The organism is Hyphomicrobium sp., assembly GCF_035548195.1.
Classification (GTDB): Bacteria; Pseudomonadota; Alphaproteobacteria; order Rhizobiales; family Hyphomicrobiaceae; genus Hyphomicrobium_B.
Genome location: NZ_DASZTY010000018.1, coordinates 1 through 56,208, shown reverse-complemented (window position 1 = coordinate 56,208; position 56,208 = coordinate 1). Strand labels below are relative to the sequence as shown.

At 57.3% G+C, this 56,208-nt stretch carries 57 protein-coding genes and 2 pseudogenes (1 of these 59 only partly in view); 16 read left to right on the top strand and 43 right to left on the bottom strand.

The window, feature by feature from the left end; translation table 11 throughout:
- From VHB22_RS06805 to VHB22_RS06765, 9 genes are all read right to left on the bottom strand, one after another.
- Positions 1 to 149, bottom strand: partial view of a response regulator gene (locus VHB22_RS06805; protein WP_325456207.1) — the 5' end (the start) only. The gene continues 241 nt to the left of window position 1, outside the view; only the first 149 of its 390 coding nucleotides appear in the window; it begins with the start codon at positions 147 to 149; the stop codon falls past the left edge of the window.
- Positions 150 to 160: 11 nt separating this feature from the next.
- Positions 161 to 1,210 carry a chemotaxis response regulator protein-glutamate methylesterase gene (locus tag VHB22_RS06800; RefSeq protein WP_325456206.1) on the bottom strand — a complete coding sequence of 350 codons (1,050 nt, stop codon included), beginning with the start codon at positions 1,208 to 1,210 and terminating at the stop codon, positions 161 to 163.
- Positions 1,207 to 2,094, bottom strand: coding sequence for a protein-glutamate O-methyltransferase CheR (locus tag VHB22_RS06795; protein ID WP_325456205.1), 888 nt, complete (start codon positions 2,092 to 2,094; stop codon positions 1,207 to 1,209). Before VHB22_RS06795 ends, VHB22_RS06800 begins: the two co-directional genes overlap by 4 nt.
- On the bottom strand, positions 2,091 to 2,579 hold the full coding sequence (locus VHB22_RS06790; protein WP_414652714.1) for a chemotaxis protein CheW: 489 nt from the start codon (positions 2,577 to 2,579) through the stop codon (positions 2,091 to 2,093). Before VHB22_RS06790 ends, VHB22_RS06795 begins: the two co-directional genes overlap by 4 nt.
- Positions 2,563 to 4,749 (bottom strand): chemotaxis protein CheA, encoded by a 2,187-nt coding sequence (locus tag VHB22_RS06785; RefSeq protein WP_325456217.1) that lies wholly within the window; start codon positions 4,747 to 4,749, stop codon positions 2,563 to 2,565. Before VHB22_RS06785 ends, VHB22_RS06790 begins: the two co-directional genes overlap by 17 nt.
- 32 nt (positions 4,750 to 4,781) lie before the next feature.
- Positions 4,782 to 5,147 (bottom strand): response regulator, encoded by a 366-nt coding sequence (locus VHB22_RS06780; protein ID WP_325456203.1) that lies wholly within the window; start codon positions 5,145 to 5,147, stop codon positions 4,782 to 4,784.
- A complete protein-coding gene (locus tag VHB22_RS06775) occupies positions 5,144 to 5,515 on the bottom strand; it encodes an STAS domain-containing protein (RefSeq protein ID WP_325456202.1) in 372 nt (123 codons plus the stop codon). Before VHB22_RS06775 ends, VHB22_RS06780 begins: the two co-directional genes overlap by 4 nt.
- 105 nt (positions 5,516 to 5,620) lie before the next feature.
- Positions 5,621 to 7,951 carry a methyl-accepting chemotaxis protein gene (locus VHB22_RS06770; protein WP_325456201.1) on the bottom strand — a complete coding sequence of 777 codons (2,331 nt, stop codon included), beginning with the start codon at positions 7,949 to 7,951 and terminating at the stop codon, positions 5,621 to 5,623.
- A gap of 548 nt (positions 7,952 to 8,499) precedes the next feature.
- Positions 8,500 to 8,790, bottom strand: a complete 291-nt coding sequence (locus VHB22_RS06765; protein ID WP_325456200.1) for a PilZ domain-containing protein — start codon at positions 8,788 to 8,790, stop codon at positions 8,500 to 8,502.
- Positions 8,791 to 9,171: 381 nt separating this feature from the next.
- Here VHB22_RS06765 and VHB22_RS06760 point away from each other — a divergent pair, with 381 nt between their 5' ends.
- Together VHB22_RS06760 and VHB22_RS06755 are read left to right on the top strand one after the other, a co-directional pair.
- Complete coding sequence (locus VHB22_RS06760) at positions 9,172 to 11,283, top strand: putative bifunctional diguanylate cyclase/phosphodiesterase (protein WP_325456199.1); 2,112 nt, start codon at positions 9,172 to 9,174, stop codon at positions 11,281 to 11,283.
- A 53-nt stretch (positions 11,284 to 11,336) separates the two neighbouring features.
- A complete protein-coding gene (locus tag VHB22_RS06755) occupies positions 11,337 to 12,197 on the top strand; it encodes a PilZ domain-containing protein (protein WP_325456198.1) in 861 nt (286 codons plus the stop codon).
- A 65-nt stretch (positions 12,198 to 12,262) separates the two neighbouring features.
- Here the strand turns inward: VHB22_RS06755 and VHB22_RS06750 are convergent, their stop codons facing one another.
- The 9 genes and pseudogenes from VHB22_RS06750 to VHB22_RS06710 all read right to left on the bottom strand — a co-directional run.
- The gene (locus VHB22_RS06750) at positions 12,263 to 13,384 is read right to left on the bottom strand and encodes a GGDEF domain-containing protein (RefSeq protein ID WP_325456197.1); all 1,122 of its coding nucleotides are present in this window, start codon (positions 13,382 to 13,384) and stop codon (positions 12,263 to 12,265) included.
- A 283-nt stretch (positions 13,385 to 13,667) separates the two neighbouring features.
- Complete coding sequence (fliQ, locus tag VHB22_RS06745; RefSeq protein WP_325456196.1) at positions 13,668 to 13,937, bottom strand: flagellar biosynthesis protein FliQ; 270 nt, start codon at positions 13,935 to 13,937, stop codon at positions 13,668 to 13,670.
- Positions 13,937 to 14,350, bottom strand: coding sequence for a flagellar hook assembly protein FlgD (gene flgD / locus VHB22_RS06740; RefSeq protein ID WP_325456195.1), 414 nt, complete (start codon positions 14,348 to 14,350; stop codon positions 13,937 to 13,939). The genes fliQ and flgD overlap by 1 nt, the downstream gene beginning before the upstream one ends.
- The gene (gene flbT / locus VHB22_RS06735) at positions 14,347 to 14,763 is read right to left on the bottom strand and encodes a flagellar biosynthesis repressor FlbT (RefSeq protein WP_325456194.1); all 417 of its coding nucleotides are present in this window, start codon (positions 14,761 to 14,763) and stop codon (positions 14,347 to 14,349) included. The genes flgD and flbT overlap by 4 nt, the downstream gene beginning before the upstream one ends.
- The gene (flaF, locus tag VHB22_RS06730; protein WP_325456193.1) at positions 14,763 to 15,107 is read right to left on the bottom strand and encodes a flagellar biosynthesis regulator FlaF; all 345 of its coding nucleotides are present in this window, start codon (positions 15,105 to 15,107) and stop codon (positions 14,763 to 14,765) included. Before flaF ends, flbT begins: the two co-directional genes overlap by 1 nt.
- A gap of 36 nt (positions 15,108 to 15,143) precedes the next feature.
- A complete protein-coding gene (locus VHB22_RS06725; RefSeq protein WP_325456192.1) occupies positions 15,144 to 16,202 on the bottom strand; it encodes a flagellar hook-associated family protein in 1,059 nt (352 codons plus the stop codon).
- A gap of 4 nt (positions 16,203 to 16,206) precedes the next feature.
- Complete coding sequence (gene flgK / locus VHB22_RS06720) at positions 16,207 to 17,685, bottom strand: flagellar hook-associated protein FlgK (protein WP_325456191.1); 1,479 nt, start codon at positions 17,683 to 17,685, stop codon at positions 16,207 to 16,209.
- A 28-nt stretch (positions 17,686 to 17,713) separates the two neighbouring features.
- Positions 17,714 to 18,967: a flagellar hook protein FlgE gene (locus tag VHB22_RS06715; RefSeq protein WP_325456190.1), complete on the bottom strand. Its 1,254-nt coding sequence runs from the start codon at positions 18,965 to 18,967 to the stop codon at positions 17,714 to 17,716.
- Positions 18,968 to 19,088: 121 nt separating this feature from the next.
- A pseudogene (locus VHB22_RS06710) lies at positions 19,089 to 19,742 on the bottom strand (response regulator transcription factor); the annotation flags it as partial.
- Between the two features lie 369 nt (positions 19,743 to 20,111).
- On the opposite strand from VHB22_RS06710, the gene VHB22_RS06705 reads away from it, so the two are divergent.
- The 3 genes from VHB22_RS06705 to VHB22_RS06695 all read left to right on the top strand — a co-directional run bounded on the left by VHB22_RS06705 (position 20,112) and on the right by VHB22_RS06695 (position 21,401).
- Positions 20,112 to 20,525 (top strand): PilZ domain-containing protein, encoded by a 414-nt coding sequence (locus VHB22_RS06705; protein ID WP_325456189.1) that lies wholly within the window; start codon positions 20,112 to 20,114, stop codon positions 20,523 to 20,525.
- Positions 20,526 to 20,599: 74 nt separating this feature from the next.
- Positions 20,600 to 21,037 (top strand): J domain-containing protein, encoded by a 438-nt coding sequence (locus VHB22_RS06700; protein ID WP_325456188.1) that lies wholly within the window; start codon positions 20,600 to 20,602, stop codon positions 21,035 to 21,037.
- Between the two features lie 118 nt (positions 21,038 to 21,155).
- Complete coding sequence (locus VHB22_RS06695; protein ID WP_325456187.1) at positions 21,156 to 21,401, top strand: hypothetical protein; 246 nt, start codon at positions 21,156 to 21,158, stop codon at positions 21,399 to 21,401.
- A gap of 314 nt (positions 21,402 to 21,715) precedes the next feature.
- On the opposite strand, the gene VHB22_RS06690 is transcribed toward VHB22_RS06695, so the two are convergent.
- The 22 genes from VHB22_RS06690 to motA all read right to left on the bottom strand — a co-directional run bounded on the left by VHB22_RS06690 (position 21,716) and on the right by motA (position 40,740).
- Complete coding sequence (locus VHB22_RS06690) at positions 21,716 to 23,269, bottom strand: flagellar hook-length control protein FliK (protein ID WP_325456186.1); 1,554 nt, start codon at positions 23,267 to 23,269, stop codon at positions 21,716 to 21,718.
- Entirely contained in the window at positions 23,266 to 24,558 is a 1,293-nt protein-coding gene (locus VHB22_RS06685) for a hypothetical protein (protein WP_325456185.1), read from the bottom strand. Before VHB22_RS06685 ends, VHB22_RS06690 begins: the two co-directional genes overlap by 4 nt.
- Positions 24,555 to 25,868: a MotB family protein gene (locus VHB22_RS06680; protein WP_325456184.1), complete on the bottom strand. Its 1,314-nt coding sequence runs from the start codon at positions 25,866 to 25,868 to the stop codon at positions 24,555 to 24,557. Before VHB22_RS06680 ends, VHB22_RS06685 begins: the two co-directional genes overlap by 4 nt.
- Positions 25,865 to 26,455: a hypothetical protein gene (locus VHB22_RS06675; protein WP_325456183.1), complete on the bottom strand. Its 591-nt coding sequence runs from the start codon at positions 26,453 to 26,455 to the stop codon at positions 25,865 to 25,867. Before VHB22_RS06675 ends, VHB22_RS06680 begins: the two co-directional genes overlap by 4 nt.
- Positions 26,452 to 28,140: a flagellar basal-body MS-ring/collar protein FliF gene (gene fliF, locus VHB22_RS06670; RefSeq protein WP_325456182.1), complete on the bottom strand. Its 1,689-nt coding sequence runs from the start codon at positions 28,138 to 28,140 to the stop codon at positions 26,452 to 26,454. Before fliF ends, VHB22_RS06675 begins: the two co-directional genes overlap by 4 nt.
- 182 nt (positions 28,141 to 28,322) lie before the next feature.
- Positions 28,323 to 29,276, bottom strand: a complete 954-nt coding sequence (locus VHB22_RS06665; protein ID WP_325456181.1) for a flagellin — start codon at positions 29,274 to 29,276, stop codon at positions 28,323 to 28,325.
- Positions 29,277 to 29,513: 237 nt separating this feature from the next.
- On the bottom strand, positions 29,514 to 30,257 hold the full coding sequence (gene fliP, locus VHB22_RS06660; RefSeq protein WP_325456180.1) for a flagellar type III secretion system pore protein FliP: 744 nt from the start codon (positions 30,255 to 30,257) through the stop codon (positions 29,514 to 29,516).
- Entirely contained in the window at positions 30,254 to 30,763 is a 510-nt protein-coding gene (locus VHB22_RS06655) for a flagellar basal body-associated FliL family protein (RefSeq protein WP_325456179.1), read from the bottom strand. Before VHB22_RS06655 ends, fliP begins: the two co-directional genes overlap by 4 nt.
- Positions 30,764 to 30,778: 15 nt before the next feature.
- Positions 30,779 to 31,519, bottom strand: a complete 741-nt coding sequence (gene flgH / locus VHB22_RS06650; RefSeq protein WP_325456178.1) for a flagellar basal body L-ring protein FlgH — start codon at positions 31,517 to 31,519, stop codon at positions 30,779 to 30,781.
- Positions 31,503 to 32,111 (bottom strand): MotE family protein, encoded by a 609-nt coding sequence (locus tag VHB22_RS06645; protein WP_325456177.1) that lies wholly within the window; start codon positions 32,109 to 32,111, stop codon positions 31,503 to 31,505. Before VHB22_RS06645 ends, flgH begins: the two co-directional genes overlap by 17 nt.
- Positions 32,108 to 33,211, bottom strand: coding sequence for a flagellar basal body P-ring protein FlgI (locus VHB22_RS06640; RefSeq protein ID WP_325456176.1), 1,104 nt, complete (start codon positions 33,209 to 33,211; stop codon positions 32,108 to 32,110). Before VHB22_RS06640 ends, VHB22_RS06645 begins: the two co-directional genes overlap by 4 nt.
- A complete protein-coding gene (gene flgA, locus VHB22_RS06635; RefSeq protein ID WP_325456175.1) occupies positions 33,208 to 33,684 on the bottom strand; it encodes a flagellar basal body P-ring formation chaperone FlgA in 477 nt (158 codons plus the stop codon). The genes VHB22_RS06640 and flgA overlap by 4 nt, the downstream gene beginning before the upstream one ends.
- A complete protein-coding gene (gene flgG, locus VHB22_RS06630; RefSeq protein WP_325456174.1) occupies positions 33,681 to 34,469 on the bottom strand; it encodes a flagellar basal-body rod protein FlgG in 789 nt (262 codons plus the stop codon). Before flgG ends, flgA begins: the two co-directional genes overlap by 4 nt.
- Before the next feature lie 11 nt (positions 34,470 to 34,480).
- Positions 34,481 to 34,813 carry a flagellar hook-basal body complex protein FliE gene (locus tag VHB22_RS06625; RefSeq protein ID WP_325456173.1) on the bottom strand — a complete coding sequence of 111 codons (333 nt, stop codon included), beginning with the start codon at positions 34,811 to 34,813 and terminating at the stop codon, positions 34,481 to 34,483.
- A complete protein-coding gene (flgC, locus tag VHB22_RS06620; protein WP_325456172.1) occupies positions 34,810 to 35,229 on the bottom strand; it encodes a flagellar basal body rod protein FlgC in 420 nt (139 codons plus the stop codon). The genes VHB22_RS06625 and flgC overlap by 4 nt, the downstream gene beginning before the upstream one ends.
- Before the next feature lie 4 nt (positions 35,230 to 35,233).
- Entirely contained in the window at positions 35,234 to 35,611 is a 378-nt protein-coding gene (locus VHB22_RS06615) for a flagellar basal body protein (RefSeq protein WP_325456171.1), read from the bottom strand.
- A gap of 116 nt (positions 35,612 to 35,727) precedes the next feature.
- Positions 35,728 to 36,147, bottom strand: a complete 420-nt coding sequence (locus VHB22_RS06610; protein WP_325456170.1) for a hypothetical protein — start codon at positions 36,145 to 36,147, stop codon at positions 35,728 to 35,730.
- Positions 36,148 to 36,161: 14 nt separating this feature from the next.
- Positions 36,162 to 37,244 carry a flagellar type III secretion system protein FlhB gene (locus tag VHB22_RS06605; RefSeq protein ID WP_325456169.1) on the bottom strand — a complete coding sequence of 361 codons (1,083 nt, stop codon included), beginning with the start codon at positions 37,242 to 37,244 and terminating at the stop codon, positions 36,162 to 36,164.
- A gap of 25 nt (positions 37,245 to 37,269) precedes the next feature.
- Positions 37,270 to 38,274 (bottom strand): FliG C-terminal domain-containing protein, encoded by a 1,005-nt coding sequence (locus VHB22_RS06600; protein ID WP_325456168.1) that lies wholly within the window; start codon positions 38,272 to 38,274, stop codon positions 37,270 to 37,272.
- Positions 38,275 to 38,282: 8 nt separating this feature from the next.
- Positions 38,283 to 38,639 (bottom strand): FliM/FliN family flagellar motor switch protein, encoded by a 357-nt coding sequence (locus tag VHB22_RS06595; RefSeq protein ID WP_414652715.1) that lies wholly within the window; start codon positions 38,637 to 38,639, stop codon positions 38,283 to 38,285.
- Positions 38,640 to 38,798: 159 nt separating this feature from the next.
- A complete protein-coding gene (locus VHB22_RS06590; RefSeq protein ID WP_325456166.1) occupies positions 38,799 to 39,764 on the bottom strand; it encodes a FliM/FliN family flagellar motor switch protein in 966 nt (321 codons plus the stop codon).
- A gap of 85 nt (positions 39,765 to 39,849) precedes the next feature.
- A complete protein-coding gene (gene motA, locus VHB22_RS06585) occupies positions 39,850 to 40,740 on the bottom strand; it encodes a flagellar motor stator protein MotA (RefSeq protein WP_325456165.1) in 891 nt (296 codons plus the stop codon).
- A 202-nt stretch (positions 40,741 to 40,942) separates the two neighbouring features.
- Here motA and flgF point away from each other — a divergent pair, with 202 nt between their 5' ends.
- The 3 genes from flgF to VHB22_RS06570 all read left to right on the top strand — a co-directional run bounded on the left by flgF (position 40,943) and on the right by VHB22_RS06570 (position 43,773).
- The gene (gene flgF, locus VHB22_RS06580) at positions 40,943 to 41,665 is read left to right on the top strand and encodes a flagellar basal-body rod protein FlgF (RefSeq protein ID WP_325456164.1); all 723 of its coding nucleotides are present in this window, start codon (positions 40,943 to 40,945) and stop codon (positions 41,663 to 41,665) included.
- Between the two features lie 67 nt (positions 41,666 to 41,732).
- Positions 41,733 to 43,106, top strand: a complete 1,374-nt coding sequence (locus VHB22_RS06575) for a FliI/YscN family ATPase (protein ID WP_325456163.1) — start codon at positions 41,733 to 41,735, stop codon at positions 43,104 to 43,106.
- A 70-nt stretch (positions 43,107 to 43,176) separates the two neighbouring features.
- Entirely contained in the window at positions 43,177 to 43,773 is a 597-nt protein-coding gene (locus VHB22_RS06570; RefSeq protein WP_325456162.1) for a hypothetical protein, read from the top strand.
- Positions 43,774 to 43,779: 6 nt separating this feature from the next.
- Here VHB22_RS06570 and VHB22_RS06565 read toward each other — a convergent pair whose 3' ends face one another.
- The 3 genes from VHB22_RS06565 to VHB22_RS06555 all read right to left on the bottom strand — a co-directional run bounded on the left by VHB22_RS06565 (position 43,780) and on the right by VHB22_RS06555 (position 46,969).
- Positions 43,780 to 44,496, bottom strand: a complete 717-nt coding sequence (locus tag VHB22_RS06565; protein ID WP_325456161.1) for a lysozyme — start codon at positions 44,494 to 44,496, stop codon at positions 43,780 to 43,782.
- A 63-nt stretch (positions 44,497 to 44,559) separates the two neighbouring features.
- The gene (locus VHB22_RS06560) at positions 44,560 to 45,792 is read right to left on the bottom strand and encodes a CBS domain-containing protein (protein ID WP_325456160.1); all 1,233 of its coding nucleotides are present in this window, start codon (positions 45,790 to 45,792) and stop codon (positions 44,560 to 44,562) included.
- Positions 45,793 to 46,003: 211 nt separating this feature from the next.
- Positions 46,004 to 46,969: a LysR family transcriptional regulator gene (locus VHB22_RS06555; RefSeq protein WP_325456159.1), complete on the bottom strand. Its 966-nt coding sequence runs from the start codon at positions 46,967 to 46,969 to the stop codon at positions 46,004 to 46,006.
- Positions 46,970 to 47,079: 110 nt separating this feature from the next.
- On the opposite strand from VHB22_RS06555, the gene VHB22_RS06550 reads away from it, so the two are divergent.
- The 8 genes and pseudogenes from VHB22_RS06550 to VHB22_RS06515 all read left to right on the top strand — a co-directional run.
- Positions 47,080 to 48,339 carry a sarcosine oxidase subunit beta family protein gene (locus VHB22_RS06550; RefSeq protein WP_325456158.1) on the top strand — a complete coding sequence of 420 codons (1,260 nt, stop codon included), beginning with the start codon at positions 47,080 to 47,082 and terminating at the stop codon, positions 48,337 to 48,339.
- An 11-nt stretch (positions 48,340 to 48,350) separates the two neighbouring features.
- Positions 48,351 to 48,647: a sarcosine oxidase subunit delta gene (locus VHB22_RS06545; RefSeq protein WP_325456157.1), complete on the top strand. Its 297-nt coding sequence runs from the start codon at positions 48,351 to 48,353 to the stop codon at positions 48,645 to 48,647.
- Positions 48,644 to 51,631: a sarcosine oxidase subunit alpha family protein gene (locus VHB22_RS06540; protein ID WP_325456156.1), complete on the top strand. Its 2,988-nt coding sequence runs from the start codon at positions 48,644 to 48,646 to the stop codon at positions 51,629 to 51,631. The genes VHB22_RS06545 and VHB22_RS06540 overlap by 4 nt, the downstream gene beginning before the upstream one ends.
- Complete coding sequence (locus VHB22_RS06535; protein WP_325456155.1) at positions 51,624 to 52,178, top strand: sarcosine oxidase subunit gamma; 555 nt, start codon at positions 51,624 to 51,626, stop codon at positions 52,176 to 52,178. The genes VHB22_RS06540 and VHB22_RS06535 overlap by 8 nt, the downstream gene beginning before the upstream one ends.
- Positions 52,179 to 52,303: 125 nt before the next feature.
- Positions 52,304 to 52,957: a helix-turn-helix domain-containing protein gene (locus tag VHB22_RS06530; RefSeq protein ID WP_325456154.1), complete on the top strand. Its 654-nt coding sequence runs from the start codon at positions 52,304 to 52,306 to the stop codon at positions 52,955 to 52,957.
- A 229-nt stretch (positions 52,958 to 53,186) separates the two neighbouring features.
- Complete coding sequence (locus VHB22_RS06525) at positions 53,187 to 53,873, top strand: GXGXG domain-containing protein (RefSeq protein ID WP_325456153.1); 687 nt, start codon at positions 53,187 to 53,189, stop codon at positions 53,871 to 53,873.
- A 166-nt stretch (positions 53,874 to 54,039) separates the two neighbouring features.
- Positions 54,040 to 55,347, top strand: coding sequence for a type III glutamate--ammonia ligase (glnT, locus tag VHB22_RS06520; RefSeq protein ID WP_325456152.1), 1,308 nt, complete (start codon positions 54,040 to 54,042; stop codon positions 55,345 to 55,347).
- A 163-nt stretch (positions 55,348 to 55,510) separates the two neighbouring features.
- Positions 55,511 to 56,208, top strand: a pseudogene (locus tag VHB22_RS06515) (sulfatase); the annotation flags it as partial.

Genomic DNA, 56,208 nt, shown 5'->3' with positions numbered 1-56,208 from the left:
GCGGTCATCATCATTTTTAACGCCTCTTCGCCGTCCTTGGCGACTTTGAAGGACTTGAGACCGATCTGATCTAGCCCATCGGTCAGTAGAGCACGGCTGACGGAGGTGTCATCCACCACCATTATCGAAAGTTGCTGCATTGAGGGCATTGTTTGCCTCCTTAGTGCTTTTTGATCGTTGACGTTTCTGACATGATTGCAGCCGCCAAGCTGTCGAGCGGCAATTGCTTCTCCACCGCGCCAAGATCGAATGCGGCTTTTGGCATGCCGTAGACGATGCAGCTCGATTCGTTTTGACCGAATGTCCGGGCCCCCGCTTTGCGCATCGAAAGCAAGCCGGCCGCACCGTCGCGGCCCATACCGGTAAGAATAAGTCCGACGGCATTGCGGCCGCATGCATGGGCCACCGACTCAAATAGAATATCGACGGACGGACAGTGGCCGTTGACTCGTTCGCCGGGCTTCAGCCGGCAGTGCAAATCGGCCGTGCGTGAAACCTGCAGATGTTGTGATCCACCTGGAGCCAGATAGACATGTCCGGGCTCGAGCTTTGCGCCAGTATATGCTTCCTGCACTTTCGCGGCGCAAACTCTATCGAGTCGATTTGCGAAGCTGCGGGTAAATGAAGGCGGCATATGCTGCGCGATGACAGTCGGAGGACAGTTCACCGGAAAACGCGAGAGCAGTTCGATCAAGGCCTCTACGCCCCCTGTCGATGCACCGATGGCGAGCAGGCGACCATCCGGGAGGTATTGAGCATGACCGGGCCGCGCCTCGGCCGATGGGCTCGGCCGCTCACCCTCTCGCGTGAGCGCGCGAACCTTCGCCATGGCGGCGATTTTGACCTTGAACGGGAGTTCCTCGAAATTATGTTCATTTCCCGGCCGGGGTTTTTCAATGCAATCGACGGCGCCGATCTCTAGCGCGCGCACCGTTTCTTCCGCCCCACGGCTTGTCAGTGTCGATACCATTATGACCGGCATCGGCCGCAGTCTCATGATCTTTTCAAGGAACTCAAGTCCGCTCATATTCGGCATTTCGACGTCTAGCGTTACAACGTCCGGATTGAGTGCCTTGATGGCCTGACGAGCTTGAAGGGGATCTTCGGCCTGACCCACGACCTCAATTTCATGGTCGTTCGACAAAGCTGTCGCAATCAGACCGCGCATCGTTGATGAGTCGTCGACGACGAGAACTTTTATTTTTTTCATGGTCGCAGACCGGCTTTCTTCCGGTAACTTGTAATGCCATCGGCTTTCAATACGCTTACTGCAGGGCCAGAGACACGCTCCGAGTGACCGATATAGAGCGCTCCATCGTCCTCTATGAGACCCGAAAGACGTCGCCAGATTACGCTCTGCGTATCGCGATCGAAATAAATGACGACGTTCCGGCAGAACACAGCGTCGAACGGGCCTTTGAAGGGCCATGAGCCCATCAAGTTTAACTCGCGAAACGAGACGAGAGCGCGAGCCGTATCGCTGACACGCATCGAGTCCGAATCGCCCGCAACAGGCTCGAACCATTTAGCCCGCATGTTTTGCGGAACATCCGCCAGCTCATCTTTCCGATAGATGCCGCTCTTACCGTGCGCGACGACATGGGGATTAAGGTCAGTAGCGAGAATTCTGATGTCCCGCTCTGCGGCATCAGGAAATACGGAAAGCACTGTCAGCGCCATCGAATAGGGTTCTTGCCCAGTCGAGCAGGCAGCGGACCAGAGTCTCAGCCTTCGGCCTTTCCGGACTTGATCGGTCAATGGCTCCAAGATGTTCTTGCGAAGATGCTCGAAATGGTGCGGCTCTCTAAAAAACCGCGTTACATTCGTCGTTAGCGCGGCGATCATGCCGCCGCGTTCTTCTTCGTTTTGACAAACGGTATCGCAATATTCGGCGAAGCTCTTCAGCCCCAGCGCGCGCAATCGTTTTGCAAGCCGCGAGTAGACGAGCGTTGCCTTCGATTCGGCAAGGTCGATGCCCGCTTGTGCCTTCGCGATTTCGGCGATTGCGTTGAAATCGGCAGCAGAAAACTCGAACTCTCCGGTAACGAGAACCTTGGATGGTCTCGCCAGCGAGCGCTGATGCGCCAGTGTCATGCGGCCGCCTTCGCGCTGATCGGGAGAACACTATCCAAAGTCACAATACTGATCATGCGGCCATCTACGGCGTATACGCCTTTCACAAACGTCTTCGCCATGTCGGAGGCAATATCGGGAGTCGGCTGCATCGACGCTTTAGAGGACGTCAATATATCGGATACGGCGTCAACGAGCAGTCCAACGACCTGATGATGCACATGGACGACGATAATGACACTACGCGGCGTCGGTTCGGTCGAACCCAGTCCGAAGCGCATCGCGAGATCAACGATCGGGAGGACAGCGCCGCGTAGGTTGATGACGCCACGGACATAAGCCGGCGCATGCGGTAGCGGCGTCGCGGGAGTCCAACCGCGAATTTCTCGAACGCCCATGATATCGACGCAGAATTCCTGCGCACCGACACGAAAGGCTACGAATTCACTGTTCTCAGAGTTGGCTGCAAATCCGTTCTCTTCCACGACGCTATCCTCCTGTTCCATAGCGCAGTTCGCTCGATAACGAGTCTTCGAACGACCTCGTAACCAGCGCGTCGACATCAAGAATCAGGGCAACGCGCCCGTCTCCGAGAATTGTCGCGGCGGCTATACCTGCGACTGTGCCGTAGTTTGTTTCCAAGCTCTTGATGACGACCTGACGCTGATCCTGGATCGAATCGACCAACAGCGCATTGCGGGCACCGCCGTCGGTTTCGACAAGAATTGCGACGCTGTTTTCAGGCTGAGTCGCCGTTTCACGAAAACCAAGCTGCGTGCCGACATCGATCAATGGGACAAAGGTTTCCCGGATGGACATCACCCGCCCTTCCGCTCCCAGTCCGTGTACGTCGGCCTTCTTAGGCTTCAATGTCTCGACGATTGCAGTGAGGGGGACGACGAGCGTTTGCCCGGCGACGGAAACGGCCATACCATCCAAGACCGCGAGTGTCAGCGGCAAGCTCATGGAGAATGTCGAGCCTTGGCCGGGCCGCGACGAAATCGATATGCGCCCGCCAAGGGCTTGGATCGATCTCTTGACGACGTCCATGCCGACACCGCGGCCCGAAATGTTGGACACTGTCGCGGCCGTCGAGAATCCGGGTAAGAAAAGAAGATTATCGATGTCGTTGTCGGAGAGTTGAGTATCCGGCGGGATCAACCCCTTCTTGATCGCCGACGCCAGAACCTTCTGGCGGTTGATGCCCGCACCATCGTCAGAAATTTCTATGATGATGCGGCCAGAGCGATGCGCGGCAGTCAGGCGAACCACGCCTTCGGCCGGCTTTCCGGCGGCGAGACGTTCCTCAGGCGTTTCGATTCCATGATCTACCGCATTGCGGATCATATGCGTCAGCGGCTCTGCGAGGCGTTCGACGACTGTCTTGTCGACTTCGGTAGCTTCACCTTCGGTCTTGAGCCGCACTTCCTTTCCGGTGGCGTCCGCCACTTCGCGAACGATGCGCGACATCCGTTGAAACAACGGCTTCACGGGTTGTGCGCGAATAGCCATGACGCTTTCTTGGATCTCGCGCGTCAGTTGTTCGAGTTCCTCTAGACCGATGACGACCGAAGACGATCCGGCGAAGTTGGCCTCGATCACCCGTTGCGATAACATCGCCTGGTTGATGACCAATTCGCCGACGAGGTTGATTAGACGGTCTACGCGATCGAATTCGACCCTGATTGTCGTCTGCGCCGGGGCGGCGGCTGCGACCTTCGTTTCCTGCTTTATTACGTCGTTGGCCGGTTGTGGGACGGCGGCTGGTTCCGTACTGCCAGCCCTAACCGGCGCAGCATGCTCAATCGGTGCCGGTTCGGGCGGGCGTAATTCGGTCGTTTCCTGTGTTTCCGTCGTCTCTGTCGAAGCCGTGTTGCCAAGGGCCTGGGCCAACAGAGCAGCGATGTCTGCGTCAGATACTTCTGGCTGCCCATCAGTCTCAATCGAGAGCTCGGCTTCGCCTTCGACGAATTCGAACACTTCCCTGATAGCGGGTAGTTCTTCCGCAGACGCAAGGCGGAGCGACCATGAAAAATAAGCGCCGTTCGGATCTATCTCTTCGAGACGCGGCACTCCCGATGTGTCGCAAGACGCCTCCATGACGCCCAGACGATTCAATTCCCGGAGGATAAGCGTCGTCTCGTTTGCGTTCGCGTAGAGTTCTGGCCGGGGCGTGAAACTAATCCGGTATTCATGCGATTTATCCGGCTCAGACACCGCTTCCACCGATACGTCAGGAAGCCCGAAATCAATGACGGTTGGCTGGAAATCTATGGCTTCTTCGACCTCTTCGACGCCATCAACCATCGTCAGCGCCTTGACGTCGGTCGCAACACCTTCGTAACTCGCCTCGTTGATCTCCCGGCCATCGCGAGAAGCCTCGACAAGATCCGAGAGCACGTCGGCTGCACGGAGCATGATCTTCATCATTTCCGGTGTCGGCGTGAGCTTGCCGCTGCGGACATGATCAAGTGCTGTCTCGAACGTGTGCGCAAACTGCACCAGCTCCGTGAGCTTGAAGGCGCCCGCTCCCCCCTTGATCGAGTGAACCGCGCGAAAGACGGCGTTCACCGTTTCGGAATCGGCGTTGCCTTCGTCCATTGCGAGCAGACCAAGTTCCATTTCCGAGAGTTGCTCTTCGCACTCCTGGAAGAAGGTCTGCCGTATTGCTGCCATTGAATCCACGGCCGTTGCCCCCGCTTGCTGTGTTAAGCCGCAACGCGCCGGATGGCGGCAATGAGTTTGGTCGGTTCGAAGGGTTTAACGATCCATCCGGTCGCGCCGGCTTCCTTGGCGCGCATTTTCTTGGCCGCGTCGCTTTCCGTCGTCAGAACGAGAATCGGAACTTTGCGGTAGCGGTTATCCTTGCGCACCGCTTCGATGAGCCCAAAGCCGTCCATCTTCGGCATGTTGATATCTGTTACGATCACGTCCGGCATTGCGGTTTGAAGAACCTCCAAGCCATCGACTCCGTCGACGGCTTGCAGGACGTTAAAGCCAGCTTCTGCAAGCGCCATTTTCAGCATGTCGCGCATCGTGCGCGAGTCGTCGACGGTGAGAATCGTCTGAGTCATTGATCTGATCCTTCGAGCAGCAGGTCTTCGTGCGGCAATCCGATAAGCGCGACCGCTTCGAGAAGTTCGGTACTTGCGTTCGTCAAGCGGTAGCTGTGCCCTTCCGACGTCCATGTACGAGCGGCGGCGACGAGCACCTGCAACGACTGCACTCCGACTCTCCGAACCTCGCTCGCATCAACAACGATCGCATTCCCGCGCTCTGCAAGCAGCATATCCTTGACGGATGCGGCGGCGCTTGAGTCGAGGCTGTCGGGCAAGACGACATGGCTTCGTTCTCGCTCACACGACGCTGACGCCGCCTCCGTTGTCATTTCGTGACCCGCTCCGGCTTCGATCTCTGCATCATGTGTCGGATGGTTCTGCATAATTGCTTCGGCCTTCGCATTTGACCTCGACCGTGTTTTCGCACGTGCAGAACCCTGTTTCCGCCGACTACGCGAGCCGGCGGATTTCTGCTTGGCGCGCGCCATTTAGAATTCCTCCCAGCCTGCATCTGCTCCGACGCTCGACGGGCGACTGCTGCCGTTGGCTGCCATCTTCAATTTGGCGGCTGGACGGACAGCGCGCGCGGCAGGCTTGGCCGTCTCGCGGCGCGAGGCGATTTCGACGACCGTGTCATCTCCCGTTTTGAAGCGGCTAACGAGTTGTGCGAGCTCTTCGGTCTGCTGGGCGAGGGCTTGCGTGGCAGCTGTCGCTTCCTCAACCATTGCCGCGTTCTGCTGCGTGACCTGGTCCATCTCGTTGACGGCGGTATTGACCTGTTCAAGACCGTGCGCCTGTTCGTTGGCGCTTGCGGCGATTTCTGTCACGATCGAGTTGATCTCACCTACCTGCGTGACGATGCGCGTCAACGCGAGTCCGGTTTCGCCGACGAGCTGGACGCCCTGCGCAACCTGTCCGGTCGATGCCGAGATCAGGCCCTTAATCTCCTTGGCAGCTTCGGCCGAGCGCTGCGCCAGTGCACGCACTTCGGATGCAACCACGGCGAATCCGCGGCCCGCGTCACCTGCACGCGCGGCTTCGACGCCGGCGTTCAAGGCGAGAAGATTAGTTTGGAATGCAATCTCGTCGATGACGCCGATGATTTGGCTGATCTGCTTCGACGAATTCTCAATGCCTGTCATCGCTTCGATCGCTTTACGAACGATCTCCCCGCTCTTTTCCGCGTCACCCTTGGCGACCGAGACGGTTTCGCGGGCGTGAGTTGCGCCACGCGCGGTCTTATTGACAGTGTCAGTGATTTCCTTAACCGCGGCAGCCGTCTCTTCGAGGCTAGCGGCCTGATTTTCCGTTCGGCGAGAAAGATCGTCGGAAGCCTGCGAGATCTCGTCCGTGCCAAGCTTTATGCTGCCCGCATTCTTTTTGACGAGCGCGATCGTGCTCTTCAGCGTCGACGCTGCAGAGTTGAAGTCCGCTTTGAGCTTGGCGAATTGCGGCGCGACTTCGATGTAAAGGCCCGTCTCAAGATCGCCTTCCGCCAGTTCGGAGAGTGCTGCTCCCAGAGACTCGACGACGACGTTGATCTGCTTTTCGGCTTCCATCTTGGCGATCTGAGCTTGCTCAAGCTGCTCCATCATCAAGTTCATCTGGCTTACGATCGGGTCGTACTCCTGAATCACCTTCTCGACGATGCGATGCGAGAAATCTCCCCGCGAGATGCGGTCCGCCGCGGACGTGAAGGCGTCCATGAAGCGCTCGTGTTCCTTGGCATAGTGATCGCCCTGTTCCTGCTGCTGCTTGGCAGCCTCGACAGCGGCATCGGTCATTGCTTTATTCTCGATGACGGCTTCTTTAAAGCGAGCCAATGCCTGAGCAATCGCGCCATTTTCATTCGAGTCCGAAAGATACGGTACATCCGCGTTTAAATCTTTGCGGCTGATCAAGTCCATGGCGCGCACGAGATTCGAGAGGCGAGTCGTGATACCTTTCGACAGCAACGCGACCATAACGACGGCAGCAATGGTTGCGGCAATCAAGAGAGCGAGCGTGCGATACAGCGCGCTGCTTTCATCGCTGGAACGTTTTTCTGCAAGGCTAATGAACAACCCGGCGGTTTCGTTCGCCATCGCGACAGTTGCCTTGCTCGCATTTGCGATACTGTCCGGCATTTCGGCGGCGAGGCTGACGCGCTGATAGTTGGCTGCCTTGATCTTCGAAGCGATACTATGGAGCTGAGCCTGAAGCTGATCGCCCGCTGACCCGAGCATACGCCTGGCTTCGCCTGACGGATCGCTGGCAAGAAGGTCAGAGAGCGGTTTTCGTAAGTTTTCGGACGCCGTGTTCAGACCAGCGTATGCCATCACCAGCGGCGCATCCTCGCTCGTAGGTGTACTGAGGGTTTCCTGCAGTCGCGACAGAGCGAGTTTGACTTGCGGCAGGAGCTTCGTGAAGATTTCCTGCGCATGATACGTGTCCATCGAGGAATCCGTCGTCAGCTGCGACGCATCGGCGAGATCACCCAGCAACTGCTGACCAGCAGAGGCTTTTTCTGCTACCTGTTTCTCGGTGGCGAAGGCGTTAATTTCTGATTCGATTCCGAGATCTCTACCCGTGGACGATGCAAGCTTCGCGAGCTCATTGCCGCTAGCCGCCGGTGCAGCGCTTTGATCGGAGGACATATCGTTCCAGATTGCGCGTCCGAGCTTTGCACCCAAAACTTCCTTGTCGACCACTCTGATTTGCCCGAGCTTATGATCGGCGTAGATGTACAATTGGGCGAGCGACGGGAGCAAAAAGATCGCCGATATAAGAGCAAGCCGGCGCGGCATTGACCATTTGCTGTTGATATACCCGATGACCATGTCTTTGACCTGTTTCAATTGGCTGTTGATACTGTTGTTCGATCGGCGATTGCGCTTTGTGCGTACGGCCCGTCCGCTCGCTTACCGGCGGAAGGGGCAGCGTCGCTGAATTTCAAAGGGGGCTATTGAAGAATCCGTCGCCTTCTGGCCTGCCGAAAGAGTGACCGGCAAAGGCCCTTATTGATAGGCGACTTTTTCGGGTCCGGCGTAACCGCCGAACGTTCATGAGCATGCGCCATAGGCGTGTTCCTGCTTCCAAAAGCCCGGAACATGTCGGTTGTAACCGACCCGGTTGCGCGGCGTCATGCCTATGATTTTCTATTATCAAGCAACCGATCACTACAAATAGATATTAAAACTATCGAATTCGTTTACGAGCTAAAATGGCAATGCAATTTGGCGATTATTTTTCTATTTTACAAAACCGAGGCTATGCATACGAAAAAGGTACACGTAGCCAGCTTCCGACCCAAGACCCCAATAATCGGATTGTTATCCTATATATATGGATCGCATTCTTGGGCGGTGTTTTCCTTAAATAACCCGTACTACCGCTTTCCCCAGGAGATCCTCCGGGGCGGTTTTATGAATTGAAGGCCGATCGTGGCTTCGTCTATATGGACGCGCCTGCAACGGACGACGAAATCGTCTTCGGGAATTTCGAGATCGAATTCGGCCTCAACTAAATCGGGCTTTTGAATTTTGATTCGGGCTCCGGCGCTCGAAAGATCGATGATCCGGCCGGGCAACCTTTGTCCATCGCCAAGAACGATCGCGGCAGACTTGAAGACTAACCGTCTGCCGAATTGACGCCGCTCCGATTGTTTTGTTATCGCCATCGGACCTCCGTCCAATTTTGTCGAGATGCCATGTGCTTTTAATAACTTGAGTCGTCTTAATAATAAGAGCCTTACAATATTAGGTGGAAATAGCGGGAAGTTGCATATGATTCCTGCCAAACAAAGCCGTTGCCGTTGCCAAGCTTTCGCCGGGCGGGCACGAGCCGGCAAACGCCGGCGGAATGCGGCCAATCAACTAATTCAACTTTAATATATTTCGAGCAATTTTTCCCTGTTCAGTATGCGCGCATCCAGCGGCGGGCTTGGTGACAGACGAGCGGGCTCAGTCTCTTAGCGGCATGTTGATCAAAGTTCAGCGGCTGGGCTTTCGCCGATTTCAAAGGGGCGGCCTAGTCAGTGCAATCGATCGGCGACGGCGTCATGGCACTCAATTTTGATGGACTAGCCTCGGGCGCGACGGTCGTCCGTCCCCCCAAGCGGGAGGCGCGGACGCAGCCCTTTTTGACCACGTCATGGGGAACAAGGGGACTGGCCTCTGCACTCGATCAGCTCGGCATCGTTTCTATTACCGATGCCGATGGCCGGATTCTTCACGTCAACGATGAATTTGTTCGCACAAGCAAATACGAGCGAGACGAGCTGCTCGGCCAAACACACGCGCTTCTGCAGTCAGGGCGCCATTCCTCCGAATATTGGGCCGATGTCTATCGCACCCTCGCCCGCGGCTCTCCCTGGCGCGCGCCAATTATGAATCGCGCCAAGGACGGAACTTTGTTCTGGGTCGATGTTCTTATCGCGCCCCTTAAGAGCCGGAATCAAATCAAAGGCTATCTGTCTATTCAGAGAGACATCACTGAAACGATCTCACTCCGCTCTGAATTCAAAGAACGCAATGACGTTCTGCAGGCTATTGTCGATAGTTTTCCGGGCGCCGTTGCGGCGTTCGATAAAAATCATCGCCTCATTCTCTGCAACGATGCCCTGAGAAAGCTGTTCGATTATCCTGACGAATTGCTCAAAAATCATCATCCCAGTCTTGAACAACTCATCCGCATCAATGCCGATCGGGGAGAATACGGGTCTGGCGATATCGAAGATCATATCCAATCGTGGGTCCGGCGCGTTACGTCGCTTCCGCAATCGATCGAGCGGCGCCGACCGGACGGAACATACCTGGAGCTTCGCCGTACGCCTTTGCCGAGCGGCGGCTTCGTCACAGCGCATTTCGACATCACGGAACGGAAGCGCGACCAGGAGATGATCGGTCGTCTCGCCTGTCACGATGCTTTGACCGGACTTCCCAACCGCTCATTCTTTCAAGATCGCGTCCATGCCGGTCTCTTAAGTCTCGGCCGTCAGACCTTAGCATTGCATTGCCTCGATATCGACGGTTTCAAAGCGATCAACGAAGCTCTCGGTCATGCGGGCGGAGACGAATTATTGAAGCTGACCGCGCAACGCCTCACGCGAGTTCTTGGCGCATCGGATACCGCAGCACGATTGAGTGCGGATGAATTCGCCGTCATCCAAGCCACCCCCAATTCTGCCGATGACGTTGAGGCGATGGCGAAGCGGATCATGGCGTCACTCTCGGAACCGTTCGTCATCGGTGGTCACGAACTGGCGATTGGTGCCAGCATCGGCATTGCGATGGCGCCTAATGACGGTACCGACGCCGAAGAGCTGATGCGCAACGCGGGCACGGCACTTTCACGCACAAAATCCAGTGCTCGAGGTACGTACGGGTTTTTTGAACCGATCATGCACGAACAATTGGGACGTCGCCTCAAGATTGCCGCGGAACTGCGTGACGCACTCGCAACCGACCAATTCGAGCTTCATTATCAACCCATCGTCAATGTCAAAAGTCGGCGCGTTGTCGGTTGCGAAGCCTTGATCCGGTGGTCACATCCGAAACACGGCCTAATTCCAGCATCGGAATTCATACCGATCGCCGAAGAAAGCGGATTGATCGGACAGATTGGCGACTGGGTTTTGAAGACGGCCTGCGCGGAGGCGCGCCATTGGCCCGACGATTTATGGATTGCGGTCAATATTTCGGCGGCTCAATTCAACGGACATAGTCTCGTCGATAAAGTTGTCGCGCTTTCGAAAGGCTTGCCGCTATCTCGACTCGTTCTTGAAATTACTGAAACGCTTTTGATGCAGGATCGCAATAATGCGGCACTAACGCTCGAACGCTTGAAAAAGCTCGGAGTGCGGTTTGCAATCGACGATTTTGGGACTGGCTTTTCCTCGCTCAGCTATCTGCAGAGCTTCCCGTTCGACAAGATCAAGATCGATCGCTCCTTCGTTTCAAACATTGAGAATCAGAAGCGCTCCACCACACTGCGCCGCTCGATTATTCAGCTTGGCTACAATCTCGGAATGACCAGCGTCGCCGAGGGCGTGGAGACGACACAGCAACTCGACCGACTGCGCGCCGAAGGCTGCCTGGAGGCGCAGGGATTCCTTTTCTCCCCTGCCGTTTCTGGGGCGAAAGTGCGCGAGTTATTTTCTCATTCTCTATAAGCGGCGCGCGGCGTTTAGGAAGATCGTTAAGATACGAAGGGTCGATGTTCATGATGCGCGCTTTGTTAAAATTCTCTGAGCCGGCGAAATTGCCCGCATCGCGCATATCTCCGGGTGAGAAGCTTCTTGGAAACGCGCTTTTCGAAGCCGTCGTCTGCGAGTTTCATTGGACTGCCCTGCAAATCGGCGCGATTGCCTGCTGCATGAATGCGAGTCTCGCCACCAGACGGAGCTGGATGCTGAGAACCTGCAGCAACTTGGTGCCTGTCCAATCGCCCGTGGTGAAAGCCGGACTGAGGTCGTGGCACGACATCGGATTGTCGCGTGATTTGGCGGCTTCCATAGGGAGGATTCATTTCGATTTGCGGGATGCCAGACAGCTTGCACTCCCGCTCATCACCAGTGCAGGCGGCTTCGCTGCGCCGACAATTCCTCTTGCCAAACTTGAACAAATTACCGCCGTCTGGCGAAAACTTGCCGAAGATTGCCGGAACGCTATCGTCGAGCTTGAGCCAGAAACGAGGTGGAAGCTAGCCGGCGGATATACCGCCAACGCGCTCGTGCTCGGCAGATTTCTAAAAGAAGCAATGGCCGGGTCTCGAGCTTGCGTCGATCATTACGGCGAGGTTGCTCTGCCGATCCTGCCGCAACGGCGAAGAACGCCTCAATATCGTCTCGACCAACCGTGTAAGATTTCGTGGCAAGCCGGAACGATAATTTCGCTCGCTCGCAGTATTTCGAAGGACGGCATCAGCTTCGAGTGCGACCGTAGCTTGGCGCTCAGAGAGCCCGTCTCAATAAGCTTGAGAAACGGTCGTAAAATGCAAGGTCACATTGTCTGTAGCAGCGGTGGCAGGACCGATGCTCGCTTCATTAGCTCACTTCCCGACGACGACAAGCTGCTGGCCGGGTAATTTATCTTTGCTTTTTTATGGTTGCGTCACGAAATGCAGAAAGTGAAGCCAACACCCTTCTCGCACTAAATGCTTCCGCCGTCAGATTTAACGCAATTCCGTCCTGCCGCTTTTGCCTCGTAAAGCTTGGCATCAGCTCTTTCGAGCAGGCAATCTGGATTTTCTTCCGGTCTGAGCTGGGCTACTCCGAAAGATGCCGTTACCGTTCCTATCGGCAAGCCGGTCTTGTGGTGCATCCATTTCTTACCCTCAAGCTCTGCCCTAATTTGCTCGCCCAGATTATGCGCTCCTTCGAGCTCCGTGTGCGGGAGGACCAAAATGAATTCTTCGCCTCCATAACGAACGGCCGTATCGCGACCCTTTATGTTCTTCGATAGCAGCTCCGCAAATCGCCTTAGAATTTCATCGCCGACCGCATGACCAAAGCTGTCGTTGATGTTCTTAAAGTGATCGACGTCAGCCATCACCAGAGATAAAGGCTCTTTATATTCAAGAGCGGACGCGACTTCGCGCGGCAGATTCGCTTCGAGCCAATGTCTGTTCTTCAGGTGGGTGACGGCATCGAGCATTCCCAGCCTTTGGCTTTCGCTCAAGCTGGCTCTGAGTTTCTCTATTTGCTGCTGAGAATGTTGGACGCGTGCGTTCAGCGTATCGACCTCGTTTTGAATTCGAGTATTTTCGTTGATGAGCCGCTGAACGATGGCGCGAATCTGTTCGGGTGATGTCACTGAAGGAAGCGTTTTATTGACCTTCGCCAAAGCTTCCGAATGCGAGCTGCTGAAATCGAGGTGCTGTTTCAGGACGTTCATAAGGGCATAGACTTCCTCGTCCAGCTCCTGACCGACCTTTTCAATTCGGCTCGAAATCGCATCATTATCCTGCCTCCGCCGCACCTCCTTGCCGGTGAGAAATTGCCAGGCACCGAACGCGAACGCCAGGCAGCAGACCGTGACCGATCCGACAAGCGCCGCAATAGCAAGAGGATGCGAACCGAGCCGAATGATGCGGCCGCGAGAATCGACTTCGGCGATTTGCCAAGTCGTATCCGACCAACTCGTCCACGACGCCAGATCGGAGCCGGAACGCATCCACACAGCCCAAAAAAAATAGGTCGAACAGACAGCGACAAGACTCGCCAACATGATGATGGCAGAAGACGGGAGTTGCTTCCAGGTCGTGGCGCTCATCGGTTCCTTCTCAATCAATTCCAGGGGGCTGTATATTTTAACGCGTTCAGTATGCGCCCTATTTTTAGGCACATAAATCCGGCTTCTGCGGGTTCATTCATACCGACGTGTTCCGATTGAACTTATTCCGTGTCCGAATAGGAAGACCTATTCGACCGTTATCTTCCTAGACCATCCCGAACATGAGTCGCGTTCGTCCGCAATTGATCTTTTAGGATGGCGACGTTCAGTTACTTTGCTCGATAGAATATCTTCTCCAAGGAATTGCGAAGAACGTATTTTGCTACTTAAAACCCGTGGCGATCCGAATATACAGCTGCTCAGTGAAGGCCTTGAGTAAGCCACCGCTGTAACTACCTGTCATTAGAATGATCAAAAATCCTGCAATGATTTTGGGTACGAAGGTCAGGGTCATTTCCTGGACCTGCGTCAATGCCTGAAAGAAGGCTACACCGACGCCGATGATCATCGCGGATGCGATAACCGGCCCCGCAAGGATTATCGTCAGCCAGATTGCCTGCTGAACGATTCCGAGTGCATCGCCTTCTGTCATCAGTACCCCAATGTAACGCCGGCGGTGATCGGAATCTGTGTGCCGTCATCGAGAATCGCGGTCGTTCCCGAAGAGTCGATTTTGACCGAAGCAATGATCCCGGATGCGGAGCCATCTGCCGAAACCAGCGTATGTCCGACCATCGTGCTCGCTTGGGAAATATTGGAGTTTACTAAGAGTTGATCGAGTTTCGCGTTCGTGTTGATGCCCTGCTCGACACTCGAGAACTGTGCGATCTGAGACATATATTCCGTCGAATCTGTCGGGTTCAACGGATCCTGATTTTGGAGCTGAGCCACCATCAATTGCAGAAAGTCGTCATAATCAAGCGTCGATCCATCGGTCGAAGTCGTGCTGTTCGATGTCGTGTCTTGGTTGCTCGTTGTGCTGCCGGTTGGCGGAATCGTGGTCATGCGACCTCCTTGCTAAATTCCTGCGGCTCGGTATTCGCAACTTCCAAAGGAAGGAGTGCCCTGACTTTCTTAAGTGCTTCGAATGGACGATCGCCATCCAGGAGATCGCTCGCCTCCATCAACCCTTGAAGGATCTTGCCGTCGCGTATGCTTGCGAGAAGATTTGCCACGGACTCCTTCGCCATCGTCCGTGCCTTCATGTGCAGCGACGGATCCATCAGCATCATTTGTATCATAAAATACAATTGCCGGAGGGGTGTCGTCGTGTCTTCCGGTTTCATGACGTGTTGCTCGAGGAGAAAGATCACATCGTTCATGAGTTCGATGCTAACTTTGCGATCGACTTTGAGCACGCCGCCGTTGACGAAAATTCGTTCACCTGCGCGCAATGTTATTTTTAAACCGCCGCTCATCACAGTCCTTCCGCGATGACGTTCGAGACGTCGATAAGGCCTGAGAAATTTCGCGATTTTCCATTGCTGATGGATTCCGCTTCTTTCAGCATCCAAATTCCAATGGAAATCAGCTTTGCTCTAATATCGTCAGGCAGTGCGTTCTCCGGCTTCACGAGGTCCTCAAGCAAAAAGCTCCAAAGCCGGTTGAGGAAGCAGATTGCATCAACTGCCTCGCGAGAATTCGGACCGGCTTTCTCCGCCAATTTCAGCATCGTGACGGATTGTTCGATCGCCAGCCGCTCGTTTTCGCGCTTGCGCTCGCTCGATTCGCTCAACGTCTCTTCATAAGAAAACTTATACATGGTCCGATTCCGGTCGTTCTATTGCGTCCAGGCTGCTTATGACGTCAGGTAATCCATGATGCTTAGATTGCTGAGGCGATTAGTGACGGCGTATGCGGCTTCTAGCGCGGTCGAAAGGTCCGATATCTGCGTGGTTATTGCCGCAGTATCGACGCTCTCCAAACCGTCGATCGACTTATTTAGAAAGTCCGTTTGTGTATCGATCTGATCGTTGGCGTCGGATACGCGCTGCTGGGTTACGCCCAAGAACGATTGTACCTTTGTCAGCGCGCTCATGCCGTTGCTCACGAGCTGGGTCGCTTGCTGCATGACCACCTGCTGCGTATTGCTATTGAGGTTGGAGAATCCGAGACTACTGATCATCGTGAATGCCTGCGCCAACTGACGGAATGAGCCATCAGTTGCCGTGACGGACGTATTTGCTGTCTCGGTCCTGGAAATTCTGCTGTTGATGGGCTTGTCAGATGCCGCCGACCAGTTTGCGGACCAATTTGCATCGGAAAAGAGATCTGAAAATTCGTTATTCAGAAAATCCTGCATATCCGTTGCAGAAATGGAGGAAACGTTTGGATCGTCCGGGCTCATTCCGAACTTCGCAACAAACGCATTTTTTACCGCTTGTGCGGCTGCGGACGGCGGATCGCTGAAATAATCGTCGAGCGGTTTGACGTCAGAGTTGATACCGGCAAAAAGATACTGTCCATCCAACGACGTATTAAGTTGGTCCTGGAGCGATTGCATCGCGGCTTGGGCCTGCCCGACGATAGTATTGGAGATCGAACCGGCGGACTGCGCAGGCGTCAGGGCATCCAAGAACGTCTGGCTCGTCGTTGCGAGCGTATTAAGCGCAGCTTGAGAGCCTTCCATGCGAGTCAGTACGAGACTGTTCGTATCCTTGATCGACTGAATTTGATCGATGTCCTGACGCAGCGAAACGGATACGCCCGTCTGTGCACCAAGCGTAACGCCGACATCGGCATGGCGACCCGTTGAAAGCTCGGTCTGCGCATCGACCAACTGCTTCTGTATTCGAGCAATCGACGCCTTGGTCTCACTCGATAGGGCCGCCGTCGAGATGAATGTCGGAGTTATCATCGGTCTAGCTAAATGACTGGAGGAGTGTTGTGAGCATGTCGTCGACAGTATTGATTAGCCGCGACGACGCTTGGAATGTGCGTTCCAGATCGAGAAGATTTGTCATCTCCTCATCGAGATTGACGCCCGTCGCCTGGGATAGCGACGACGTTGCGCGTTGAGCCACGGTGCTACGATAATCGGCTTCCGCGCTTGCGGATTGCCGGAGGGCCTCCAGCCAGGAAACCGAATTTTTTGCGTAATCCGATAGCGAGCCTGAAGATGGCAGCTGGGTTGACGGATCGTAGGATTGCGAGTCTCCAAGACTTGTGATCAGACTCTGGATGCGATCGGTGTACGATGCGGAGTTCGAAGAATTGTAGGTGTACGCTGGATTTCCGGGGTCAGATATCCCGCCATCCCTGATGAGATCGGCATCGCCGCCCTGACTCGGGTCGACGTTTGGATTGACTTTGAGTGTGTTGGCCAGGCCTGCGGTGACCGTTCCGGTTGGGGGCAACGCGGGGCCACCGGAATATGTGAAAAGTCCTGCAGCGGCGGGGAGAGTCGGGGTCGCAGACTGATCCGTTTCCGCAAATGCGTTGATCAAACCGCCGGCCATAGAGTCGAGCTGGCTTTGATACGTCACCGCTATATCGTCCCGCACGGAAACCAATCCGGCGAGCTTGCCGGACTGAATCTCCATGACGTGCGGCGTCCCGGCAATAGGAACGCCGTCGGCGTAGACGGCGGCGCCCGTCGCTCCTGCGGCGAGATTCGATGTTTGTTGGAACGTGACCTGGCGCGGGACCTTGTCGAACAGCGTCACGCCGCTGTCGGTATAGATCGCCATATCCCCATTATCTCGCGGGACAGTCCGAATGCCTATTTCGGTCGAGAGCTGTTTCAGGACAGCATCCCGCGCGTCGAGCACGTCAGTTATATCGCTCCCGCTGCTCGTACCCTTAATCACCTGATTGTTCAGGGTCTGGAACTGGGAAAGTAAACTATTGATGTTGGAAACCGAGGTCGCAATGTCGGAGTCCGCTTGTTGGCGGACCTGCGTAACTGTTGCTGCCGCCGAATTGATCGAATTGGACAGATCTTTGGCGGCGGAAACAACGCTTGCCGCCACAGCGGAGTTCTGTGGATCGCCGGAATAGGTTTGAAGCGCCGCGCTCAGCTTGGCCATCAAAGCGGCAGGCGAACGTTCCTGGTCTGTATCGTCGACGGTGTTTTGAAGTTGATCGAGCGCCGACGTTATCGACGTCTGCGCCTGATTGCTGGAGTTCGCCGTCAGATAAGCATTAAACAGAAGTTGGTCGGACGTCCGATCGATCGACGGAATGCTTACGCCGACACCGGGGCCGCTGACGATGGTCGCCTTTTTGCGCGTTGCATCAGGGTCGTTGACGCGCGCGATGTTCCGCGACACGACCGAGATTTGCTCGGACGTTGCCTGGAGACTTGAGCGCGCGGTGTCGACACTCAGCGTAAGCGACATCAGCGGGACCTTCCCCTCGTGCCCCTAGTTACCTGACAAGATTGACGAGCACGTCCAAAAGCTCGGTGCCGGTCTGGAAGACCTTCGAGTTGGCCGTATAACTCCGTTGTGCTTCAACCATCGTCGTTAGCTCGGATGCGAGATCGACGCTCGATTTTTCAAGTGCGCCGGATTGGATTTTGCCCAGCGCGCCTGAGTTTGCGCTGCCGAGCTGGAGATCGCCGGAATCCTTATTTGTCGCAAATACGTTGCCGGAAATCGCGGTCAGGTTGTCGGGGCTCGCGACATTCGCGAGCGGAATTTTAAATGCGTCGACACGCGATCCGTCCGCATAAACCGCTGTTACGATGCCGTCGGCGCTGATCTCGAGCCTGTCGACCGCGGACGGACCGTTTCCGTTTGCGGTTGCGCTGGTCGGTGAATAGCTGCCCGCGAGCTGCGTCGTATTCGCCATGTCGAGATTGAGCGTCGCACCATTCGGAATGTTGACAGCAAGCGTTGGCGGCGACGGTGACGTCAGCTTTCCGGTCGTGCCGTCGAACACGAGGTTTTGCGTTGTAAGCTGCGAACCAGCGGCGTACGGGAAACCACCGCCCGACGCGGCACCCGCATGGTCATAGACAGTGACCTCCCACTGATTGTTGGCGGTCTTTGCGGAGTAGATATCCAGAGTGACCTGATGGCCGAGATTGTCATACGTGACGATCGAGGTCATACCGGCGTAGTCGGCGGTGGCGGCGTTAGCAGATGGCAGGCTGGTCGATATCGCGGCATCAGACGGCTCATTGACTTGGAAGGTGCCGGACGTCGATGGCGTCGCTTTCAATCCCAAATTCGCTGTCCCGACGGGAACCAGTCCAGCGGCGCTGTTGATGACCGACGTGCTGCCGCCGTTCAATAGGTCGTAGCCGAGGAGGGTAAAGCCGGCCGCATTGACGAGCTGACCGTTTACAGGAATGAAGCTGCCAGCGCGCGTCAAGTAGGGCGTTCCAGACGGGCTCTGGACCATGAAGAATCCATTGCCGCTGATGGCGAGATCGGTCGGCGATGTGGTGTAGGACAGGTCGCCCTGATGCGTGATTGCCCGACGAGATATCGTCGATACGGAACCTGGCACGTATGAAGCGACATGCCCCTCGGCCACGAGAGTAGCAAATTCCGCCGATGCTTCTTTGTAACCTGTCGTGTTTACGTTTGCGATGTTGTCCGCAACGGTGCCCATACGGTCAGATTGAACAGACATGCCTGAGATGCTGGTAGTCATTAGTCCGTAAAGGCCCATCGACGCTCTCCTGGTCGCGAATGCTGCGTCCGGGAAGTGAATCATCCGGGCCTTGCGTGAGACTGTTCGCCGGCTCTTTATTGGCCTGCGATTGGTCTTCTCCAGCGAACTCCTTCAGCCGATAGCCCAGAAATCTTTGGGAATCGATCGGGTCATGCCCGAGCCGCTGCTTCAGGCGTTTACGCAGGCGGCTGATATGGCTTTCGATGACGTTCTCATGGATTTCATCGTTGAAGATGCCATAGACGCGATTGAAAATTTGCGACTTTGTCACGCGCGTATTGCGGCTGAGAACAAGGCACTCAAGGATCCGGCGCTCGCGACGGGGCAGAGGCAACACCTCGCCGTTCACTACGGGGTCGCGGCCGTCAAAAAATATGCGAATTCCGGCAACATCGACACACTGCTCAGACATTTTCATGCGGCGCCGAATGGCACCGCTACGTGCCAGAATTTCGCGGATGTGGAAGGGCTTCGGTACGACGTCGTCGAATCCGAGAGAAAAGAGGTCGAGCGTTTCATTCAAGGTCCGCGCTTCGACCAATCCGATCAATGGCGCCCGGCAGCGCGCGCGGATGCGGGCCGATACTTGACGCCGGTTGTCGATCGCGCCGATCAGAAAACCTTCGATGACGGCGACATCGGCATCATTGATTAGCTCGAACCATTCGGAAAATTCAGCTGGATCAACTGAAACGGCGGCGATGCCTTCGCGCTCGAAACACGCAACACAGCCCCCTGCGACCGCCGAACGGTCGTCCAAAACCACGAACATCTTTGCCCCCACCCGCAAATGTCTTTCCCTGAATCAAAGGAAATACAGTGATTCATATGCTTTATTAACAACTATTTCATAATTGCCTGGGGCCGAAATGACACTGCAAATCAATACCGCCACATCGGTGCAGCTACACTCGAAAATGCATCGTCGCGGGCGAGGTGCTAGGAGACGAAATCTTCCCGGTGGGCGATCATTGCCGGCGGCCGGCTATTCGTTTTCAAAGGCTGAATTAAATCGGCGAATTTGAATTGGTCTATATAGCGATATTGTAGGTTTATTGGAGTTCAATCCATCATCGCATTTCATTGTGCCGGTGGTTTGCTATCGTCGCTGCTGACGGCTTGCCCGCATGAGTCTTAAATCATGAGACAGACGAAGACGCGAAAATTGCGCCGTGACGGGCTGGGACGCGAAATCATCGCCGCAGTCGGTCGCCGCAATGAACGCCGTCAAGATTTTCGCCATTTGGCGCATCAACACGTGGCGGTACAATTCCGCAACACGACGCGCATCTGCGATCTCGTCGACCTCTCGGAAACCGGAGCAAAGATCAGCATCCTCGATGGGGCTGTTCCGAACGTCGATGAAAAGCTTTCGTTGACCCTTTTTGACGGGACTTACATCGAAGGCTACGTGACGTGGATCGGTGAAAAGCACATCGGCATTGAGTTCCGAGTTCCTTTGGCGAACGTCGACGAGCGGCTCGATTTTGAGGATCTCGGGAGCGCGTATTTCGGAAAGGCCGTTACGCTGCAGAAGTCGACCCGGCGCTCATAGGAAGCGCCTGTCAGCGCTCGGCAAGGCCGACGTGCTAAAGCGAGCATCCCGCCGGTTGTTGCTCGATAAAATCCATGCGCCTTCGGATGCCTCCGTCGTCCAGTTTCGAAACGCTGATATCCGATCTCGCCGACGATGCCGTTGCGAGCGATGTACCGCCGCGTCCCCCTCATCCCTTTTCTATCAACAGTCTGGAGGCAGCGTGGGGTGTTGCAGCTACTGCTCGCGCGCTGCCGCACCAAGATCCGGGCGGCGTAGGGCGGCGAATGCTCTATTCCGATGATGACGGCGGCACCTCCACGGAAATGCTCCTTGATCCGAACAAAATCTTAAGCGAGCTCGGCCTCCACTCAGGTGCCACGGAAGAAGAGATTGCCTTGCTTCGACGTGAGTTTGCGCTCCGCAATCACCCTGACAGAGTCCCTGCCGAACTGAGAGACATTGCCACCAGACGTATGATGATCGCAAACGATCTGATGGATCGCTACGTCGAGCGCTTACGGCGTGGCTGAAGTAAACAGAATCGACGAATTCGATAAAATGCAAAGTTCTGCGTTCGCGAACTTGCGACGAATATCGGGTACTGTTGCGTATGGCCTAACTGGCCAACCGAGAGTAACGGGGTTGATAATGAGTGAAAGTGGCTTCGACTTACAGATCCTTCGCGCGCGCATGGCCGGCATAGGCGAGCGCCTCGACAGCGTTTGGTCGGAGAAGCTGCGTGACCATCGCCATCTCGATCGCGGCACCAAAGAGTGCGCCTATTGGCATTCGGGCTACCATCAGGCACTTGCCGATCTACTTTGTCTTATCGAAGGTCCCCAGCCTATCTACGGCAGCGGGGACACATCCAATCCGTGCCGGGCGGCCGGCTAGGATGTAAGAAATTTCCGACCGGCATGAAGTGGTGAAACATCTCGCATTCTTTTTCGAATGCCTGTTTCTCAAGCGCGAAGTGACGGAATTTGAATTGCGGTGCGGTTCCAATACGAGCTTTCAGCTCCGATTTTAGATCTTCGCCCGCGCTGCCGACGAACGTAATCGAAAACCGCCCAAGATTATCGATGAAGCCCAGGGCATATGCCCCTGGGCAATTCTCAACTAGCTCCTCGTCGATCGAATCGGCTGCCAGAGCAAAGGGACCTCGAAGTCCCGTTCCGACCAATTCCTGCTGCATCATTCAACGGGCCCTAGATGTATATCGCGTTTGATTGGCGCCCGCTTCCTAAGTCGGACGCCGTTGAAGCTCTCCTGCCGTCGTCGCGAGGCTGGCGCTGTTGTGGCTGCTGATCGGGCATCGCTCCATCGCGCCGTTGCATGTTCCCATCTTGGCGACCGGAGAAGTTTGCGCGCGTTTGGCTGCCATCTTGGAACGAGGAGCCGCCACTCAGCGAATTGTTCAAACTCGAATTGCCGCTTGCCGAGAGTTCGGCAATCTTCACGCTTTTTACGTCGTAGCCGGCGTCCCTAAGACTCTGCTCAAGCCCTTTGCGATCATCATCGAGCAACTTTGCCGTTGAAGCTTTTGAAGCTTCGGCGTTGATATCAAGCGCGTTTGACGTCAGGCTGAGTTTCAGCCTGACCGTGCCGAGGTCCGGAGGCGAAAGCGTCAAATCGATCGTCCTGAGGACTTGCGTCGCCATCGCCGGACGGTCTTGCGGCAACTGCGTTGCGGTCGCCGCAGGCGCTCCAGGGCTGTCTCCTTTCAGCACGTTGACGATACCGGTGCGCACCTGCAGCGTTGCGCCGGACAAGCTCCCGGGCAAATGCGAACCATCCGGCGACACGTGCTCTGAGGGGACTGCGGTTTTGACGTCAACGACATGCTTTTCACCGGGTGTGCCGGCCGGTGCTTGATCGCGGCCGTTTCCGGCGCTCTGTTGCTGACCGTCGAATGCCTGGCGCAGTTTTGCATCGTCCGGAGCGACGACGGCGGATGCTTGGATTTGCGTGCCCGGCTGGGCTTGCGTCTTCTCATCGCCCTTTGCGACGAGCTCCGTCGTAGCGCCTGTAGGATTTGCCGGTTTCAATTGGCTGACGGCTTCTACCAGCGATCCGGAAATACGAGGATTCGACGTGCTACCGGTGCGGTCAAAAATCCAATGCGCTTCTTGAGACTGCACCGTTATGGACGTGGTCTGCGCATCGGCGGACGCAGCATTTTCGGTGCTTTGAATTTTTTCGTCTTGATGCGCATTTTTCGCGACCTGAGCCGACATGAGCTTCTGCTTCGCGTCGAGCAGCGCTACGATACTTTCTTGCTTCAGCAGCTTGCCCGGCAACACAACAGCACCGGCGTCAGCCGTACTTTGAGCTACAGGTCCGTTGGTGTGATTTGAGCCGCCGTTCGCATGTCGAAGCGTGAGCTGGCCGACCCAGCCCACGGGCAGGGCTGCAACGGCGATGTTCTGCGTTGCACCGGCAGCCGCATGATTATCGTCAAGTTTATCGATCGTCGCTTCGAATGACTTGTCGAAGTCATTTTTTTTATCGTCATCTTTATGGTGCGATTTTCTGGAGGCTTTTTCGGTTTTATCTACCGGCGCCTCGTCTCCTGCGCGCTCGTTGCTTTGCGCCCGCTTTACGTTGCTCTCGCCTTTTTGATTGTCTCCATCCTCGTTCTCATCTGTTCCGCGAGTGCGCTCAAAATCCGTTTTCTTCACGTGGCTGCCCGCTTTCGCCGATTGCGTAATCGCATCGACCATACTCTGGCTTTTTGCAGCGTGACCGACAGCATCTGTCATTGTTCGTTCCTCGATATGAGCATATCGGCGTGTTTGAGCGCTGCGTCTGCGCTTTCTATAGCTCCCGCGACGCGGGGTAGCGCAAGCGAACTGGCAGAACGTTTCGCATCCGCGGCTGGGCCGATTGGGCGTACTCCGGGCTTTGCATCAGCCTTGATATCGTCTCCGGAGACAGTGCGTGCGATGTAATCGGCCACTTCATGGATTTCGGAATCATCGTCGGACAGATGATCGCCGGCCAATCCATTCAAGGTTTTCAGGGCACGTTCCGCGTTCGCGGTGGGAGCTGACGCAGCGGCTTCATAAAGCGTTGCCTTATCGACGTCGATTTGGGATTCCGGCTTGAGATGCAAGGTTGCTTTTGCCGCCGCTTTCGCAAGCACGATCTTGCCATACAAGAGGGCCTCGCCGGCAAGGTTCAAAAAAAGTTTGGTTCTGGCATTCTTATCAGCCGTTGTTGTCGTCGAGGCGAGGTCCTCAACGACACCGCTTCCGTCTTGATCGTCCTGTTTGGCTAAGGCCGTGGCAAAATCCTGAAATAATTTCCAGGCATAGATTGATTTTCCGAAGCGGCGGACATAATCGGCCATCAGCATCACAGCACGTGGCCTATCGCCTGCTTCGACCAGCAAGGCTATTTCCCGGCGCACGGCGGCTTCTTCAATCGCCGTGTGGGGTGCCGCTAATCTCGCTTCGTCTAAAAACTCTATCGCTTTCTTATTATCGTGGCCGATATAGAACGACGCTCGGGCTAGCGCGAACGGACCGACCAAACTAACGTCGAGCGATCGCGGATCGATATCCAGTAAAATCTTGCGCGCGGCGCTGCTCTGTCCTCGAGCGTATAGCCCTATACCTTCGGCGAGTGTTTTGTCGGCTTCAGACAGAACACCAGATTCGATCAAAGGCTGCAGGACGCCATAATCGCCGCCACTCAGAACATAGACGAACGCCGATCTGATGTTCTCATAGTCTTCCCAATTTTTTTTTGGAAAGTTACGCAGAACGCTCGATATTTTGGCCAATAGACGCCCTTGGTCAGCGAGCGCGCTGCGATCGCCATAGACGATCTTGTCCTGCACTTGGCCGAGGTCCGCCACGAGGTGGGGCACATCTTCGGTTCTGGGGGGAATCGAGTTCGATGCAGCAGCTCCTGGCTTGGGAGCCAAATGGCGAGCCGTCGCCGTCGTCTTCGTCGCGCCGGATTGCCGCTGATAAAGATAAACGCCGAGCCCGATACTGGAAAGCAACGCGAAGCCTGCGGCCGCTATCAGGACGATACGCTTCATGACTTATCCTCTTTGATGAGGATGTCGATCCGGCGATTCTGAGCTGCTTCGGGATCATTGGGTAGCTTCGGATCGCGATCGGCGCGTCCCTCTATGGCGATGAACCTGTTTTCAAGAATTCCGCCGCGAAGGAGCATATAATACGCCATTTGCGCACGTGCGCTGGATAGCCGCCAATTGTCGTAGCCACCATGCTTATATGCGCGGCTGTCGGTATGCCCGCGGATTACGATTTTTCCCGGCCTGTTTTTGAGAACGTCACCGACCTTGCTCATTACAAGAACCAATGCGGGACGCGGTTTGGCAGAGCCGATCTCGAACATCCCAAACTTCGCGTCGTCTAGCAGGCTGACTAGCAAGCCCTCGGATGTCGCCTTTACTTCGACGTCGGGCAATGCATCTGAGACTTTCGCGATGGCGTTGCTGATGTCGGCGGACAACTTTTTGGCTTTGGCTTCCTCGTCCGGCTTTTCAGTCTTGGCTAGCAGCTCCGGTACAGGCGGAACTTGCTTACTGTCCATCGCTTGCACTGTCGGGGCCGCGGGCGTTTGCTCTTTTCTTTGGGGCGCGGGAGCGGCCGGCTTTTCGCCGTTGTCTGCAATGGCGTGTGCGCCTTGAGTTTTATCCTTGCCCGCCAGGCCGGCAGGTGGCGTCACTTTTTTCAATATCTTTATTGGAGACGCCGGGGCGATGGGCTCTGGCTGGGTGGCGGGCTTCTCAATGCTTTGGGATTTTCCGGCCCTGCGATTTAGCCGATCGAATGGATCGCTGATGTTGCCGTCCGACGGGCTGGCGGCGGTCATAGCCTGGCTGGCTTTCGCCTCATCGGCCAGCTCGTCCAAAAGTTGCCCAGGATTGTCGAACAGCGCTTCCTCTTTCTGAGCCTCTGAACTCTTGCCACCCGCTGCGGCGCTCGTCTTCTGTGCCTCCTCGTCCATGGCTTCGCCGATGTTGTCTTTGCTCTTTTTCGGCGCGTCGAGCTTTTGTTTCTTGTCAACCTGCTTGTTGAAGCCCCGTTTACTCTTTTCCTCGTTCTGCTTCGTGTCCATCTCCGTCAGATCGTCGAGGCCTTTCGGCGCATCGAACCGATCCGTGAGACGCATTGGATTAAAGTAAGCAGCGACCTGCACGATCGTTTTCTTGTCGGCCGCATTGATCAGCCACATGACCAGAAAGAAAGCCATCATCGCGGTCATGAAATCCGCGTAAGCGATCTTCCAGACGCCTCCATGATGGGCTTCGTCCGTATTTCTCCGCCGGCGTACGATGACGAGCGGCTGCGATGATACGTCTTCCTGGCCGTCGCTCATGTCGCGAGCGCCTCAAGTTCCGAGATCCAGGCGGCAATGTTCGCCTCGATCTGTGTATCTTCGATGTGGGCGCGGATATCGGCTGACGGGCTTTCGGACAAACCGATGTGAAAGGCGTCGACCGGAAGCCGATCGCGAAGAAAATTCAACACATCCGCCGGTGCTTCTATATGGACCTTTGCGCCGTCGACGAGTGCCCTACTAATCGCCTGCTCCAATTCCTGCACGGCCCGAATGCGCAGTTGCTCCTTAAGCCAAGGGCGAAGAAGCTCCGCGACTCGCTCCTCGATGGCGCGGGAGATGCTTCTCATGGCGCCATCGAAGCGCATGAGCAAAACATCGGCACAATCGCGTTGAAAGGCTTGCCGCTCCTCGTTCAATCGTTCCGAAAACATTGTCTCGGCGTCTGCCAAACGCAATTCTGCGTCGGCTTGAGCTTCAGCGCGGCCATCCGCAAGTCCCTGCTGATAGCCATCGTCAAATGCCGTCTTTAGCTGGACCTCCGGATCGGGCTTATCAAACGCGCTTTCTTCGCGGTCAAAATCCGAGAGTAAATTGAAGGCCAGATTGTGTACTTTGGCCGTCATCCGTTCTTGACCCAGTGCTTCATGATCGCCGTTGCCTGCTCTTCGTCCCGGTCAATGATGGCACCGAGTTTTTCGACCGGTCCGAATGCCAGCGAGCGGCCAAGCGACAGTCCCCCGCCAGCAAATCCTGACGCGCTGAAATCGGTCTCAAATGGATTTGCTCCGGGCTCGAGAAGCGGCGAGGCCATTTCAGGCATATCGAGCGGAGCGGCGCTGCTGCCCTCTGGGATGCTCGGCCCTGCTAAAGCCGCCATCGATGCATTGCCTTCGATTGCAGCCGGTGCAGCACCATTCAAAAGCGTGCGCATGACTGGCCGGAAGCCGGCCATAACCACGATCGCAGCGACGAGAAGAATGGTGAGAGACTTGATGCTTGTCCCTGCGAGCGCCAGGAGCATTGCCGTCCAATCGACGCTCGAATTTTGCGTATCTCCGAGCGGCGACGGCGCGAAATCGACCGCGGCGACGCTAATGTGGTCGCCTCGTTTGGTATCCAGGCCCGCGGCTGAAAGAGCCACCTTCTGAATTTCGGCAACCTGCTTATCGATGTCTTCCGGCTTGGCATCTTTGCCGATGATCTCGGCAAGGCGCTTTTTATTTACGACGACAGCAAGCGAGACGTTATCAATCTTATAGCCCTGGCTTGTCGTCGAAGCGGAAGACGAACTAATTTCATAGTTCGTCGTTTCTTCCTTACGATCCTGTGCGCGCTTCTTTTCCGGCTTTGAAGCAGCCTGATCCTGGTTTGGAATATTCTGGTCGACACTCACGTCTGATTTGCCGGATCCATCCGACGAACTTTGGGCTTCTTTGATAACGCGCGTCGAGCGTTCGACCTTCGAGTCAGGATCGTATTTCGTCTGGCTCGTCTGATGCTTGTCGATATTGAGACGCGCGATGGCGCTGACTTCGAAGTTTTCTATTCCGAGATAGGGCGCCAGCGCCCGCCGAACGCTATCACGGACTTGCTTGGAAACTGTGCGCTCAAGGTCGAGCATTTGAACCGGCACATCGCCAGCCGAGGTATCGTTTCCACCGCCGAGAATCGAGCCATCGGTGCCGATCACCTGCACTTCGTTCGGTTTCATGTCGGGGATCGCGGCGGCAACGAGATGTTTGATGGCGGGCGCAGCGGTGGCATCGCCCGCCACATCCGTTCTGATAACGACGGATGCGGTGGGCGCCTCTTTGCTCGTGCGGAGCGCGTTTTGCTCCGGCAGAAAGAGATGAACGCGGGCCGCGCGAATGCCTTTCAGATATTGAATCGTGCGGGCGAGCTCGCCCTCAAGGGCGCGAACGCGGGTAACCTCCTGCATGAACGACGTGAGGCCGAGCGCACCAAGCTTGTCGAAAAGCTCATATCCGGCGTTCGGGCTGCCCGGCAGCCCCTTCTCAGCGAGCAGCGCCCGTGCCTGCTCGGCCTGGCCGATCGGAACGCCGAGTTTTGTGCCGTCCGTGCTTGCTTCGAAGGGAATGCCGGCCTCGGAAAGCACCCGGCCCATGCTGCTGATGTCCGGAGGCGTCAGCCCAACATAAAGCGTCTCGAAGCCGGAGCGGGACGCGAAATAGCTGCCGATGGAAATCAGCGCGAAAACGAGAAAACCGGCAGCGCCAAGCGCAATCAGCCGTTGGCGTCCCAGCCCTTTGAGACTGTTGTACAGATTCTGGAATTGACGCCAGTCCATCGCTCGGATCCTGCAGGCACGGTTCCGCGCCGACGGTAGAGAGCGAACCTTGTGTAAAGGTGACGGGCCGGGGACCTATATTCGGCTGCAAAAGCAACCGAAGCATAGATCACCGGCCCGTCTCGATAGAAGGCCTGGGACTGGAACTAAGGCTCGGCGGAGATGGCGCCGAGCCTTCCTCATCAGCCGCGGAAGAGCGACAGGATGTTCTGGCTCGACTGGTTGGCAATGCTGAGCGCCTGAACGCCGAGCTGCTGCTTAACCTGCAGTGCCTGAAGTTTCGTGGATTCCTGGTTCATGTCGGCGTCGACAAGCTGAGAGACGCCCGTCGTGATCGAATCCATCAAGGTCGACACGAAGTCGCTCTGCAGGTTGATGCGGGTCTGGTTGGCGCCGAGCCCGGTTGCCGCGTCCGTCATCGCATCGAGCGCCTTGGAAACGCCCTGGATGTAGCCCTGCAACGTCGCTTGGTCAGCGTCGCTGTCGGTCAACGAACTGATGTCGATATCCATGACCGAGGTGCCGCCGGTGGTGACAACCGCACCGGTCGAATCGCGCTGCGAATCAAGAATACCGCCAGCCGAAGCTGACGTGTTGGCGTCGAACAGCACGGCGCTGGACGTGTCGACCTGGATGTAGCCGATCGAGACTTTGCCACTCGAATCGCGCGTGAAGGACGAAACGATCGACTTCGTTGCGTTGTAGCCCGTCTGCGAGGAGTCGACCGAGAGCCAGTTTTCGCCGGAGAAGCTTGCCGAATCGGCAACGCCCTTGAGCTGGTTCTGGAGTTCCGTGATGTCCTTCTGAATCTTGGAGCGGTCGACGCCCGGTCCGAGGGCGGCAGCCAGCTTGTCCTTCATCTGCGAAACGAGGTCGATGCTGCTGTCCATCGCGGTGTAGGCGACGTTCACGGTGCCTTTGCCAAGGCCGAGTGCGTCCTGCACCGTCGAGAGCGCGTCATTATCCGAGCGCATCGACGTCGCGATCGACCAATAGGCAGCGTTATCCGAGGCAGAGGCGACCCTCAGGCCCGTCGAAATGCGGCTCTGCGTCGTCAGCATGTCCTTGGACGTCTGCTGCAGCGACTGCAGCGCCGTCATAGCTGCAATGTTCGTGTTAATGCTATTCATGCCCATGTCCCTTGTCCTTCTACTCGGCACTAAATAAGCGCGTTACTGGGGGACATACCGGCTCTTCCGGCTTGGCAGATCGGCGTCATGCCTGTGGCGCGACTCCGCCACTCTGTCATGGCCAAATCAATTAGCTGGAAGTTATTTCTTAATTGTTACTTTTGGGCGGGAGGGCACAAAGTCTTCTTTGCCGGGACACGTGTTGGCGCATCCGAAGGGTGGCGCATATCCGCGTACGAGACTTCAGGAAAACGATTTAACGAGCGCTCCGACGAGCAAGCTCCAACCGTCAACGAGAACGAAAAACAGGATCTTGAGTGGTAGCGACACCACTGTTGGCGGCATCATCATCATGCCCATGGCCGTCATGATCGTTGCGACCACGAGATCTATGACGAGAAAGGGCAGCGTTACGAGAAACCCGATTTCGAATCCGCGCCGCAGCTCGGAGATCATGAAGGCTGGGATGAGCACGCGGAGATCATCGGGTGCGGCGACCGTCTTCTCTCCAAGACGCGTTGCCGCCATGTCCTGAAAAATGGCAATGTCTTTCTCACGCACGTTGGCCTTCATGAACGCGCGAAATGGTTCTGTCGTGCGTGTATAGCCATCCTGCTGGCTAATCTTATTCTCGACCATCGGCTTGACGCCGTTTTCCCATGCCGCCTGGAACGTCGGCGCCATAACGAACATGGTCATGAACAGAGCCAAACTGACGAGAATCAGGTTGCTCGGCGTCGTTTGCAAACCAAGACCGGAACGCAGGAACGACAGGGCGATGACGAACCGCGCAAACGAGGTCACCATCATCAACAATCCCGGCGCCACCGACAAGACCGTCATGACGACGAGCAGCTGAACGATTCGTCCGGAAACCGACGCGTCGCCAGCAGGGAAGATCGTATCCAAATTGATGGTCTGGGCGGCGGCGGCAACCGGCGTCAGTACCAACAAAGCAAGGGCAAGAGGGACGCGTTTGGCGATCATTCAATCACAAAGCCGCCTATTAATACGCCGAGGATCGAGCCCCGGCCGCGAATTTTTGCGCGATCATTGAGCTGCTCGCGGAGATTCTGGAATCCACGCACCCCTTGAATGTCGGCGACCGTCAGGCCCTTGAGAAAGGCGATAATATCCTCTCGGACTTCATCTTTCAGCACTCCCGTTCGGGTGGTGCCGTGAACGGCAACAATGGAGAGATCGAGCCGAACCCTGGACCTGGGTTCGCCTTTCAAGTCGACAATGATGGAGGGAATAGCGATTTCCAACGCGTCGCTTGGAAAGCGGCCGTCGGTAACGCCGGCTGTGGACGTAGCCGTTGGCGGTGCTTCCTTTGCAGGAAGCGCCGGCGTGCTCGGAATGGCGAAATATCCAAACGTGGCTCCGCCTCCGATCCCCAGGAGCACCGCAACCACCATCGATTTTATCAAATCGCCGGTGCTCATGCCTCCGGCAGCGGGAACATTGTCTGCCTTCGTAAGTGCCTGCGCCATGGTTCGCCGCCGATCCTAAAACGGTGAAACCATATCGAGAATCTGTTGACCGTAAGCCGGTTGCTGGACCTCCATCACGCGGCCTCGGCCGCCGTAAGACACCCGGGCTTCCGCGATCTTGTCATATGAAATCTGATTGTCCGTCGAGATATCGCGGGGCCGAATCACGCCCGCGACGCTCAAGACGCGGACTTCGTAATTGACGCGCACTTCCTGAGTTCCGCTGATCACCAAATTGCCGTTCGGCAAAACCTGGGTGACAACGGCCGCGACGAGCAAATTGATGTTTTCAGATCGCGTTATACCGCCCTTTGAATCCGTTGCTGTCGTTCGATCGAGGTTGCCATTGAGCTTGCCGGAACCTGCCGGTCCGGGCGCGCCGAAACCGAAATCAAAGTCGAGATTGGATTGCAGACCGACGCTCGAATCGCGTGACCGGTTGAGTGTGTTGTCCAGCGAGGCTTGATCTTTGATTTGGATGTTTACCGTGACAACATCACCGGCTTTGAATGCGCGCGCGTCGCGAAACAGGTCCGCTCCCGAATCCTGCCACGTCGAATTTCCGCTGCGATAAGCCGCCTGAGTTATCGGAAGCTGGACGTGCGGGACGCGATCCGCGACGAGGCCGCTGCCCACTGGCGACAACGTCGGTTCGCGCCCAATTTCTTTTATCTGATCCAATGCGCAGGCCTGCAATAGCAGCGCCATTGAGGCGGCAATAATAGGCGCGAGCCGCAGCTTACCTCTGCTGGTCATCGGCCCTGGACTCCTGTTTCATCGCGATATCGCCAGCGCCAGCAACAATTGCCAAAAGCCGCGCTGCCTTGGTCGGATCCATTTCCGCCAGGACGAGACTGCTCACCTTCGGAGAGAGCTTCGAGGTTATGGCCGCGGCAGTCAGCTCATCCATCGCCGTAAGCTGGCTGGCGGCGGCGTCCGGCTTCATCTTGCTATAGATTTCGATCAGTTCTTTCGTTGCATGCGAGGTGAAATCCTCGCGCTTCTTAACCCAGCTTTTCAGTTCTTCCGTTTTGGCGGTCAGAAGCGCAACGCGGTCATCAAGCTGCTTTTGCGCCTTTTTGAGCTTGTTCGTCTGTTGCGCTATCTGAGCGGCGGCGGCGGCATCGACAATGTTCGAGCAATATTGTTCCGCGGGGCTGAGTTTCATCGGCGTTGCCGGGGGCAAAGGCAATGCGTCTGCGGCTTCTCTTTCCTTATTAGCCTTCGCTTGATCCTCCGCTGCGACAGCCGGCATCGCCCAGACGAAGATGATGCCGAAAAGACTCAAGAGCCAGCGATAATCTGGCGATGTGAGTTGCTTCCGGTCGGGCGAAAGCTGCGCGGTCATTGCACCACCAATTCGGCTTGTAGCGCGCCAGCTGTTTTCATTGCCTGCAGTATCGCGATGATGCCGATGGGTTTCAGCCCCATGTGATTGAGCGCCGACACCAGCTCTCGGAGGCTTGCTCCGCGTACGGTCGAGACGTTGCCGCCCGCCTCATAGACGTCAACATCGGTGTCAGGCACCGTAACGGTTTTGCCTTTCGAGAAAGGCAGCGGCTGTGAAACCTTCGGCTTTTCCTTGACGCGTACGGTGATGTTTCCGTGAGCGACCGCGACTGTTGAAATATGCACGTCGGCCCCGATGACGATCGTTCCTGTACGTTCGTCGATGACGACGCGGGCGGTCTGATCCGGGTCGACCATGAGCTCGCCAACCTCCGCGAAGAGGCGGGATGTCGAAATACCCCTGGGTCGGCGAAGAGCAACGCTGTTGAAATCGCGAGCTTCGGCCAGCTTCATCCCGAACCGTCGGGACGAATACGAGTTTATGGCGTCCATGATGCGGACTGCCGTAGTGAAATCGGGATTGCGAAGCTCCAGCTCAAGTGGCATCCCGTCCATCGCCGAGGCCGGTGCATTCTTTTCGACGATCGCGCCATTTGGAATACGTCCGCGCGTCGGAATACCGGCCGTAATCGATTCAGCTGCGCCCTTGGCGAGATAGCCTGAGATCGTGATCGGACCTTGAGCTGCCGCGTAGATAACCTGATCGGCGCCTGCAAGCGACGTCATAATCAGCGATCCGCCGGCCAGCGATTTTGCATCGCCCATCGAGGCGACTGTCACATCGAAGCGCGTTCCCTTCGTTGCGAAAGGCGGCAGCTCCGCGGTGACCATAACGGCGGCGACGTTTCTTGTGTTGGGAATGTATTGCGAGCCGCGGATATTGACGCCCATACGATCGAGCATGGCCTGAAGCGACTGCTGCGTGAACGGCGCATTCCGCAGGGTATCGCCAGTGTTGTTCAAGCCGACCACCAAGCCGTATCCAACGAGCTGATTAGCTCGAACGCCTTTTACGTCGGTGATGTCCTTGATGCGCGTCAGCGCACTGGCAGAGTCAATGCCGAGCAGGAGGACCAGCAATACAATGCAGATTCTCATTGATCATCGACCGTCAATGTTCGATCTGGCTCGATACGCGCCTTTACAATGATGCCGCTCGTCGGGTTGCGTACGGGAATGACCTCTCCAACCGCGCCAGATTTCAAAGGCACCCCGACGCCGACAATGGAAATGAATTCCGAATTGTACGACATCTTATAGGGCCGGCCCTGTGTGATGATTTCCTGTTGGTGCACCGCGGAGCTTGGAATGAGTTCACCGCGCATCAATGTGCGCCGTGCGACCTTTCCCACGAGGTCTTCGGGGTTTTCTCCAAAAATGGCGGGCGTGCCGTCATTACGTTCAACCTGCCGCCCGACAATCGCGTCTTCTGAAATCACGTCGCCCGGATAGATTACCGTGCGGGGTACATATACGGTGTGTATTTCGGTCGCGTGTGCCGCGACGGCCAACCCGCCGAGCGCAAGTCCGGCGATCAGCCCAGACAGACGACGGCACAGTACAGTCATCATGGCATGTTCTTCGTGATTGTGCTGAACATGTCGTCGGCGGCGGAGATGACCTTGGAATTCATCTCATAGGCGCGCTGTGCCGCGATGAGTTCGGTAATTTCCTTCACCGGATCGACGTTCGAGCTTTCAAGATAGCCTTGCTGGATCTTCGCATATCCCGGATCCCCGGGATTGCCGATAATGGCCTGCCCCGATGCTTCCGTCTCCCGGAACAAGTTGCCGCCCAACGCATCAAGACCTGTTTCGTTCGAGAAGTTCGCAATCGTCAGTTGCCCAAGAAGCTGCTGCTGTCCTGTAGCTCCTATGAGTGCATAAACCTGCCCGGCGGAATTGATCTGAACGTCGGTCGCGGTGCTCGGAACCGTGATGTTCGGTATGACGAGATTGCCGTCGAGAGTGACGAGCTGGCCGTTGGCGTTCTTATTGAAAGCGCCGTCACGCGTATAAAGGATTTCGTTGTTTTCCCCTTGGACCTGAAACCAGCCGTTGCCGTCGAGTGCGAGGTCATACTTATTGCTTGTCGGAGAAAGTGCACCCTGCATCGATAGATGGCGAATGGCGACTGTGCGAACGCCCAAACCGAGCTGATTGCCCTCTGGAATGATCGAATCATCGTCGCTTGCCTGGGTGCCCGCCGCGCGATCCGTCTGGTAGAGCAAGTCGGTGAACTCCGCCCGCGCGCGCTTGAAACCCGTCGTGTTGATATTCGCGACGTTATTAGCGATGACCTCGACGTTCGTCTGCTGGGCCGACATACCCGTCGCGGCAATAGAAAGTGCTCTCATCTCTCACGACCTCAAATCTGCATCCGGCTGATTTCCTGGTAAGCGCTCACGACCTTGTCGCGAACTGCCACGACCGTCTGAAGTGTCTGCTCGGCCATCATCACAGCTTGGACGACCTGTTGCAGAGAGGCTTGGCCTTTCATGCCCGCCGTCGCCGTCGTCTCGCCGGCCTTGATCGTGGAGATTGCGTCTGCCGCCATCGAGGCGAGTGTGTCGCCAAAACTCGCCTGCGGCGCCGCGCCGGTTGCTGCGGCAGCGGGAGCTGCGGGTGCTGTTGTCGCAGCCGCTGACGAACCGGTGATGCGATCTATGTCCGGCGACAGCATCGCGATCGATAAGCTCATGACGACCTCAAAAGATCGATGGTCATCGACACGAGTTCACGTACCTGTTTGATGACCTGCGTATTGGCTGTGTAAGAGCGGGACGCTTCACGCATATCCGCAAGTTCGACGAGCATGTTGACGTTGGGCATCTTCACCATGCCCTTGTCGTCGGCGGCCGGATTTCCCGGCATGTACTCCGTTTGAAAAGGCGTCTCGTCGCGCGAAATCTGATCGACTTGGACCGTGCTTACGCCCGTATCGTCGTTCAAAACGCTTTCGAAGCTGATCGTCTTGCGCTGGTAGGGATCGGCGCCTGGCGTTTTGCCGGTCGTCGAGGCGTTGGCGATGTTTTCCGAAACCACACGCATGCGAGCCGATTGCGCAAAAAGGCCCGCGGCCGCAGATTTTTCCGATGCCAGAAGGGGATCGCTCATCTCTCTAGCCCTTCGTGACAGACTGCAACATGCTGCTGAAGGTCTTCAAAATCTGGGTGTTCAGCGAATAGCTTCGCATCACCTCACCGGATTTGAGAAATTCGTCTTCGAGGCTGACGTCGTTTCCGGAGACCAGAACCTCAGCGCGATTGGGATCATTTTCGTAGGCGGGAACTTGCCCGTCGTCCGAGGACGCTATGTGCTCAGGATTTGTCGTCGTCATTGAGACGGACCGGCGCATGACGTCTTCAAAGCTTTCGACGTCCTTCGCCTTGTAACCGGGCGTGTTCGCGTTCGCGATGTTTGCGGAGATCACCGACTGGCGCTGCGCAAGCCACTCGTTTTGGCGAAACGCCAGGTCAAAGAGTTGCAGGGGCTGCATAGGCGAGTCCTCAAAATGGCCTTCCCCTGTTTGCCTGCCGTCGCTTGCGTCGGCCTGGACAAACGGCCGAGCGGGGTGCTTTTTTCGCGGACGAATAAAGGCGTTACCGGTAGCCCTTAATTCAGGCGGGCCTCGCCGAGTGCTTCGTGCAGGCGCGTCGTATTATGCGTGGGGCCGAGTGATTCGCCTTCGAAGGAAATGTAGGTGATCTCTACACCAGCCTCTTCGGCTTCCAGGAGAAGCCGGAAATAGACGTGGATCGCCCGATGATGAAATTCCATGTCGAAGGACACGCGCGGGACTTGACCCCAATCGAGATAGACATCGCCGGAATGCCCGAACATGAGCGTTTCCGGTTTGAACGAAAGCTCGATCGAGGCTTGCACCAGGGCGCCGACGCTGCCGATCTGGCCCGTTTTAATATAGGTGACGAGGTCTGGCAGATCGATCAAGCGAAGATCGGCGGCAACTGTGCGGATGCTTTCGCCAAGGATTTTTTCGCGCTCAAGGGAATGGTCGATCCGAACAGTCTGCATCAACGAACGTCCTCTCAGGCGCGGACTGGGCTTGTACGGTTCCGCCGCGCCTGCAAGCGGATCAATATCTCCGCGATCGCTCTGTAGAATTCTACAGGGATCATCTGGTCCACTTTCACTTTTGCATAGAGGGACCTTGCAAGAGCCTTGTCCTCGATAACCGGAATGCCATTTTCTTCTGCGATCCTGCGAATCTTGAGCGCAATGAGATCCTGGCCCTTGGCGACGACGCGTGGCGCGCCGCCCTCGGAGCGCACGTAGCGGAGCGCTACGGAGAAGTGCGTCGGATTAGCGATGACGATGGTTGCCTTTGGCACGCTTTTCAACATGCGCTGACGCGATCGCGATCTGGCGATCGACCGGCGCCGTGCCTTCATGTGAGGGTCGCCTTCCATCTGGCGTCTCTCATCCTTGATTTCCTGCGGCGCCATACGGAGCGAACGCCGCCAAAGCACGTGTGCCACAGGAAGATCGAAGACCAGCAAGGTGAACGACAGAAGCGCCAATGCCGTCAGCAAGGCGACGACGCTTTGTTGCGAAAGCGTCAAAATGGCCGTGGGATCACTCCAGATCGAGCCAGTGAAGTCGTGCCACATGATCATCAGGATGGAGACGCTCGTGACAGCAACGACGGCCATTCTCAACGCCAACTTCAGGAACTCGACGAAACCCTGCATACTAAATAGCCGTTTCAATCCCTTTGCGGGGGAAAGGCGCGAAATATCCGGCATGACTCGTTTGAAGATCATCGCCGGCGGATTTTGAATGACCGACGCGATGATGCCGGCGGCGGCGAAAGCTAGGATAATCGGTGCGGTGACGGCGGCGGCGGTCTTACCCACGACGTCAAACAACAGCATGACGTCACCGGCGTTTTCAAGATGAATGGACCCGACATTCGCCAGAAGTCCGGCGAGCAAACTGCTGAGATGCTCGGTGAATGCCTTTCCGAGAACGGCAATAACAAGCAGGCAGGACATCAAATAGGCAAAGTTTGGAACTTCGCGCGACGTCGGCACATTGCCGTCGCCCTTCGCGTCCTGCAAACGTTTGTCGGTCGCTTCTTCTGTCCGGCTTTGCTGGTCTTGTTCGGACAAGAAAGGCTCCTAACGTTTGGCGGCGTTAGTCGGCCTGACTTGGAACTTCGATCGCTCCTTCAGCGGATAGCCGAAGAACCGAATCGACAATCGCACGCCGCGCATCGGTAATGTCGCGGGCGGCGACGTTAGCAGGGCTTTGCAATTCCGCTTCTGCCATCCGGCGCGCGCGCGGCGATAGCGCAGCCAGCACCTTGCCTTGCAGCTCCACATTCGCGCCCTGCAGCGCGATGACCGTACGCTCGACAGGAACACCGTCCATCAGAACCGTCATCGCTTTTGCAGATAGCTTTACGAGGTCCTCAAACTTGAACAGCATCTTGCGGATGGCTTCGGCATCTTTCGGTTTGATGGATGCGAGGTATCGCAACACGTCCGCCGATTCTTCTTTATCCATGTTGTTCAGAATGCCGGCCATCGTAACGTGCTTATCCGACGATCTGCGATCGTTATCGAATAGCTCCTCGTGAAGCGAAGTCTCCAGCGCCTCAACGATTTGGGGCGCGACCTGACCGAGACTGAGGATGCGATTCATCAGCTCGTTGCGCTCCGCCGGAGAAAAGCTCTTGAGGATGCTCGAAGCACGCTCGCTGCCGAGGCGGTCGAGATAATAGGCGGCGATTTGCGGCGACTGCGTTTTTAGAAAGCCGTGCACGACATCGTCCGGCAATGCCCCGAACCGGCCCCAGACATCCTGACGCGTGACGAAGGCATCGTCCGCGTCCGATGTCGATTTATTTTCCGATATAACATCGGTGACGAGACGCTTGACGTCTTCGGGCCGGCCCACGAACGGCGTTCCGAGGCCGAGCTGCCCTTCGAACTCTTCAACAATGCCTTCAAGCTCGGATGCCGAGATGGTGGGCATGACCTCGGTCGAGCGAACGATGATGTTCAGCTCCTCCGGGTTGAATTTTTTGAGCAGACCACTCGCCCGCTCCTTACCGAGGGCGAGAAGAAGAACGCCGACCTTCTCGGCGCCGGTCAGAGGACGAGACGGCCCCATCGAATGTTGTTCTCGCGGCATCATTGGCGCGTCTACTTTCCAGACGGTGCGAGCTTGCCGACCTGGGTCAGCACAACGCCGAAGCGCGAGGACGCTTCATTGAGGACGACAACTTCACCGCGTGCAATAAGGCGACCATTCACAAGGATATCGACAGAATCGCCGACCATCTTATCGAGCTTGACGACCGATCCTTTTGTCAGCTTCGCCAGGGTTGCGACGGGCATCCGCGCAGAACCGAGGACGACCTTCATCATAACAGGGAGCCCCGCAATCAGGGCACTATTGTCCACTTCCACCGCCGGTTCGCCTGGCTCTTCTTCGCCGGATTGCGCAATTTCGGGGAATGCGTCGGATTTTTCACTCGCGGCAAACGTCGCCGAGGCCATGTCGGTGAATGCCTGATCGAAGTCCTGGACGGCGGGTTCGACGCCTGATTCCATTTCATCGGTTTCGCTAGCAGTCATTTCCTAGTGCCTTCGTCTCATTGTCCGCCGATTCACGATAATCGCTCCCGAAACGTGCCGCAGCCTTGTGGGGTGCTGAGTTTAAAGACCATAAAACTCATCAATCGCGTCCCTGCTTCCATCGAAGTCGTCCTCGACGCGTAGCGTCAGCGCTGCTCCGCGCTTGCCGAGCTCGCACCAGAATAGGGGAATCTCGTCGGAATCGAGTCTGACGCGGGACAGCGATGTGCTCTGCAACTCTACGACGGAGCCGACTGCGAAACGCTGCACCTCTCCGAGTGCGATCGGCCGTTCCTCGAGAACGCCCGTCAGGTCGATAAAAGCGCGGGCAATTTCGTCTGCGAGTTGCCTCGACCATGTGGGATCTTCGTGAGATGGGGAAGCATTCGAAGTGCCGTTATCGGTTGCGGATGCTCCGGCGAGTAAATCCCTGATCGGTTCTATTGCCGCCTGAGGAATTACGACCGTAACGGTTCCGGCATAGCTTGGGTATTCGAGCGTCAGGCGGGCCGTAATGACCGGCGACGTTGCGCTGAGCTGCGGCTCCAGCTCTATCTTGTCAACGGTCTCGCCGACATCCAACGGGATATCGACGAGCAAGGAAAAGGCGCTTGTGAGAGAACGTGCAAGACGACGAAATAAAACATGAACCAGATTTGCGTCGGTCTTGGTCAGTTTGCGTGTCGAAAAACCTTCTGCAGGGAAGCTCTCGCAGCCCGACGCCGCTTCGACGAAAAGCATCGTCGTCATGCGGTCGGCAATGAAATAGAGCCAACTGCGCCAGCGCTCGGCGCGCACTGCAGCCGCGAGCGAATCCTGCGGTAGGGCGCACGCCTCTCCCAACGTCGTTGCCGATAGTTCCAACAAGTGTACGCGCAGGGGCAATGACGAAAGGTTGCCGATTTCCTCGACCATCACGCGGGGCAGCTGATTGAAAATCATCTGCAGGCCCGGAAGGCGGTCGGGCCTGTTGTGTCCAGCCGACAAAGCACGCTCTAGTGCTTTTTTTTGCGAGATTGGCAGCTCTTTGCTCGCTTCCGCGGTCACGGCGCAATCCGCTCTTTAAAGCATGCGAATGCGCTCGGCGCGGCGGCCATTACGTCCGGAGCTGCGCTAAGCGTCATCGAGATCATCAGGCCGCTTTCTTATTTTCGCCTGACGCGCGCGCGGCGCCGCCGCTGATGGTCGCGGACTCGACTTCGTTAATCGTCGGCCGTTCATAGGCCGAGATGGCTTTGCGGCCATGCTCGATCGCGACCTGCGGCATCGCCCCATTCATGAATGCCAAAAGCGATTGCTTGACGATGACGTAGGAACGTAGGCGTTTCTCGCGCACGATCTTCACTTTCGTGGAAAGCGGTCCGACCACGGCGTACGAAAAGAAAATACCGGCGAACGTGCCGACCAATGCCGACGCAATAAGATGGCCGAGAATCTCGGGCGACTGATCGATGGCACCCATCGCCTTCACGACGCCGAGGACCGCCGCGACGATGCCAAGCGCCGGAAGGCCGTCACCGACCGCGACAAGCGCATGGTATGCCTTCAGCTTATCATGGCGCGCGGTCTCGATCTCCTCGTCCATCAGGGATTCGATTTCGTGAGTCCGCGCGTTCCCCATGATAATCAAGCGGAAGTAGTCGCAGATAAAAGTCGTTAGTTCCTCGTCCGCCGTAACCGAGGGAGAGCGTTTGAAAACTTCGGCTTCCCCCGGCGCATCGATGATCATTTCCATCTCTGCGCGCGACTTGTCGCGAAGCTCGCGCATCATGAAGAAGAGGAGCGACAACAGCTCGATATGTTCTTCCATTGTCGGGACGTCGTTGCGGAACGCCTGCAGCGACGCCTTTCCGGAATCCTTGATCGTCTTCATCGGATTGGCGACGACGAACGTCCCGAGGGCCGCGCCGCAGATGATGACGTATTCCCAGGGCTGCCAGATCACCCAAACATGGCCGCCCATGGCTGTGAAGCCACCGAGCATACATGCCAAGGTGATGATAAGTCCGACGATGATGGTCACGCGGCCGCCCCCGTATTCTATGCGGAGCTTCCATAAGCGGCGCTTTGGCTTGCGTGAGACTTGCCCCCGTGAACGTACTCACTTGACAAATTTCAGCGCCGACAGGGTGTCAGGCCCCCACAAGTCGGCGCCGCTAACATTCGAGTTCAAATGCTCGAAAGCGCTTGCCTATCGCGGCAAGCGCCCATGGGACCATTAAGCGATGCAATCGAATATTTACGTCGGGCTTTCGGCTCAGCTTGCCCTGCAGAAGCGACTGGATACGGTTGCCAACAACGTTGCGAACGCTTCGACAGCGGGCTTCCGGGCTGAAGAGATGTCGTTCGAAGAAGTAATTTCGCGCAACGGCGAAAATGCCGTGAGCTTCGTTTCCGACGGCAAGACCCATCTTTCGACCGAGGGTGGCGAGCTGACCCAGACAGGCAATCCGCTCGATATTGCGGTCCGTGGCGACGCGTGGCTCGCCGTACAGACGCCGACCGGAATTGTCTATACACGCGACGGCCGCATGCAGATGAACAAGGATGGCGTGCTGACCAACCTCGTGGGCGATCCGTTCCTCGACGCCGGTGGCTCTCCTATCCAGCTTGATCCTCAAGGCGGGCGGCCGACCATCAACAAAGCCGGAACCATCGAGCAGGATGGCAACAACATCGGCGCATTCGGCCTCTACCGGATGCCGCAGGGCGCGAAGCTCTCGCGCGCTGCAGGCGCTTCGGTGATCTCGGATTTGCCTCCGGTTCCGGAAATCGATTTTCTTCGCACCGGCGTCGTGCAGGGGTATGTCGAAAAGTCGAACGTCAATCCAATTCTAGAGATGACGCATCTCACGACGTTGCAAAGGAGCTTCGATGCCGTCAGCAAGGTGCTGCAGGACACGGAGTCGTCGTTGCAGGATTCTCTGAAAACGCTGGCAGGATCGTGATGAAGCACCGGTCGGGCGCGGAACTTGGCGCGGCATGGCCTGGCCATTCGCGATCAGGGATTAACTCGTGATCGAGGCCTCTTCTCTCACGCCTTTCGACAAGCTCGATGCGCTGATTGCCTCCGCTGCCGCCTCCCGCCCGGCGCATCGGGTCTCCGGCCGTGTTGCACGCATCAGCCCGACGTATATCATCGTTTCGGGGCTTTCAAAATTCGTATCGATTGGCGATGCCGTCTCGATTGCGGGAATCGGCGGATCGGTCCTCGCCGAGGTTGCAAGCATTGAAGCCAATGCGATCAACGTAACGCCATTCATCGCCGATCACAGGATCGAGCTTGGCGCCCGTGTGACTGCCATGTCGGGTCAGCTAACGCTTTCGCCGCATGAATCGTGGCTCGGACGGACGTTGAATGCGCTTGGCCATCCCATCGACGACGGCGGTCCGCTTATTGCGGGCGATCGCGCCGTGCCGATCCAGGGCGGGCCTCCGGCGGCGCTGCGCCGGAACCGACTCGGAGAGGCGTTGACGACAGGGGTCAAAACCGTCGACCTTTTTACGCCGATTTGCGCCGGTCAGCGGATCGGAATTTTTGCGGGCTCGGGCGTCGGGAAATCGACACTTCTCGCAATGCTTAGCCGCGCACCGTCCAGTGACGTTACCGTTCTCGCGCTCGTTGGAGAACGAAGCCGAGAAGTGCGCGATTTTCTCGACGATACGCTCAGTGCATCGCGGTCACGCGTCGTTTCGGTGGTGGCAACATCCGATGAGAGCCCGATGATGCGGCGGATGGCGCCCAGCGCCGCCATGTGCATCGCCGAATACTATCGCGACCAGGGCAAAAACGTCCTGCTAATCATCGACTCGCTAACGCGCTACGCCCACGCCATACGGGAATTGGCGCTCGCATCTAATGAGCCGCCTGTGGCACGCGGATATCCGCCGAGCGTTTTCAGCGCTCTGCCGCGCCTACTGGAGCGCGCGGGAACGGGCGAGGAAGGCGCTGGCACGATCACCGCTATCCTGTCGGTTCTGGTGGACGGCGACGATCATAACGATCCGATTGCGGACGCGACGCGCGGCATACTCGACGGCCATATCGTTCTCGATCGAAGTATCGCCAGCCAGGGGCGCCTCCCTGCCGTCGATCCGCTTGCATCGTTATCGCGTTTGGCGCCCAAAATTCGTACGAAGCAGCAGGCGCAATACACGACGCAGCTGATCGAGGTTATTTCGCGCTTCGAGGACACGCGTGATCTTCGAGCCATCGGGGGTTATCGGCCTGGCAGCGACGCTATTCTCGATCGGGCGATGGAAGTGGTGCCACGTCTCTACGATGCGTTGAAGCAAAACCTCGATGAGCCGCCGGTCGAGGACGTCTATGCCTTTCTCTCGCAAGTATTACCCAATTCTCCGCGTCCAAATTCCCCGCCGCCTCGCTAGAATCGCATAATTGGCGACAAGCGGATGTGTGCCGATCCAAGCGTTCACTCTAGCTTGAGGTGCAACAAACGTGGCTAACAGCGCGGAAAGCGTCGGCCAATTACTGGCTAACAGCGCTCTCATGAAGGGCGAGCGCGACCTCTTTCGCAAACAGGATGCGGCACCTGCCGAACCTGCAAAAGCAGCCGTTCAGCCGGCGGCCGAGCCTATTGCGCACGATTCTAAGGCGGTCGCGGCGGTGCTCTTGGCGATGCTCGACGATCAGCTAGAGGCGGCGGATGCAGCAGTGGCAGCAGGAGCTGGACGGCGGTCGTCAAACGCCCAAGACGGGGACGCTTCGAAGCGCGTTGCCCAACGCTATGCTTCGGACGGTCTCCTGGGTGGAGACGATCTGCCGGGACCGCCGCAATTCATGCAGCCAGACGCGGCGCGCACCACCTCTATGGCGCCCGCCGTATCCGGCGATCTGCAAACTTTCATGCAACGATTTATTGCGCTTGCGACCAGCAAAACCGCGATCGACGAAGCCATGGGTTACAAAGCCGGGCGCTCTCAGCAGAGCAACGGTTCGACGGTTTTCAGAAATGTGCCGCTCGTCCGGACCGCCATGATAGCAGGTGTCGGCCTTTGGCTTGCAATCATAATTATAGGATGGATCGCGCGCTAAGCGCTCCTAGCTCGCGTCGACGCCAGGGGGCACGATCTGCACATCGTGCTTGGCTGTATTCTCGTCGGAATTTCGCGTGGGCTGGCTTTTTCCGACATGGGCAAGCAGAGCAAGCAACGCCGGATCGGTCCCAAGATCTGCGAAAGGCCGGTCCGTCGAAGATGGCGGCATGTCTACGTCGTTACGTGCGAGCCGCACCACGCTTGCGGGTTTGGCGAGCGTGAGCGGTTCAAATGACGATACTGCCGCGCCGCTTGGAGCAGAGGACGTGGACTGTGCAAGATTTGCCAGCACATGCGTGCTTTCCGATGCGCCCTGTCCGAACCACGAGACTTCCTGGAGGCGGCGCTGCACCAATCCATCGACGACCGAGCCGCCCGCTTTATTATACTGAAGGAAAAGCGACCGCGCTTTGTCCATGTCGCCATTGGCGATGGCGTCGCCGAGCCCGCTCTGCGCCCATGCTGTCCCCGCGTTATAGGTCAAGGATGTCAGCGCGGCTTTGCTGCCGTCGTCCAGGTCGGGGGCAAACTTATCGACGAAATCCGCGGCCTTTTGTATCTCGCCCGCGAAGCGGCGGTCGGCTTCGGCCTTGTCGATGACTTCGCCGGCATAACGCGCACGTGTTCCATAGCCGTTGGAGTTCTGCGCGTAATCCCAACGGGCTTTTGCAGAGTAGCCCTCGAATTTCTTGATGGCGTCGAGATAGTCCGGATCCAGCATGGGTAGTGTCTGCCATGCGGACCTTGCCGCAAGCTGGTGAGATGAACCGCTTTCGGCGCGCGCTTAACGACGGGCGCGTGCGACATCTCGCAAGATATTGGCTTCGAGTTGTACCTCATCCAGCCGATATTTCAGAACGTCGCCGATACTGATGAGCCCGACAACTTTCCCGTCAACGACCACGGGAAGATGGCGGATACGGCGCTCCGTCATCACGTTCGCTACCATCGCGACAGCATCTCCGGGCGCGCATGTCACAACCGAGCGCGTCATCAAATCGGAAACACGCATCTGCGGGAGATCGGTGCCAAACTCGTCGATGCCGCGCGCCAGATCACGTTCGGAGATGATGCCATTCAGCTTGCCATCGGCGTCGAGCACCAACATCGCGCCGACGCCTTCCTTTCTGAAGCCCTGGGCAAGGGCGCGCATGGTTGCGTTCGCCTCTATGGTCTTAACGGCGGAGCCTTTGGTCTTCAGAATATCGGAAACACGCATCGAGTGACTCCAGTCGAGATCGGACAAGCCTTCGCAATTGCCCGAATGCAAGCGTTGCAGAGACGACAACAGCGATGCCCGGTCCTCGGCCGTCAAAGGGTCGAGACGGCTTCTATCGGGCCCGATGAGATTGGTCAGGTCCTGAACGACGACTGTCCCGCCGATACTGAATGCCGGTGTCTCGCGACAGAACGCGCTCCGCGTCGTGATGACGGGGAAGCCCGCAGCCTTTGCGGCTTGCGTTCCAGGGCGGCATGCTTCGATGACGAGACAATGCTGGGGCGCAACATCGATGGCGGCGCGTACGTCCTGATAAAGACGATCGCAATCGTCGCCGTAGCCCATCTCGCCGGCGATAACGCAATCGAAGACCTCTCGTCCGCGCTGGCCTAGGACCGTCTCCAACAACTTTTCGGTTTGGCTCCGCTTCAACATTGAAGCGAGGACCAGCCGAAGCCCCTCCGCTCGTGCGGTTACGATGAGGTCGCGAACGCCGGGACGCGGCTCGATGTCGGCGCTCGCCAGCATCTCGGTGAAGATTTTCGATGCACGCCGGTGCATCGCGCCAATGAGAACAGAGAAATCCTCGGTCTCCGGCCGGCCGCGAAGGAGGGAGCGAACGAAATGCGCCATGCGCGCTTCGCCAGTTCCAAGCTTTGCCGTCAAGGCAAAGCCTTCACGATCGCAGGACCACTCGTAATCCGACTCGGCAAACGCTTGAGCGAACGCGCGCCAGCGCACCTCTTCGGTCTCCGCGAGCGCGCCGTCTGCTCGAATAATGATGACTTGAAGAGTCATCTACCGCCGTTCGTTCATCAAGGTCTTTCCGGTAGGTACTCCCTACCGTCGCCAGCGCCAACGCGACGTAAAGTCTGTCAAACGTGCCTTAAAATCTGGCGCTAAAAGATAGGCTGCATCGGGGCCCGATATCGCGGCGCAACACCGCAGCCGAGATTGCAACGCTTCTAAATTAATAAAATCCGGGACCTCGACGAGCTGGCGCGCTCGCTCAGCCGAGTTGGTTTTGGAGCCACGGCATCGACTTGCGCAAACTATCGAGAGTCGAGGTTTCGAGTGCGGACTTGCAGGCACGTGTCAGATCGCGCGGCAGGGTCCCGAGTTCCTGGCGCCTGCTCACGAGAGTCAGCGTTCGCTTAAGGCTTGGACCGGGAAGCGGTGCAGTGCGAATCCCGCTGTCTGCGAAACCGGCCTCGGTGACGCAGATCGGTGTCGAGATGGCGAACCCCTTGCCGCGGGCAACCATATCGGTCACGCCGAAGGGCGTATCAAATTCGAGGCCCGGCGGAATGTCCAGATTCAAGCGCCGGAGATGACGTTCGATGTCGATGCCGGTCCGGGAGCGTGCGCTGTAGCGCACGAAGGGAAGCTTTTCAGCATAGTTCGCCAGGTCCGAGACCGACTTTGGCACTTTAGATTTTGGCGGGAGGAGCAGGATGTAGGGCTCGCTCACGAGATCGAAGCGATCGAAACCTTCGACATCGCTCATGTCATCGACGCCGATGAAAAGATCGAGGTTACGCGTCAGAAGAGCACCCGCATGCGCCGACGTGAGACCGGATTGAATAGAGACCTGCTCCGCGTGCTCCGAAAGAAACGACGCAACAGGCCCCGTCAGTACCCGCGATAAACTATCCACAAGTCCGGCACGAATAAGCGCGAGACGACCGCGCGCTGTATGGCGGATCGCGGACGAGATTTGCCGTGCTTCCGATATTAACGCCGAGGCCCGCTGGCGCATGACCTCGCCAGCAGGCGTCAGCGCGATGGGGCGGACGCTGCGGTCGAACAGCTTCACGCGGGTTCGTGTTTCGAGATCGGCAATGGCCTGCGAAATGGCTGGCTGTGTCAGCGCCAGTTTCTGCGCCGCGGCCGCCATCGACCGCGCTTCGCAGACAGCGAGAAACGCTTCGAGCGCGTGCAAATCGAACGGAAGGCGGCTAATCCGTGCGGTCATACCCCGCATAATAAGTACGACTTATATTAAGGTCAATTATTGGCTGATGTATAAGTCATTTTCGAGTTAGGGATGCCTTAGATCCTCCGCGCCGAGGCTTTGAAAACATCATGCCGTCCGATCGCTATTCCATGTTTTCCGTTCTTTTCGAGGCGCTGCGAGGCCAAAAAGGCTGGCAGCCGGCGTGGCGCCAAGCCAGACCGAAACCGTCCTACGACGTTGTTATCGTCGGTGGCGGCGGACATGGACTCGCCACCGCCTATTACCTCGCGAAGCGCTATGGCCTGTCGAACGTGGCGGTAATCGAAAAAGGATGGATCGGCTCCGGCAACGTCGGCCGCAATACGACGATCGTCCGCTCCAACTACATGCTGCCCGGAAATATCCCGTTCTACGAGACCAGCATGAAGTTGTGGGAGGGTCTTGAGCAGGACCTCAACTACAATGCAATGGTCTCGCAGCGCGGCGTTCTCAATCTTTATCACTCCGACGGACAGCGCGACGCCTTTGCCCGGCGCGGTAATGCCATGCGCATGCACGGTGTCGATGCCGAGCTTCTCGACCGTGACGCCGTCCAACGGATGTATCCTTGGCTCAACTACGACGATGCGCGCTTTCCGATCAAAGGCGGCCTTCTACAGCGCCGAGGGGGCACCGTTCGGCACGATGCCGTTGCGTGGGGATATGCGCGCGGCGCTGACCGGCTCGGTGTCGATATTATCGAGAACACCGAGGTCACCGGTTTCCGCATCGATAATGGCCGGATCAATGGCGTGGAAACAACGCGCGGTTTCATAGCGGCGCGAAAAGTCGGGCTTTCCTGCGCGGGCAACTCTTCACGCGTCGCTGCGATGGCTGGCCTCAACCTGCCGATCGAGAGCCATGTGCTGCAAGCGTTCGTCTCCGAAGGCATCAAGCCGTTCATCGATGGTGTCGTTACGTTCGGCGCGGGTCATTTCTATATCAGCCAGTCCGACAAGGGCGGCTTGGTTTTCGGCGGCGACCTCGACGGTTACAATTCTTATGCGCAGCGGGGAAATCTACCTACCGTCGAGGACGTCGTCGAGGGCGGCATGGCGTTGATGCCACGTATCGGCCGGGTCCGGCTGCTGCGGTCGTGGGGCGGCATCATGGACATGAGCATGGACGGCTCGCCCATCATCGATCAGACGCCGATTACGGGTCTCTATTTCAATGGCGGCTGGTGCTACGGCGGCTTTAAGGCAACTCCTGCTGCCGGCCTTTGCTTCGCTCACCTGCTTGCCCGGAACGAACCGCACGAGGTCGCGCGCGCCTATCGCCTCGACCGCTTCCGCACCGGCCATATGGTCGATGAAAAAGGCATGGGCAATCAACCGAATCTGCACTGAGGCTTAGAAACATGCGCATCAGCTGCCCGTATTGCGGCGAACGAGCCGTCGACGAATTTACCTACCTGGGGGACGCGAGCGTGACGCGTCCGGATCCTGCCTCGGAGGATGCCGCAGACAGCTTCTACACCTACGCTTATGAGCGACGGAATGTTGCCGGCCCGACGCAGGAGCTCTGGTATCATCAAGCCGGATGCCATGCCTGGCTCGTCGTCACGCGTGATACACGCACGCATGAAATTTCCGATGTGAAATCCGCCCAAGACGTCGCTCTGACGCGGGTCAAATCGACGGCAGGTGCAGCATGAGCGCCGGAAAACAGGAATTCAGAATTGCAGGGCGCGGCCTCGTCGATCGCTCCAAACCGTTGCAGTTCACGTTCGACGGCGTTCCGTACGAAGGCTTCGCCGGAGACACGCTCGCCTCGGCTTTACTCGCGAACGGCGTCAGGCTGGTCGGCCGCTCTTTCAAATACCATCGTCCGCGCGGCATCCTGACGTCGGGCTCGGAAGAGCCGAACGCGCTCGTCGAGCTTCGGTCCGGCGCACGGCGCGAACCCAATACCAAGGCCACGACGATTGAGCTTTACGACGGCCTCGAAGCGACGAGCCAAAATCGTTTTCCCTCGTTGAAACTCGATCTCATGTCGGTCAACGGCCTTCTGTCGCCCGTCTTCTCCGCGGGCTTCTACTACAAGACGTTCATGTGGCCGGCGTCCTTTTGGGAAAAAGTCTACGAGCCGATGATCCGCCGCGCTGCCGGTCTCGGGTATCCCGCGATGGAAGCCGACCCAGACAGCTATGACAAAGCCAACGCGTTTTGCGATGTGCTTGTCGTTGGATCAGGCCCTACCGGACTGATGGCGGCGCTCTCGGCCGCGCGCGCTGGTGCACGTGTCATTCTCGCCGACGAGAGTTTTGCCCTCGGCGGACGGCTTCTTGCAGAAAGCCGGACCATCGACGGCATAAATTCAGCGGCATGGGCAAAGGCGGCCGTTGGAGAGCTTTCCTCCCTCTCCAATGTCCGCCTGTTGCCCAGGACAACGGTATTCGGTGCCTACGACGGCGGAACATTCGGTGCGGTCGAGCGCGTCGCCGACCACCTACCGCAACCGGCTTCGGGGCAACCGAGACAGCGGCTCTGGCGTATCGTCGCGAAACGAACCGTCGTCGCGCAAGGCGCAACGGAACGGCCGATCGTTTTCGGCAACAACGACAGGCCGGGCGTGATGCTCGCGAGCGCGGTGCGCAGCTACATCAACCGCTATGGCTCGGCGCCCGGACGAACGGCTGTCGTCTTCTCCAACAACGACGACGGCGCGGCGACGATCAACGATCTCAGCGCCGCCGGCATTAAAGTGGCGGCGCTAGTCGATAGCCGGCCGGCATTGCCCGACGCAATCGAAGAGCGTGCGGAAGCGCTTGGCATTCGCGTTTTCGAAGGCGGTGTCGTTTCCGATGCCGTCGGCGGATCGCGCGTAAAGGCGGCACGCATCATTGGGTCGGATGGCGCTGTTCATTCGATAGCTTGCGATCTCATTGCCGTTTCGGGCGGCTTCAATCCCAACATGCAGATGACGACGCATCTCGGCGGCCGTCCGCAGTGGCGGGATGACCTCGTTGGTTTCGTTCCGAACACGATGCCGAGGGGCATGATCGCGGCGGGCGCCGCCAATGGTGCATTTTCGCTCGCTTCCTGCCTCGCGGAAGGCGCGCGAGCGGGTACTGCCGCCGCCGCGGACGTCGGTTTCGATGCGAAGCCCGTTGCGGTTCCCGCGGCCGATGACGAGCCGACTGATATTGGGGCATTCTGGCACGTCGATCGTGCGAAACATAAAGCCTTCGTCGACTTCCAAAACGACGTAGCGGCCAGCGATATCGTGCTCGCGGAGCGTGAGGGATTCGGCGCCGTCGAGCACCTCAAGCGCTACACCACGCTCGGCATGGCAACCGACCAGGGCCGCACTTCCAACGTCAACGGCCTTGCGATCCTCGCCAGCCTCACCGGCAAGTCGATCCCTCAGACGGGTATCACAACTGCGCGTCCGCCGTATTCGCCGGTCTCTCTGGGCGCGCTCGCGGGCGAACATCGCGGCAAGCACTTCAAGCCATTCCGGCTGACACCTTCTCACAACTGGGCAAAGGAACAAGGAGCCGTCTTTGTCGAGGCTGGCCTGTGGCTGCGGGCGCTGTATTTTCCGAGGCCATTCGAGAACGATCCGCTGACGACAGTTATTCGCGAGGTCAACGGTGTCCGCAATGGCGTCGGCGTTTGCGATGTCTCGACGCTTGGCAAGGTCGAAGTCCACGGACCGGATGCGGGTAAGTTTCTCGACCGTCTTTACATCAACATGATGAGCACCTTGGCTGTGGGCAAGGCGCGTTATGGCGCGATGCTACGTGAGGACGGCATCATGATGGATGACGGCACGGCGGCACGTTTCGCGGAAGATCGCTATTTCGTCACGACGACGACGGTCAACGCCATCAAGGTCGTGCAGCACATGGAATTGTGCAAGCAATGGCATTGGCCCGAGCTTGATGTGCAGATCATTCCATCAACCGATCAATGGGCACAGTACGCGGTTGCCGGTCCGCGCGCGCGCGAACTTATTTCGCGGATCGTCGACAAGCCATTCGATGTGTCGAACGAAGCTTTCCCGTACATGGGCGTCGCGGAGCTAACAGCTCTCGGGGGGATCAAGGCGCGACTCTACAGACTTTCGTTTTCTGGCGAGCTTGCCTACGAGATCGGCGTTCCAGCGCGCCACGGCGAGCTCTTGATGCGAACGCTGATGGAAAAAGGCAAAGATCTCGGCGTCATTCCCTATGGAACGGAAGCGCTCGGCGTCATGCGCATCGAGAAAGGGCACGTCGGCGGCCCGGAGCTTAATGGCACGACCACCGCAGCCGATGTCGGACTCGGGAAGATGGCGTCGAAGAAAAAAGATTATATCGGCCGCGTGCTGGCGGGACGGCCGGGACTGACCGATCCGAGCAGGCCGCGCCTCGCGGGGTTCCGGCCCGTGGACAAGGCAGCGATACTCAGATCCGGCGCACACTTCCTCAGCCGCAATGCGGAACCTACAGCAGCAAACGATCACGGACATATGACGTCGGTCGCCTACTCGCCGTCGCTTGGGCATTGGGTCGGACTAGGGTTTCTCTCGAATGCCGAGTCGCGCATGGGCGAGATCGTACGCGCCTATGATCCGGTACGCGGTGAGGACACTCTCGTCGAGGTCGTTTCGCCGGTGTTCTACGATAGCGAAGGAGCGCGCCTCCGTGTCTAATCTTGAAAATGAAGCGGCTTTGAAAAGCAATGGGCTGACGATTTCGCGGCGCGATGACGTTGCTATGACGCACGTCGCTGTTCGGCGCGGTATGCAGGCAGACTTGGACGCTAGGGCGAGTGCAACGCTCGGGCTTTCGCTTCCATCAACGCCCCGCATTGTCGAAGCAGCCGGTAAATCGGTCGTCTGGGCAGGTCCGGAACAATGGATTGTCATCGAGCCGCAACGCGCGGGGAGCGATCCGAGCGCCGACCTCGCGGAAGCTTTCAAAGGCGCGGCGTCCATCGTCGATGTCAGTGATAGCCGGACCGTCTTCCGGGTGACCGGCGCGAAGGCGTTGGAGGTCCTGGCGCCAAGTATGGCCATCGACTTCCACGACAGCGTTTTCAAGCCGGGCGATGCCGCGATCACGCACGCGAGTCATCTGGGTGTCATGGTCTGGCGGCTTCCGAACGGTCAAGGTTACGAGTTTGCGTGCCCCCGAACCTATACGGAAGCGTTTGCCGAGTGGCTTTCCGACGCTTGCGCCAAGAAAATTTACGCTTAAATCCGCGAATTTCTGCCCGACTGTGAGACGCCGCAGGCGTCCGGGTGGAATATTCTTTCGAGACGTGCCAACTTGCGCGACCTTTAAGCCAATCTCCATGGCCCGGTCTGCTGCGGAAGGCATTCATGTCGGAAAAGACTCGCAAATCTTCGGTGGCTCTCGTCGAGCCCGACCATCTCGCTACGGGCTCCAGCGCGCCGGGCGCTGCGGAGCACACGCTTGAGCAAGCCATCGGCAATCAGGTGCGCCACCACCGCAAACACGCGGGATTAACCGTTGCCGAACTCGCTGTTGCAGCGCAAATCTCCCCCGGCATGCTCTCAAAAATCGAAAACGGGCAGATTTCACCATCGCTCAGCACGTTGCAGATGCTGGCTGCGGCGCTGAACATTCCACTAACGGCGCTTTTTGCATCATTCGAGCAGCGGCGCGATTGTTCTTACGTGAAGTCGGGCGAAGGCGTCGTCATCCGCCGGCGTGGCACCAAGGTCGGGCACCAATATCAGCTGTTGGGGCACTCCCTCGACGGCGACGTAGTGGTCGAACCCTATCTCATCACGCTCTCGGACGATGCCGTCCCTTATACGGGCTTTCAGCACGAAGGCGTGGAGTTCATTTTCATGCTCAGCGGCGAGATCGAATATGCGCACGCCGACCGGAGCTACCTCCTAAGTCCCGGAGATGCCATCCTGTTTGACAGTGCTGCACCGCACGGTCCGGCGCGTCTGATCAAGACGCCAATGACCTACCTGTCGATCATCATTTACCAGCGCCCCTAGTTCGACAGTCAGCACTCATTTCTCATTGAGAAACCATTTTTCTTCCCAGTTGACATAGCGCAGGACGCGCGATTAGTCTCAAAATGTCGTTGAGCTGGAGCCGGGAGGCGATCCATGTGCGGCATCGTCGGACTATTTCTCAACGATCCTCAGATCGAAAATCGGCTCGCCGCCTTGCCCGAGTTCGTCCTCGGTGATTTCCTTTAGCGCTGATACGTACGGGGGGATAATGCGTACGATCGATCTGGCTAAAAGCTCTTTACGGGACCTCAACGAGGAGCTTCATCGACAGTCCGATGGCGTCAACGAAGCACAATGGGAAGTCTTGAACCCTCGCGGCGGTCACGCCATTGCCGCCGGCGTCGATGCGCCTATTCACATCGATATCAAAGGTAGCGTCGGCTACTACTGCGCCGGAATGAATAAGAAAGCATCGGTCGTCGTCCATGGGTCGGCCGGTCCCGGCGTTGCCGAAAACATGATGTCCGGCAGGGTCGTCATCAAAGGCGATGCCAGCCAGTATGCCGGCGCGACGGGGCGCGGAGGACTTCTGGTCATCGAAGGCAACGCATCTTCCCGTTGCGGGATCTCGATGAAGGGCATCGACATCGTCGTTCGCGGCAACATCGGACATATGTCGGCATTCATGGCGCAATCGGGCCATCTGATCGTTCTGGGCGACGCGGGCGATGCGCTTGGAGATTCAATATACGAAGCGAAGCTTTTCGTGCGCGGCAACGTCAAGAGCCTCGGCGCCGACTGCATCGAGAAGGAAATGCGGAGCGAACACCAGCACGCCCTCGCCAAGCTCCTGTCGGCTGCCGGCATCACGGATATCAAAGCGAGCGAATTTCGCCGTTATGGCTCAGCGCGCAAACTCTACAACTTCAATATAGACAACGCGGACTCGTACTGATGTCGCCGAATATTCCGATGAAGATGGCCAATTCGTGCGTGAGGTTCGAATACGGCCTACTTTTCTGGAAGATGGCGTGCACGCGGGCGGCCCAGGCCGCCCATTTTTTTGCCTTTTATCCAACAAAACAATTGGAAATGAACCGCTAGCGTTGAGGACAGACAGCATGGCTCAGGATCTCGCCCAACTCGCGAAAGAGCGTGGCATCCGCTATTTTATGATCTCCTATACCGATCTGTTTGGGTCACAGCGTGCAAAGCTGGTTCCGGCGGCCGCGATCGGAGACATGCAAAAAGACGGCGCCGGATTTGCGGGCTTCGCGACGTGGCTCGACATGACTCCTGCGCATCCCGATCTTTTCGGCATGCCCGATCCCAATTCCGTCATCCAGCTGCCGTGGAAGAGGGACGTTGCCTGGGTCGCGGCAGACTGCGTGATGGAAGACAAGCATGTCGCGCAGGCGCCGCGCGTCGTTCTCAAGAACCAGGTTAAACAAGCCGAGGACCTGGGCCTTCACGTCAAGACCGGTGTCGAATGCGAATTCTTTCTGATCTCGCCGGACGGCACGGCGATTTCCGACACTAGCGATAACGCAACGAAGCCCTGTTACGATCAGCAGGCATTAATGCGCCGCTATGACGTCATCGCGGAAATCTGCGATTCGATGCTCGATCTTGGCTGGGGCCCGTATCAGAACGACCACGAGGACGCGAATGGCCAGTTCGAAATGAACTGGAACTTCGACGATGCGCTTGTCACGGCGGACCGCCATTCGTTCTTCAAATTCATGGCGCGCTCGATTGCCGAAAAGCATGGGCTGCGCGCGACGTTCATGCCGAAGCCATTCCCGACGCTCACCGGCAACGGCTGCCACGCGCATATTTCCGTCTGGGACAAGGATGGGAAAACGAATGCATTCTTCGACCCGACCGACGAAATGGGCCTGTCACAGCAAGGCTATTATTTTCTCGGCGGCATCATGAAACATGCCGAGGCGCTCGCAGCGATCACCAATCCGACGGTCAATTCCTATAAACGCATCAACGCGCCGCGGACGACCTCAGGAGCGACGTGGTCACCGAACTCGGTGACGTGGACCGGAAACAACCGCACACATATGGTCCGCGTGCCAGGCAAAGGCCGCTTCGAGTTGCGTCTACCTGATGGCGCCGCTAACCCCTATCTGCTCCAGGCCGTCATTATCGCGGCCGGGCTCGATGGCATCCGCTCCAAAGCATTGCCGGGCAAGCGGCTCGACATCGATATGTATCAGCATGGTCATACGGTTAAGGATGCGCCGCGTTTGCCGTTGAACCTGCTCGATGCAATCCGCGCTTTTGATAAGGATACTTCGCTCAAAAGCGCTCTTGGCGAGGAATTTGCTGCCGCCTACATCAAGCTCAAGACGGATAACTGGAACTCGTTCGCGTCTCATTTCACCGAATGGGAGCGCGAGATGACGCTTGATTGTTGAACGATCATCCCAGACATCGGCGGCTCCGGCTCTCGTCAGCCGGGCCTTTTTTATTGCGGGGCACAGTGAGGCCATTGACCCGTGACAAAATGCGTGCCCCACTTCACTATCGCGAGCTGCGGCTGTGCACCCTCGAATATAATTTTTTTGCGTTTGAAGCGACATGGTTGCCGAACCTATTGCGAATTATGACGCTTCATCTGCGCCTTCTCACGCTCGCTCGTCCAACGGAACACTATCACCTGCGGTGACGTGGGCGATCACCGGCCTCATCGCATCCGGTCTGGCCTTTTATCATTTGCGATATGAAGGATGGCTGGAAACCATCGTCTTCGCGAGTTCAATCACGGCGGCCTTATTCTTTGGCCTCACATTCCTTTCGCGCCGAATCCTATTCTCCGTCGTCCTGATTGCTTTGATGGTGACCAGCATCGTCATCGCGGCCGACGTCAAGCGGCATTACATCGAGATGGTGCTGCATTCCTATGATATTGTCTTCTATCTCACCTCGTGGTCGACGCTGATCTTCTTGTGGGCAGACCACAAGCTTATGCTTCTGGCGCTCGCGGGAATGATTGCTCTGGCCGCGGGATCGGGGATGGCCCTCTGGCAACTCGATGGGACGCGCATTTCGCGAACGGTCAGCGGTGCACTCTTTATACTTTGTGTCGCCAGCGCAGCCTGGGCGAGTCACGCCAAAGGTGAGCGGCGAAACACTCTTTTTTTCTGGGATAATCAGTATCTCGCGTCGTTCTATTCGTCGTGGTCGGATACGCTCGGCACACTCTGGCGCGGCCAGTTAATGGACGCGGCTAGATCTCAGCCGCTTCCGCCCTTCACGATCCCGACGAATTGCGACTT

Bases quoted from the DNA above. Each gene is read 5' to 3' on its own strand.
- VHB22_RS06760 (WP_325456199.1), top strand. From the start codon at position 9,172: ATGGCACTCAATTTTGATGGACTAGCCTCGGGCGCGACGGTCGTCCGT.
- VHB22_RS06610 (WP_325456170.1), bottom strand. From the start codon at position 36,147: ATGCAGACTGTTCGGATCGACCATTCCCTTGAGCGCGAAAAAATCCTT.
- VHB22_RS06625 (WP_325456173.1), bottom strand. From the start codon at position 34,813: ATGAGCTTATCGATCGCGATGCTGTCGCCGGACATAGATCGCATCACC.
- VHB22_RS06680 (WP_325456184.1), bottom strand. From the start codon at position 25,868: ATGAGCGACGGCCAGGAAGACGTATCATCGCAGCCGCTCGTCATCGTA.
- flgK (WP_325456191.1), bottom strand. From the start codon at position 17,685: ATGTCGCTTACGCTGAGTGTCGACACCGCGCGCTCAAGTCTCCAGGCA.
- flgG (WP_325456174.1), bottom strand. From the start codon at position 34,469: ATGAGAGCACTTTCTATTGCCGCGACGGGTATGTCGGCCCAGCAGACG.
- VHB22_RS06765 (WP_325456200.1), bottom strand. From the start codon at position 8,790: ATGGCGATAACAAAACAATCGGAGCGGCGTCAATTCGGCAGACGGTTA.
- VHB22_RS06755 (WP_325456198.1), top strand. From the start codon at position 11,337: ATGCGCGCTTTGTTAAAATTCTCTGAGCCGGCGAAATTGCCCGCATCG.
- VHB22_RS06790 (WP_414652714.1), bottom strand. From the start codon at position 2,579: ATGGAACAGGAGGATAGCGTCGTGGAAGAGAACGGATTTGCAGCCAAC.
- VHB22_RS06675 (WP_325456183.1), bottom strand. From the start codon at position 26,455: ATGACGGCCAAAGTACACAATCTGGCCTTCAATTTACTCTCGGATTTT.
- VHB22_RS06600 (WP_325456168.1), bottom strand. From the start codon at position 38,274: ATGATGCCGCGAGAACAACATTCGATGGGGCCGTCTCGTCCTCTGACC.
- VHB22_RS06775 (WP_325456202.1), bottom strand. From the start codon at position 5,515: ATGCAGAACCATCCGACACATGATGCAGAGATCGAAGCCGGAGCGGGT.
- VHB22_RS06750 (WP_325456197.1), bottom strand. From the start codon at position 13,384: ATGAGCGCCACGACCTGGAAGCAACTCCCGTCTTCTGCCATCATCATG.
- flgH (WP_325456178.1), bottom strand. From the start codon at position 31,519: ATGACCAGCAGAGGTAAGCTGCGGCTCGCGCCTATTATTGCCGCCTCA.
- VHB22_RS06525 (WP_325456153.1), top strand. From the start codon at position 53,187: ATGCGTACGATCGATCTGGCTAAAAGCTCTTTACGGGACCTCAACGAG.
- VHB22_RS06705 (WP_325456189.1), top strand. From the start codon at position 20,112: ATGAGACAGACGAAGACGCGAAAATTGCGCCGTGACGGGCTGGGACGC.
- VHB22_RS06785 (WP_325456217.1), bottom strand. From the start codon at position 4,749: ATGGCAGCAATACGGCAGACCTTCTTCCAGGAGTGCGAAGAGCAACTC.
- VHB22_RS06700 (WP_325456188.1), top strand. From the start codon at position 20,600: ATGCGCCTTCGGATGCCTCCGTCGTCCAGTTTCGAAACGCTGATATCC.
- VHB22_RS06565 (WP_325456161.1), bottom strand. From the start codon at position 44,496: ATGCTGGATCCGGACTATCTCGACGCCATCAAGAAATTCGAGGGCTAC.
- VHB22_RS06530 (WP_325456154.1), top strand. From the start codon at position 52,304: ATGTCGGAAAAGACTCGCAAATCTTCGGTGGCTCTCGTCGAGCCCGAC.
- flgD (WP_325456195.1), bottom strand. From the start codon at position 14,350: ATGACCACGATTCCGCCAACCGGCAGCACAACGAGCAACCAAGACACG.
- flgA (WP_325456175.1), bottom strand. From the start codon at position 33,684: ATGATGACTGTACTGTGCCGTCGTCTGTCTGGGCTGATCGCCGGACTT.
- VHB22_RS06800 (WP_325456206.1), bottom strand. From the start codon at position 1,210: ATGAAAAAAATAAAAGTTCTCGTCGTCGACGACTCATCAACGATGCGC.
- fliQ (WP_325456196.1), bottom strand. From the start codon at position 13,937: ATGACAGAAGGCGATGCACTCGGAATCGTTCAGCAGGCAATCTGGCTG.
- flaF (WP_325456193.1), bottom strand. From the start codon at position 15,107: ATGTATAAGTTTTCTTATGAAGAGACGTTGAGCGAATCGAGCGAGCGC.
- fliF (WP_325456182.1), bottom strand. From the start codon at position 28,140: ATGGACTGGCGTCAATTCCAGAATCTGTACAACAGTCTCAAAGGGCTG.
- VHB22_RS06540 (WP_325456156.1), top strand. From the start codon at position 48,644: ATGAGCGCCGGAAAACAGGAATTCAGAATTGCAGGGCGCGGCCTCGTC.
- VHB22_RS06545 (WP_325456157.1), top strand. From the start codon at position 48,351: ATGCGCATCAGCTGCCCGTATTGCGGCGAACGAGCCGTCGACGAATTT.
- glnT (WP_325456152.1), top strand. From the start codon at position 54,040: ATGGCTCAGGATCTCGCCCAACTCGCGAAAGAGCGTGGCATCCGCTAT.
- flbT (WP_325456194.1), bottom strand. From the start codon at position 14,763: ATGAGCGGCGGTTTAAAAATAACATTGCGCGCAGGTGAACGAATTTTC.
- flgC (WP_325456172.1), bottom strand. From the start codon at position 35,229: ATGAGCGATCCCCTTCTGGCATCGGAAAAATCTGCGGCCGCGGGCCTT.
- VHB22_RS06640 (WP_325456176.1), bottom strand. From the start codon at position 33,211: ATGAGAATCTGCATTGTATTGCTGGTCCTCCTGCTCGGCATTGACTCT.
- VHB22_RS06725 (WP_325456192.1), bottom strand. From the start codon at position 16,202: ATGATAACTCCGACATTCATCTCGACGGCGGCCCTATCGAGTGAGACC.
- flgF (WP_325456164.1), top strand. From the start codon at position 40,943: ATGCAATCGAATATTTACGTCGGGCTTTCGGCTCAGCTTGCCCTGCAG.
- VHB22_RS06665 (WP_325456181.1), bottom strand. From the start codon at position 29,276: ATGGGCATGAATAGCATTAACACGAACATTGCAGCTATGACGGCGCTG.
- VHB22_RS06615 (WP_325456171.1), bottom strand. From the start codon at position 35,611: ATGCAGCCCCTGCAACTCTTTGACCTGGCGTTTCGCCAAAACGAGTGG.
- VHB22_RS06795 (WP_325456205.1), bottom strand. From the start codon at position 2,094: ATGACACTGGCGCATCAGCGCTCGCTGGCGAGACCATCCAAGGTTCTC.
- fliP (WP_325456180.1), bottom strand. From the start codon at position 30,257: ATGATCGCCAAACGCGTCCCTCTTGCCCTTGCTTTGTTGGTACTGACG.
- VHB22_RS06645 (WP_325456177.1), bottom strand. From the start codon at position 32,111: ATGACCGCGCAGCTTTCGCCCGACCGGAAGCAACTCACATCGCCAGAT.
- VHB22_RS06555 (WP_325456159.1), bottom strand. From the start codon at position 46,969: ATGACCGCACGGATTAGCCGCCTTCCGTTCGATTTGCACGCGCTCGAA.
- VHB22_RS06780 (WP_325456203.1), bottom strand. From the start codon at position 5,147: ATGACTCAGACGATTCTCACCGTCGACGACTCGCGCACGATGCGCGAC.
- VHB22_RS06595 (WP_414652715.1), bottom strand. From the start codon at position 38,639: ATGGCCTCGGCGACGTTTGCCGCGAGTGAAAAATCCGACGCATTCCCC.
- VHB22_RS06770 (WP_325456201.1), bottom strand. From the start codon at position 7,951: ATGGTCATCGGGTATATCAACAGCAAATGGTCAATGCCGCGCCGGCTT.
- VHB22_RS06695 (WP_325456187.1), top strand. From the start codon at position 21,156: ATGAGTGAAAGTGGCTTCGACTTACAGATCCTTCGCGCGCGCATGGCC.
- VHB22_RS06560 (WP_325456160.1), bottom strand. From the start codon at position 45,792: ATGACTCTTCAAGTCATCATTATTCGAGCAGACGGCGCGCTCGCGGAG.
- VHB22_RS06690 (WP_325456186.1), bottom strand. From the start codon at position 23,269: ATGACAGATGCTGTCGGTCACGCTGCAAAAAGCCAGAGTATGGTCGAT.
- VHB22_RS06550 (WP_325456158.1), top strand. From the start codon at position 47,080: ATGCCGTCCGATCGCTATTCCATGTTTTCCGTTCTTTTCGAGGCGCTG.
- VHB22_RS06715 (WP_325456190.1), bottom strand. From the start codon at position 18,967: ATGGGCCTTTACGGACTAATGACTACCAGCATCTCAGGCATGTCTGTT.
- VHB22_RS06655 (WP_325456179.1), bottom strand. From the start codon at position 30,763: ATGGCGCAGGCACTTACGAAGGCAGACAATGTTCCCGCTGCCGGAGGC.
- VHB22_RS06685 (WP_325456185.1), bottom strand. From the start codon at position 24,558: ATGAAGCGTATCGTCCTGATAGCGGCCGCAGGCTTCGCGTTGCTTTCC.